The organism is Lentzea sp. NBRC 102530 (genome assembly GCF_030269365.1).
Taxonomy (GTDB): Bacteria; Actinomycetota; Actinomycetes; order Mycobacteriales; family Pseudonocardiaceae; genus Lentzea.
The window spans coordinates 283,308-338,204 of sequence record NZ_BSTF01000001.1; the positions used below are offsets into that span (position 1 = coordinate 283,308).

The following is a 54,897-nucleotide window of genomic DNA, read 5'->3' on the forward strand; positions in this document are numbered from 1 at the left end:
AAGGCCCGAGCCAGGGCGCCACGGGCCTCGCCCGCGCGTTGCCCGCCGACACCGGCCGGACCGTGGTCGTGGTCGACTTCCCGAGCGGTGACCAGAGCACTTTCTGGCCGCACGTCGTGACGGCGTTGCACGGCCGCGGGCCCATCCGGCTCGCGGTGTCGCACGCCGGCACGATGCGGCCGACCGCGCCCGCGCAGTGGCTCGCCGAGCAGCTGCAGGCCGAGGTCGTCGCCCCGGACGGCGTGCTGACCACCGTGCCCGGTGCCGCGTTCGTCGTCGGCACCCAGGGCTACGGCAGCTGGGTCCGGTTCCAGCCGAACGCGTCCCCGATGCCGTTCGGCCGCCGCTTCCCGGTGCCCCAGTGGGAGGCGATGGACCCGAACTCGCCGTGGCCGACGGGCGAGATCGGCATCTCCGAACCCATCCCGAGCGGCATGTGGCTGCGCGCGCAGGTGCCGCCGTTCGACCCGGCCGTCCAGGACTCGCGCCCGATCGTGGCGCTGCCGTGCCGCGACAACGTGCTGACGCTCGTCGTGGGCGGGCCCGGCCAGTCGTCGATCCCGATCGACGAGGTGTGCCGCCTGCTCACCGCGCTGCCCCAGGCGGCCCGGTCGCGCGTGCGGCTCGTCCCGTACGGCATCGACGCCGGCATCGGCAGTCTGATCGCGGACGAGATCGGCGAGCCGATCGCCATGTTCACCGGCCTCCCGATCGGCAACCTGCGCACCGGCGGTCCCGCCGTCATCGCGGTCGACCCGCGCGGCCAGCAGACCTGGCGGCCGTTCGTCACCGAGGTCCTGTGCCTGCCGAACGAGTCCGTGCCCGTCGTGTCCGGCTACCGGACGCCCGTGCAGGGCCTCACCGAGGTCTCGCCCGGCGTGTTCGCGCTCGGCGACGGCGTGGTGCTGGAGGTCGTCCCCTCGGGTCTGTGGGTGCGGGAGCAGGACGAGCCGTACAACGCGGCCGAGGTGCGCACGCAACCGTTGGACCCGGAGTGGGCGCGTCTGACCGTGGGCACGCCGGGACGCACGACTCCCGGTGCGGTCGCGGTGCACGGCGCTGCTCTCGTGGAACGCCTCGAGCCCGAGGTGCGCAAGCTGCTGCGTCTCGTGTTCTGCGACTCCAAGGTCACGGCACCGCCGCCCCCGCCGCCTCCCGCCCCCGAACCCGTGAGCACCGCCGCGCACGCGTTGTCGAGGCGTGACCCGGCGGACGGCGGCACGGGTTTCTTCACGCCCGTCACCCCGGCCGAGTCGGGCCCCGCCTACGCGTCGATCAGCGCCGGTCCGGCGATCGCGAAGGTCACCTCGCACGCGCTGGACGACCCGGATGAGGCCGCGTTCCCGTCGGACGACCCGGACTCCGCTCCGATCAGGTTCCGCGTCGACGGCCCGCTGCCCCTGCAGCCGCTGGCGATGTGGGAGGTGCCGCCGGAGGACGACGGCGAACGCGAGACGGTCGCCCGCGAGCACAGCAGTTCCGACTCCGAACGCGACACGGTCCGCCGCGCACTCGGTGAGCGGTACGGCGTGCACGCCGCGACGGTCGTCCGCCTGCTCTCCCAGCGTCCGGACGCCGAGGAGGACCCGGCCGCGTTCGAGGCCACGGTCACCGACCTCACGGCGTTGCTGGCGTGCGTGTCGCAGGACGAGGACATGGTCGTCGAGACGCTGCGCATGGGACGCCTGGGTCGCCTGCGCCCGTACGTCGCGTGCATCGTCTCGGGCCTGAACCGGCTGCCCGTGCACAGCGGCGTGGCGACCGTGTGGGGCGTCAGCGGCCCGACCGGCCCGCGCCGCTACCGCAGCGGCGACGTCCTGGTCGACCACGGCCTGGTCGACGCCATCGCGAACCCGGCGCACCGCGTCGAGGGCGTCACCGAGTACCTGATCTGGTCGGTCACCGGCCGCCGGGTCGAGGTGTCGGACCGCGTCACGGTGTCCACCGAGGAACGCGTGGTCTTCGCGCCCGGCACGCCGTTCCGGGTGCTGGCCGTCGCCGACGCCGAGGGCGACCACCCGCAGCAGGTGCTGCTGCAGGAGATGGCCGGAGCGGCGGCGGACCAGGAGATCGCGGGGATGCGCCCGAGCGTGCTCTCCCAGCTGGAACGGGCGGCCGCGAATCTGCGCGTGCTGCCGGTCTCGCACCAGGTGACGGCCTGAACCTCGGCATCCGCTACGCCGAACCCGCGGTCGGCTCGCTCCGCCTCCACCCACCGGTGGACTGCGACGGCGAGCCGACCGGCGCGTTCGGGGACTCCCACACGCTGAACGTCTGGTCCGTTGTGGACGGTCCGGCGCCGGTGCTGCTGTGGGTGCACGGCGGCGCGAACACCGTGGGCTCGTCGGCACAACCGGAGTACGCGGGCGACTTCCTGGCGTCGCTCGGGATCGTGTTCGTCAGCTGCAACTACCGGCTCGCGGAAGACGGGTACGGTGCGCTGGCAGGGGTTCGGCACAACCGGGGACTGCTCGACGTCGTCTCCGCGTTGCGGTGGGTCCACCGCAACATCGCCCGGTACGGGGGAGATCCCTACAACGTCACCGTCGCCGGCCAGTCGTCCGGAGCGCAGACGGTGGCGAGCCTGATGGTGATGCCGTCGGCCGCCGGCCTGTTCCACCGGGCGATCGTGCACAGCCTCGCCGGGCGGTTCTTCACCCCGTGCGAAGCCGCCGAGGTGCAGCGGGCCGCGGATCCGGACGTCGTGCTCTACCAGCCGATCGTCGACGGCGACACGCTGCCGCGCAGCCCGCTCGAAGGCCCGTACGACGTCGAGCTGATGGTGTGCCACACGGCCGACGAGGACGTGGAGCTGTTCCAGCGCCCCACGACGAGGCTCGCCGACGAGCACCGCGGTGCGTTCCGCTCGATCTACGCCAGGGAGCCCGCACACCACGGCGCGGACGTCCCGGACATGTTCCGCGGGGACATCGCGCGGGCGTGGGCCGCGTTCGCGCGCACGGGCGATCCCGGCTGGCCGCAGGACGAACTGAAGCTCTGGGTCTGATGCACTCGGTCAGAATTCCTGCTCGTGGTCGCGTCACTTCGCGAGCGCGTTTCACGTTGCCGGAGTGCACGCGGGGAGCTTTCGTTCGCGCTGAGCGCACGCGAGGGCCCCGCGTGCGGCAGGAAAACGTGAGGGTGGTTCAGGGGATTGTGGACGGGGCTTTCGGGGAGTTGCTCAGCTCTCGGTGGTGAGGCCGAGCGTCCCGTCCAGCTTGGGCACGCACGCCCCGTCCCGCTTCTCCGACGCCAGGAACTCGCTCAGGCACCGCGCGATCTGCTCGTGCCCGCGGGCGTTGGGGTGGAACGACTCCTGCAACGCGTGCGAGGCGCGCCGCTCGTCGCGCAGCCCTTCCCAGTCGACCGACAGCCGGGTGAACCACTCCGTCGACGGGTCGTCGCCGCCGACGCACGCCTCGTGGCCCTCACCCGCGCGGGCCAGGTCGAGGAACCGGGCGTTGACCTTGCCCGCCGCGGCGCGCAGCCCGTTCGACAGCTCCGGCACGGCCTCCTCCACGACCCACTGCAGGTCGGAGGTGCGCAACGGGCAGCCGGACAGGTTCTGCAGCGAGCGCGGCATCTTCGGTGACACCGGCGCCGCGTACGACTGCACGACCAGCTGGTAGGACGAGTCGAGGTAGCCGGAGTCGCGCATGGTCTGGCGGATGGCGTTCAGGGTGTTCTCGACCTTGGGGATCATCCGCTTGACGCGCTTGGTCCACTCGGGCGCGACCGACGACGTGCAGTCGCTGCGCTTGCCCCACGCCTCGAAGCACTTGTTGAGGATCTCGGAGAAGCGCGGGTCGTCGTTCGCGCCGATGGCCACGACGATGGCGACGACCTGGTTGGCGCCCGCGATCTGGCGCAGCCGGGGGAGCTGTTCGTTGCGCAGCTTGTCGGAGTTGGCGCCCGAGCACGCCAGGTTGATCTTCTGGTCGGCCTGGAACTCGGTCTTGAGGATCTCGGCGTCACGGGAGCGGTGGCACCAGTTGCCGCCTTCCTCGCCGTCGGTGCCGGGCTCGTAGGAGCCCGCGCCCTCGCCCGACATGGTGCTGTCGCCGAGCGCCACGACGGCGGTGCGGGTCTCGCGGTCCGGTTCCGAGGGCGGTGGGAACACGTGGTCGCTCACGACCAGCAGGATCGTGAGCAGGCCGATCGCACCGAGGAAGAGCACTTTGCGCATCGCGCACCAGTTTACGGGGGTGGCCGAATGCGAGGGAGATATGTCGTTGCCGCCCCAGCCGGGGATGGGGAAAGTGGAGGTGTGGGGAATCCGAGGGAAGTTGTCGTGGTGGGGTACGACCGCACGGCGTTGCTGGACCTGGCGGGACCGATCGAGGTGTTCGCCGCCGCCAACCACCGGGAGCAGAACTACCGGGTCACGGTCGCCACGCTGGGGGGAGGACCGTTCGTCGCGACGGCGGGCGTGCGCGTCGAGGCCGGTGCCGACCTGAGGACGCTCGACCGTCCGATCGACACGTTGCTCGTCGTGGGCGGCTGGGGGTACGACGAGGCCGCGGCCGACGCGGTGCTCACGACGAACCTGCGCCGCCTCGCGTTGCGGTCACGGCGGGTCGCGGGGGTCTGCACGGGCGCGGTGGTGCTGGCCGGAGCCGGGCTGCTCGACGGCAAACGGGCCACGACGCACTGGGCGTTCACCGGCGAACTGGAGAACCGGGGCGTCGAGGTGGAGCCGGACGCGATCTTCGTGTGCGACGGCCAGGTGGCGACGTCGGCGGGGGTGACGGCGGGCATCGACCTCGCGCTCGCCATGGTGGAGCAGGACCACGGGCCCGCACTGGCCCGCAAGATCGCGCAGTACCTGGTCGTCTTCCTGCAACGCTCCGGCGGCCAGTCGCAGTTCAGCGTCCACACGCGCGCGAAGCCGGTGAAGGACGGCTCGCTGCGCGCGTTGCTGGACGACATCCACGCCGATCCGACGCGGGAGTGGACGGTGCCGGTCATGGCCCGCAAGGCCATGATGAGCGTGCGGCACTTCGCCCGCGTGTTCTCCCGCAGCGTGGGCACCTCGCCCGCGCAGTACGTCGAACGTGCCCGCGTCGAGGCCGCCGCCGACCGGCTGGCGAGCACCGGCGACCCGCTCGACCTCGTCGCGCGCCAGTCCGGTTTCGGCTCGGCCGAGACCCTGCGACGGGCCTTCCTGCGCGTGCTCGGCGTGTCGCCGGGCAGCTACCGCGCCCGCTTCCGGACCACTGGGGTTGCCTGATGGACGCCACTTTCGTGCTCTACCCGAACATGACCGCGCTCGACTTCGTCGGCCCGTTCGAGGTGATCGCCGGCGTGCCGGTGGTCACCGCCCGGTTCGTCGCGGCGACGCTCGACCCGGTGAAGTCCGACAACGGGCTGGTCGTGACGCCGACCGACACGTTCGACTCGCTGAAGGCCACCGACATCGTCGTGGTGCCGGGGTCGGGACACTGGAAGCAACTGCTGAAGGACTCCGGCGGTGTCGTCGAGTGGCTGCGGGAGGTGCACCCGACGACGAAGTGGACGACGTCGGTGTGCACGGGCTCGACGCTGCTCGCCGAGGCCGGGCTGGTGTCGAAGGCGACGACGCACTGGGCCGCGCGCGAGGACCTGGAGGTGCGCGGGGTCGAGGTCTCGACGGACCGCGTCGTGTTCGACGGCAAGGTCGTCAGCGGTGCGGGTGTGTCGGCGGGCATCGACATGGCGCTGCGGCTGGTCGAGGCCGAGTTCGGGGAGGTGGTGGCGCAGGCCGTGCAGCTCGGCATCGAGTACGACCCGCAGCCGCCGCGGTCCTACGACTCGATCCCGCCCGAGATCGCCGCGGGACTCAGGCAGGCGTTCGCCTCAGGTCAGGCCTGACTGGACGGCGAACACCACGAGCTGGGCGCGGTCGCGTGCGCCCAGCTTCACCATCGCCCGTGAGACGTGCGTGCGGACCGTCGCGGGCGAGATGACCAGCACGGCGGCGATCTCGTCGTTGGACGCGCCGGACGCCACGTGCCGCATGATCTCCCGTTCGCGTTCGGTGAGCTTGTCGAGGTGCGGAACCGGCCGTGCGGAGGCGCCGGACGCGAACCGGTCGATCACCCGGCGCGTGACGGACGGCGAGAGCAGCGACCCGCCGTCGGCGACCACGTGCACGGCCCGCAGCAGGTCCGCCGGGTCGGAGTCCTTGACCAGGAACCCGGACGCGCCGGTGCGCAGCGCCTCGAACACGTACTCGTCGAGGTCGAACGTGGTGAGCACGACGATCTTGACATCGGCCAGCTCGGGGTTCGCGCTGACCCGCTTCAGCACCTCCAGGCCGTCCATCAGCGGCATGCGGATGTCGAGGAACACCACGTCCGGCTTGGTGGCCTGGATCAGCCCGAGCGCCTCGCGGCCGTCGGCGGCCTCGCCGGCGAACTGGACGCCGTCCTCGGTCTCGATCAACGTCCGCAGTCCCATCCGGACGAGCGGCTGGTCGTCGGCCACCACCACGCGAATCATGACGGCAACGGTATCCGGGCGATCACCGCGAACCCGTGCGCTCCGCTGACTTCGAGCGTGCCTTCCAGGGCTTCCGCGCGTGATCGCATGCCCGCGATGCCGTGGCCCTCGACGAACGCGGTGGGCGCGCCGGTGTCGGTGACGTGCACGACCAGTTCGCCGCGCACGGTGTAGACCCTGACCGCCGCCGTGACGCCGGGGTTCGAGTGCCTCAGCACGTTGGTCAGCGACTCCTGCACGATCCGGTAGACCGCGAGCTGGTGGGCCTCGGGCAGGTCGACGTCCTCGATCTCCGTCGACACCTCCAGCCCGGCCTCGCGCATCCTGGCGGCCAGGGCCGGGACGTCGGCCAGGGTGATCGTCGGGGTGAGGGGAGCGCTGCCGCGCAGGGTGTCCAGTTCGGACCGCAGGCCCTCCAGCGCTTCCTTCGAGGTGGCGCGGATGGCTTCGAGTGACGCTCTGGCCTTGGCCGGGTCCTTGTCGAGGACGTAGAGGGCGACTCCGGCCTGCATGGCGATCACGCTCAGGCCGTGTCCGACGACGTCGTGGACCTCCTGGGCGAGCCGCAGCCGTTCGGAGATCACCGCTCGTTCCCGGACGTCCACAACGGACTTCCTGCGCAACTTCACCAGCACGCCCGCCGCCGCGGGCAGCAGGATCCAGCCGGCGGACCAGGTGACCCAGGAGGTGAGCGAGTCGTTCCACCACGGCAGGATCGCCAGCGCGTAGACCAGCGCCGACGTGGCGGCGAGTTCGATGCGCGCGTACACCGCGACCGCGTACATGGCCGCGACGCCGCTCATCAGGATCGGGCCGAACGGGTAGCCCTGCGCGAGGTAGCAGGCGATGGCGACGGTGGTGATCCCGACCGTCCACAGCGGACGCGCCGAGCGGAACAGCAGACCGGCCGCCGCGACCGCGATGAGCAGGTAGGCGAGGACGTCGAGGGTCTCCGCGCCCTGCAGCCGCGCGGCGAACCGCGTGCCGCCCAGCCCGAAGAACACCAGCGCCACGCTCAGCGCGATGTCCTGCCACCTGATCCGCATGGACCTGACCATACGACCGGGCGCGTACGCAGATGTGCGTATCTTCATGACGCTCCGGAGCGGACGACCTCGCTGTCTCGTGCGGCCAGTGTTGTCGGCATGATCGTGACGACGGAGAAGCTGACGAAGCGCTACGGCGACCGCGCCGTGGTGGACGAGGTCAGTCTGTCCGTGCGGCGGGGCGAGGTCTACGGGTTCCTCGGCCCCAACGGCGCGGGCAAGACGACCACGATCCGCATGCTGCTGGGCCTGGTGAAGCCGACCAGCGGAGCTGCCCGCGTGCTGGGCGAGGCACCGGGTACGCCCAAGGCGTTGCTCAAGGTCGGGTCGCTGATCGAGGGCCCCGGCTTCTACCCCTACCTGTCCGGCCGCGACAACCTGCGCGTGCACGCGGCACGGCGCGGCGTGCGTGCCGGTGAGGTCGAGGCCGCGCTGGAACAGGTCGACCTGGTGGGCGCGGCGGGGGAGAGGTTCCGCCGCTACTCGCTCGGCATGAAGCAACGGCTCGGCGTCGCCGCGGCGTTGCTCGGGCAGCCGGAACTGCTGATCCTCGACGAGCCGACCAACGGCCTCGACCCGGCGGGCATGGCCGACATGCGCGACCTGGTGCGCGCGCTGGCCGCGCAGGGCCAGACGGTGCTGCTGTCGAGCCACCTGCTCGGTGAGGTCGAGGAGATCTGCGACCGGGTGGGCGTGATCTCCGGCGGGAAGCTGGTGGCCGAGTCGACCGTCGAGCAGTTGCGCGGCGACACCGTGCTGCTGATCCGCGCCGACCCGCTGGAGAAGGCCCTGGTCCTGATCGAGAACAGCACCCGGCACGGCGACGTGCTGCACGTGCGGGAGACGGACGCGGGTGCTCTGGTCCGCACTCTGGTGGCGGCCGACGTGGACGTGCAGGAGGTCCGGCCGCTGCGCCGGACGCTGGAAGAGGTCTTCTTCGAGATGACGGGAGCGGCGTGATGGGCAGCGTGAAGGCGGAGCTGCTGCGGCTGTGGAAGTGGCCCGCGACCTGGGTGCTGATCGGCGTGTGGCTGGTGATGACGCTGACGTTCGGCTACGTGTTCAACTACCTCGCCCTGAACGGCGGCACGAACACGCGGGACATGTCGCAGCAGCAGCTGATCAGCGCGATGCAGCCGGAGAACGTGGGCGCGGCCGTCGTGCGCGGCCTGCCGATGTTCGGTGGCGCGATCATCCTGGTGCTGGCCGCGCTGGCGGTCGGCAGCGGCTACGGCTGGGGCACCTGGAAGACCACGCTGACCGCCGGTCCGCGCCGGGTGTCGGCGATGGCGGGCACCCTGGGCGCGTTGGCGGTCGTCGTGGTCCTGCTGGTGGCGTTGACGTTCGCCGTGAACCTCAGCGCGTCGATCGTGATCGCGTCTCTGGAGGGCTGGGACTGGAGTCTTCCCGGGTGGGGCGTGTTCGAGGCGTTGGGCGCGTCACTGCTGATCGCCGCCATGTGGACGGGGTTCGGGGTGTTCCTCGGCGTCGTCACCAAGGGACCCGCGCTGGCCGTCGGGCTCGGCCTGATGTGGGCGATCGTGACGGAGAACCTGTTGCGGGGCGTGGGTTCCCTGCTCGGCCCCGTCGAGTCGCTGACCGAGGTGCTGCCCGGCGGTTCGGCCGGCAACCTCGCCGGTGCCGTCGGCGGTTCGGGCGCCCCCGGCGTGCTGAACTCGCTCAGCGGCACCACCGCCGCCCTGTTCCTCGTCGGGTACGTGGTGGTGTTCGTGGGCGCGGCGACGTTGCTGAAAGTGCGCCGCGACCTCGTATAGGGCCACCGACGCCCACACGACGGCGAGCGCGATCGCGACTCCGGTGGGGTAGTCGCGGTCGTGCAGGCCCGGGTTGACCGGACCGCTGTGCTCGCGCCAGAGCACCGGCACGGCGAGGAGCGTGAGGACGCCGCTGACCGCCAGGCCGATGCCGATGGACGGGCGTTTGACCACGAAGCCGGACAGGCCGACCAGCGGAGCGATCAGGAAGTCGTGCAGCACCACACCGCCGCCGAGCCAGAGCAGGAGTTCGAGGGTGACCTGGGGGAGCAGGAGCCACGCGCCCCAGGCACCCAGGGCCACGCCGGCCGCGCCCAGCAGGACTCTCGCGCCGAGGACGGCAGGGCGCAGGACTGGACCGTTCGCACTCGGGTTCGTGCCGCTCATGCCCGCACCTCCAGCGACGTGACCCACTTCGTCTGCAACACCCCTGGCCTGTTCGGCGCGATCAGCCGGCACGGGTAGCCGTGGTCCGGCGTCAGCTCCTCCCCGTCGAGCCGCAACGCCAGCAACGTCAACGGGTCCCGCGCGAACGCCTCCGGCAACGTCGTCGCCCGGTACAGCCCGTCGCGCTCCAGCGACTCGACCCGCACGTCCCCGCCGCTCACCAGGTCGCGCACCCGCACCCCGGTCCACGTCGCGTTCTGGCTCCACCCCTCGACGCACGCGATCGGCAGCTCGACCGTGGTCTGCGGCATCGCGCGGAGTTCCGCGAGCGAGTAGGTCCGGTCGCCCGCCTTCAGCCGCCAGTCCGCGGGCACGACGATGTTCGCGGCCTTGGCCGTCCGGTTGACCGGCAACGGCCCGTCCGACCGCCACGCCAGCACCGACACCTTGCGCAGCCACGGCACGGTGACCCCGGCCGTCGCAACGACCGCGACGCCGGTCGTGAGCGCGGTCGTCCGCAGGAAAGCCCTGCGCGACAACACGGTCCGCTCCTCGGACCGCGGTTCCAGCGTCCGGCAGACCACCGGGATCTTCACGGCGATGTGCACGAGCATCGCGCCGATCGCGATCCACGCCACCGCGTAGTGTGCCGTCGGGAAGTAGAACGACCACGGGTAGTTCTGCGCCGCGTTGAACAGCCCCGTCACGAGTTCGAAGAACGACGCCCCGAGCAGCACGAAGATCGACGCACGCTCCAGGGCGTGCGGCACGGACCTGACCAGCGGCCGTTCGAACAGCTTCGGGTAGACGCTCCACAACTTGGCCAGCAGCAACGGGACCGCCGCGACCCCGGAGATCACGTGCACCCCCTGCGTGACCCGGTAGAGGCCCGCCGGGCGGGTGGGCCACGGCCACTCGTGCTGGATGCCGTGGCTGATCAGCCCGGTGACGAAGCACAGCCCGAACGCGATGCCGAGCCACGTGCCGACCCGGCTGGTCACGCCGGGGTGGTGCGCGGGTGCCTTGAAGACGGGGAGTTTCACAGCCGCTCCCAGCACGCGAACCAGCGCCCGGCCCGTTCCACCTGCCACAGCAGGAAGAACCCGTCCGCCGCCACCGACTCCGCGTCGCTCCACGCCCACGGGAACCGCTGCCCGCAGGTGTCGGCGGTGCGCACCCTGGCCTGCCCGACCGTGAGACCGGACCCCGGCGGCTCGACCTCGACGACCACCGTCCCGCTCGGCCCGAGCAACTGCCGCACGCGCCGCAACAACGTCGCGGGATCGCCGCCGATGCCGATGTTGCCGTCGGCCAGCAGCACGTGCCGCCACCGCCCTTCTCCGGGCAGGGGACCGAAGACGTCACGCCGGACCGCGACGCCACCTCGTGCCGTGGTGCGCCGGACCGCCTCGGGCGAGACGTCGACGCCCAGCGCGTGCACGCCGCGCGCCAGCAGTGCGGTGACCAGGCGACCCGGTCCGCAGCCGACGTCGAGGGTGGGGCCGGCGCAGGCGTCGAGGAGGACGGCGTCACCGTCGTCGGCGTCGGCCTGCCAGCGGGCGACGCTGAGTTCGCGCGAGGTGACGCCGGGGAGGTCGAGCCAGCTGGGGCGCCCGCGCAGGGCCTGGTCGAACATCACGACGTCACCGCCGTGATCCCGAGCAACGTCGCGGCGAACCTGCTGTCCGGAACCTCCCGCGCCACCAGCCGCGCGTCCTCGATCGTGTCCACATCGGACAGCGTCGGCAACATCCGCACCCCGTTGCCCCGCAACCCCTCCGAGCCCCGCAACGCCTCCAGCGTCCGCACCCCGGTGTCCGCCCGCGACATCGGCACGTCCCGCAACACCGACGCCCGCAACGGGTCCCGCAGCCCGAGCGCCCACCAGCCGCCGTCCGCCGCGAACCCCAGCGCCGCCTCCCCGAACTCGGCGCACGACTCCAGCAGCGACGGCGACACCTGTGGCGTGTCCATCCCGATCTGCAGCACCGGCATCCGGAACCGCGCCACGTCGGCGTGCGCGTGCACCAGCCGTGCCGCGAACGTGTCGCCCCGCTGCGGGACCACCACGCACTCGGCCAGCGCGTCCCGGACGTCCTCGCGGCGCACCACCCCCGCCAGCGCCACCACCGGCACGGCACCCGGCGTGTCCAGGGCGGCCGACAGCGTGTCCAGCAGGGAGGCCGCCGCCACGTCCGCCGCCTCCTCCGGCGACAACGGCGGGCACAGGCGGGTCTTCACCTGGCCCGGTACCGGCGACTTGGCCATGACCAGCACGCAGAACCTCATCGCAGCACCCCCGCCATGTCCCGGGCGGCCCGCATCGTGCCGCGCACCGAACCCGACACCTTCGACCGCGTGCCCGCCGCGCGCGCCCGGTAGGTCACGTCCACCTCGTGCACGCGCCAACCGGCGGCGGCCGCGCGCACCAGGAGTTCCAGGGGATAGCCGAAGGCGCGGTCCTGGACGTCCAACGCCAGCAACGCTTCCCGCCGGCAGACGCGCAGAGGTGCGATGTCGTGCACGGCCAAACCCCTGCGCCGCAACAGGGACGCGATCACGGCGTTGCCCGCCCGCGCGTGCCACGGCCAGACGCCGGCGTGCACGGGCCTGCGCCGGCCGACCACCAGGTCCGCGTCGGCCAGCGACGCCGCCATCGCGGGAAGTTCGGCGAGGTCGAGGGAACCGTCCGCGTCGGCGAACGCCACCAGCTCGGAGGTGGCCGCCAGCAGGCCGGTGTGCACGGCGGCGCCGTAGCCGCGCCGGGGCTCGTGCACGACGAGGGCGCCGCACGCGGCGGCCACCTCGCGTGACCCGTCGGTGGACCCGTTGTCCACGACGATCGCGCGGTGACCGGGAGGCAGGGAGGCGAGGACCGCGGGCAGTGCGGCGGCCTCGTCCAGGCAGGGCAACACGACATCCATGAGGTCCACCTTGGACCACGGGAAAGTGTTGTGGTGCTTACGGAATTGTGACGCACGAAAGAGTTCTTACGATTGTCTTGCAAGCCCGGCGGGCACCCGGCGGACCCCCTAGGTTGGGCGCGGTGCGTCTAGTCATCGCAGGGCTGCTCGTCGCCGCCGCCATCATCATCGGGGTCGTCGTCAACGTCAACGAACCCGGAATCCTGTTCGCCGCCGCGGCACCGCTGTTCGGCGACTGGCAGCCCCACGTCGGCCCCGGCACGCCGGTCGCGGTCCTGATCGCGTTCCTCGTCGTGGCCAAGGGGCCCGAGTTGGCGCGGCACCGGTTCGCGTTGCCGATCGCGTACGCGGCCTCGGTGGCGTTCACGCTGTCGCTGGCGATGATCGACGGCTGGAGCCGGTTCGTCACCCGGCTCACCACCGAGGACGAGTACCTGCACGAGGTTCCGGGCGTCACCGACATCCCGGCCATGCTCGGCACGTTCGCACAGCGCATCCCCGACTTCCAGCCCGACTCGTGGACGACGCACGTTTCCGGTCACCCGCCGGGCGCGCTGCTCACGTTCGTCGCGCTCGACCGGATCGGGCTCGGCGGGGGAGCGGCCGCGTCGCTGTTCTGCGTCCTGGTCGGCTCGCTGGCGGTGGTCGCGATCCCGTCGGCGCTCAAGAACAACACGGTGCTGCCGTTCCTCGTGCTGTTCCCCGGCGCGGTGTGGGTGGGGGCGTCGGCGGACGGCCTGTTCATGGGCGTCGCGGCGGTCGGCGTCTACCTGCTCACGCGGTGGCCGGTGCTCGGCGGGGTGGTGCTCGGCTGGTGCCTGTTCCTGTCGTACGGGCTGGTGCTGCTCGCCCCGCTCGCACTCGTCGCGATCGGCAAGGACCTCCGCAGGATCGGCTGGGCCGTCGCGGGCGCGCTCACCGTCGTCGCGGCGTTCGCGATCAGCGGGTTCTGGTGGCTCGACGGTTACGAGCTCGTCAAACTCCGCTACTACCAGGGCATCGGCGACACCAGGCCGTACTGGTACTGGGTGTGGGCGAACCTCGCGGCGCTCGCGCTGGTCATCGGCCCGGCCGGGATCCAGGGGCTGCGCAGGGACAAGTGGGTGATCGGCGCTGGCATCGCGATCCTCGCGGCCGACCTGTCGGGTCTCAGCAAGGCCGAGACCGAACGCATCTGGCTGCCGTTCGCGGTCTGGCTCCTCGCCGGCACGGCGAAGCTCGACCACCACAGGAGGTGGCTCACCGCCCAGGCCGTCACGGCCCTGGCGGTGAACCACCTGGTGCTCACGAACTGGTGACCGGCTCGCGTTGCGCGGAGGAGGCGAACTCGCGCACCCCGTCCTCGAACCCGACCTGAGCCTCGAAACCCAGTACCTCCAACGCTTTCGCGGGCGACGCCACGACGTGCCGGACGTCGCCCGCCCGCGCCCCGCCCACGATCTCCGGCGTCGGCCCGTCACACGCGTCGGCCAGCGCGAACGCCAGGTCGCCGATCGTGTGCGGGGTGCCGGAGCAGACGTTCACGGCCTCGAAGCCAGGCCGGGGTGAGGCGAGCGCCAGCGCGTTGGCCCGCGCCACGTCCGTGACGTGCACGAAGTCCCGCCGCTGCCGCCCGTCCTCCATGACTCGCGGCGCGACCCCGTTCTGCAACGCCGAACGGAAGATCGACGCCACCCCGGCGTACGGGGTGTCGCGCGGCATTCGCGGCCCGTAGACGTTGTGGTAGCGCAACGCCCACACGCTCCCGCCGGTCTGCCGCGCCCAGGCCACCGCCAGGTGTTCCTGCGCCAGCTTCGTCGCGGCGTAGGTGCTGCGCGGCTCCAGCGGCGCGTCCTCGGGCACCAGCTCGGACACCACGAAGTCACCGCAGGGGCAGCGCGGCTCGTACATGCCCCTGGCCACGTCGGCGGCCGTGCGTTCGGCGCGCACGATCCCGTGCGTCAGGCACCGGTAGCGGCCCTCGCCGTAGACGACCATCGACGACGCCAGCACCAGCCGCGACACCCCCGCCCGGTGCATCTCGGCCAGCAGCACGGCCGTCCCGAGGTCGTTGTGCCGCGCGTAGGAGGGCGCGTCGAACGGGTCCACGCCGTGCCCGACCATCGCCGCCTGGTGGCACACGGCGTCCACAGAGGACAGAAGTGGTCGCAGCACGTCCGGATCGGTCACGTCGCCCACGACGAGTTCGTGCTCCAGTGCCGGAACGGTGCCATGTGCCTCGGGCAGCAACGCGTCGAGCACCACGCATTCGTGGCCCTGGGAGATCAGCTCGTCCGCGACGTGCGACCCGATGAACCCGGCCCCGCCGGTGATCAGTACTCGCATGAACCGACCGTAGGGCCGTCACGCCCGCCCGGCGCCGCGAGACGGCCGGCCGTCAGAACTCCGTAAGACCATCTCCACCACGAACCGCGCTCCCCGTGGCGCGCGGTCCTCCACCCACACCCGGCCGCCCAGCCGGTGCACGTGCTCGCGGACCAGCGCGAGCCCCAGCCCGCTGCCCGTGTCACCGCCCCGGCCGCCCGCCATGACGCCGCGCGCGAACCGTTCGAAGATCTCCTCCCGCAGGCCCGCGGGTACCCCGGGACCGGCGTCCTCGACCTCCAGCCGCACCGCTGCGCCCACGACCCGCACCGCCACCAGGACCACACCGCCCGCGTGGCGTTCGGCGTTGTCGAGCAGGTTCGTCAGCACTCGATCGAGGCGCCGCCGGTCACCCGGCACGACGGCGGGCTCCAGCTCCACCGGCACGGGCGCGGCGCGTGCCGCGATCACGTTGCGCACCAACGAGTCCAGCGCGACGTCCTCCTGCAGTGGGTCGTCGGTCTGGTCGGCGCGCGAGATCTCCAGCAGGTCCACCACCATCCGCGCGAACCTGTCGACCTCCGAGGTCAGCAGCTCCAGCGCCGTGCCCGCCGTGCCGGGCAGGTGTTCCCTCCGCCGCCGCAGCACCGCGCCCGCGTTGACCATCGTCGTCAACGGCGACCGCAGCTCGTGCGAGACGTCGGAGGCGAACCTGGCCTCCCGCAACGCCCTCTCCTCCAGCTCCCGCGCCATCGAGTCGAACCTGGTCCTCAGTGCTCGCCTGGCCGCCCACGAACCCAGGGCGGCGCCGAGCAGTGCCGATCCGACCGCGACGGCGACCTCCGGTATCACGAGCGGATCCGGTATCCGGTGCCGCGCACGGTGAGCAGCAGGTCGGGATCGTCGGGATTGGTCTCGATCTTGCGGCGCAGCCTTCTGATGTGCACGTCCAGCAAACGGGTGTCGCCGAAGTAGTCGTAGCCCCAGACCTTTTGCAGCAACTGCTCCCTGGTGACGATGCGGCCGCCCGCACCAGCGAGTTCCAGCAACAGCCGGAATTCCGTCCTGGTGAGGTGAACGCGTTCGCCCGCTCGGTGCACAAGTCCTTCCTGCGGACGGATTTCCAGGTTCCCGATCCACACCGCCTCGCGGCCGGGTCCGCGCCGCCTCAGCAACGCGCGGATCCGTGCGGCGAGAACGCTCGCCATCAACGGTTTCGTGACGTAGTCGTCCGCTCCCGCCTCCAGGCCGGCGATCACGTCACGGGCGTCCGTGCGCGCCGTGACCACGATGATGGGCAGGTCGCCGCGTGCCCGCACGGTTCTGACGACCTCCAGGCCGTCCACGCCGGGCAGCGTGAGGTCGACCAGCACCACGTCGAACGACTCGGTCCCCAAACGGTGCAACGCCTGTTCGCCCGAACCCGCCTCGTCCACGGAGAAACCCTCGTCGGACAAGGCGAGGCTCAACGCCCGCCGGATCCGCTCGTCGTCCTCGACCAGCAACACCCCTACGCACACAACGACTCCACTGTGTGAGAGCCGCGGCGACGGCGCCTCACACAGTGGAGTGAAAGTCGATCAAAATCAAGATTGCTTCGGTCTAGAATCCGGTCAGCGTGATCTTTGCCGAACGCGGGTTCGGTTCGTGGACAAGTGACTCGAAGCCGCCGACGTCGTCGAAGGCGAACCCGTAGGCGCGTCCGTCGACCATGTTCGCGTGCACGATCTTCGAGAAGTGGTTCGTCGTCGCACGGGTGTAGAACTCGCTCGCGTTGTACGTCGGCGCCGTGTGGATGAAGCCGAGCGTCGACCGGTTGAGCGCGGCGCAGAGCGACCGCGAGATCGCGCCGAGTTCGTTGTTGGGCGCCGCGAGCCGTCCGTCGCAGTTGAGCACGTCCCGGGTGGACGGCTGCTGGAACTCCGCGACCTGCTGGCCCGCCGTGTTCGTGAACCGCATGACGCCACCGCTGACGCGGCCGGTGAACCTGCGGTTCGGCTCCGCCTGGAACGGCACCACGGTCAGCGGCGTGCTCTGGTAGGTCGACCAGACGCTGTTGACGTAGGACTGGAAGTACGTGCTGGAGAAGACACCGCCGTCGAGGCCCTTGCTGGGGTTGAGGACCCGCAGGCGCGTGCCGTCGGCCCGGCTGTGGGCGAGCTTCGCCCAGTCACCGCCGAGCGAGCGGTGCGCGTCGAAGATCCGGTTGCGCCCGTTCGCGACGAGCTGGCCCGCCTTCTTGGTCACGTTGGATTGCGAGGTGGCCTCGACCGCGTGCGGGACCGCGAACATGTCCACCTGGGAGCTGTTCAGCCACAGACCGCCGCCGTCGTAGCTGAACTCGCTCCAGTCGAACAGGATGTCGCGGTTCGGATCGCCGCCCGCCCACGGAGCCGGCTGCACCAGCCCGTTGGGCACGAGGCTGAACTTCAGCTTGTCCCGGAAGGCCATGTAGATGCGGCCGCCCGCGAAGTTGATCGGGATGTTCACCGTCTTGCTGGCGCCGTTGCCCGGACCGGGGATGGAGAAGTCCGGCGCGGGCACCGGCGGGATCGCCCCGCCGGTCCACGGCGTGAACTGGCCGTTGCCGTTGAGGTAGCCGAGCCGGCCGTTCATGATGCCGGTGATGTAGAGGTGGACCGCGTCACCGCGCCCGGAGTTGTTCGTGACGGTGAGCGGCAGCTGGCTGGGTGGTGCCGCCTGGACCGGTGCAGACATCGTTGTCAGCCCTAGTAGGGCCGATGTCGCGAGCAGCAGGAGCTTGCGCATCGACTTATCTCCTCACTGAGACAGGGTCGTGAGAGCGCTCTCATAGTCAGCGTGAAGGTGTTGATGTGTCAAGAATGGTCTTCATGCGCGCATTGACGGTGGATCTTGCCCGGGCCGGGTCGTTGTCCCTGGAGGAAGTGCCGGATCCGGTGCCCCTGCCGGGCGAGTTGCTGGTGGCAGGGGTCGCCGTCGGCATCTGCGGCACCGACCGCGAGATCGTGCGCGGCGAGTTCGGCGTGGGCCGCCGCCTGGTGATCGGCCACGAGTCGCTCGGACGGGTGGTGAGCGGCCCGGGGTTCGAGCCCGGCACCCTGGTGGCCGGCGTGGTGCGCAGACCAGACCCCGTGCCGTGCGTGGCGTGCGCGCGCGGTGAGTTCGACATGTGCCGGAACGGTCTCTACACCGAGCGCGGGATCACCGGCCTGGACGGCTACGCCTCCGGGCTGTGGACGGTGCCAGCCGAGTACGCGGTGGCGGTGAGCTCGTTCGCCGGTGTGCTGGTGGAGCCCGCTTCGGTGGTGGTCAAGGCGTGGGAGCGGCTGGACCGCCTGGCTGCCTTCCCCTTCGACTCGGTGCTGGTGACCGGGGCCGGGCCGATCGGGCTGCTGGCGGCGTTGATCGGGGTGCAGCGGGGCCTGGACGTGCACGTGTTCGACGTCGCCTCTTCGGGCCCGAAGCCTGATCTGGTGACGTCGCTGGGGGCCACCTACCACCGGACCCTGCCCGATCTGCCGGTCGTGATCGAGGCGACCGGGGCACCTTCCGTGGTCGCAGCGGTGCTCGGACGGGAGTTGGTGTGCCTGACCGGGGTGCCGTCGCCGGAGGTGGTGCCGGTCGACGTCGGGCAGATCAACCGCGATCTGGTGCTGCGCAACGGGATCGTGTTCGGGACGGTCAACTCGAACCCGCGCCACTACCGGGAGGCCTCGGCCGTGCTGGACCGCGCCGATCCCGCGTGGCTGTCGTCGTTGATCACTCGGCGGGTGCCGCTGGAACGTTTTGGTGAGGCGTTCGAGAGCCGGCCGGGCGACGTGAAGGTGGTGCTGGAGCTGTGACGGCCGCCGCGGCGATGATGGCGGCGGCCAGCAGGAGTGCCTGGTCGTAGCCGTCGTGGAGCAGCGGGGTGGCCAGGAGCGGGCCGAGGATCTGGCCTGCCGAGTAGCCCGCGGTGAGGATGGCCGGGGCGTTCGGGACGCCCAGGTCGGCGCCTTGCCTGAGGGCGGTGGCGGCGATGCCGATGAAGGTGCCGCCGAACAGGAGGGTGGCGATCAGGGCCGAGCCGCTGATCAGGGCGGGGAGGGCGATACCGGCGGCTTGGACGGCCAGGGCGGTGGCGAGGGTGCGGCGGCCCGGTCTGATGATCGTGGGGGAGAGGACGGCGGCCAGGCCGACGAGGATCCACGCGCCGCTGCCGAGGGGGCCGCTGATGGCGGCCACGAGGAAGGTCGCGGCGATGATGTAGCCGGCGCCCTCGAGGGTGTAGGCGGCGAAGAGGAACCCGAACGCCCGGCGCGCGCCTGGCGGGTGGATCGATCCCGACTCACCGGCCCCCAGGGGGCTTCGAGGCCCCACTCCTATCGTCGCAGGCAGGTCTGACAGTTTCGGCGCAGGCGGGTCTGGTGGTTCGGTCGGGGGCAGGGTTGGCGGTGTCGATGTAGGCGGGTCTGGTGGTTCGGTCGGGGGCAGGGCTGGCTGTGTCGGCGTAGGCAGGCCTGGCGGTGTCGGGGCGTCCGGCCGCAGCCCCCACGCCACGACCCCCAGCACCGCCGCCACTCCCGCCGCCACCCACCAGGCCGCCTGCCACTGCCCGAACCCCAGCACCACCACCCCGGACAGCGCGATCCCCACGCCCACGCCCGCCATGCCCCACCCGGGCCGTGCGTTCACCGCCGCCACGAACACCACCGCGCTCGCCACCCCGGCGACCAGCCTCAGGGCGAACCACGCCGCCATCGAGTGCGTGAGCGGCATCCCGGCGAGCGTGGCCACGAGCAGCACGAGTGCCACACGGTTCGCGGTGCGTGAAGGGGCGCGCACGACCGTGGCGACTGCACCGACGAAGTAGCCGATGTAGTTGGCGGTGGCGAGAGAAGCGGCCGAAGCAGCGGATATGCCCGCCTGGGCGGTCATCAGCGGGAGGATCGGGGTGTAGACGAAGCGGCCGATGCCCATGCCCGCCGCCAGTGCCGCTGCGGCGCGGACGCTCATCGGACCTGCCTGGTGGCCACGGCGCTCATCGGTTCGGGTCGTTCGGGTCCAGTGCCGTGACGGCGATCGCGGTCGTGGACGGGAGCGAGCCCAGTACGGCCGCGCGCAGGTCGTTCTCGTCGGCCGCCTGCCAGATGCCGACGCCGCGCTTCTCGCCGGCCGGGCGCCACAGGCGGAGGAGACCGCCGGAGGCCGCGAGCTCGGCTTCCGCCGCCCGCAGGCTGTCCACTTCGGACTCGGTGAGGCCGGGCAACGCGGTCGTGACCTCGACCGGGAACTCTCTCATGAACCCATCGTGCGACCGGCTCGGACGAACGGCCACGACCGGCTCGCTCCTGAGTGGGAGGCTCAGCCTCCTAGGATGCGGAGCGTGGAACTGCGCCAGCTCAAATACTTCCTCGCGGTCGCCGACGAGCTGCACTTCGGACGGGCGGCGGCGCGGCTGCTGATCGCGGGGCCCTCGTTGTCGCAGCAGATCAAGGCCCTCGAACGGGACCTCGGGGTGGCGCTGTTCCAGCGTGATCGCCGGACGGTGGCGCTGACGGCGGCCGGGGCGGCTCTGGTGCCGGAGGTGCGGGCACTCCTCGAGCGGGCCGAGGAGTTGCAACGGCACGCGCGGCAGTTGTCCGGGTCGCGGCCGGTGCGGATCGGGTACGTCAACTGGTTGCCGCCGGACCTCACGGCGCGCACGGCCGGGGTCGCGCAGCTCTACGTCGACGCCTGGGTCGTGCCGTCGCACCAGCAGGCGGCGCGGGTGGCGGACGGGAGCCTGGACCTCGCGGTGTGCTGGATCCGGAAGGCCGACGCGGAACAGCTCGGGCTCGAGGCCCAGCTGCTCGGGGCGGATCGCCTCTACGCGGTGGCGGTCGGGTCGGACACCAGTCCGGTGCGGGCCGAGGACATCGCGGTGCTGGTGGACGACGACGTCACGTCGTGGCAGTCGTGGAACGACTACGCCGAGGAGTTCGCCCGCGACACCGGCTGCAAGGTGCGGCGCATCCACAACGGCGCGATCACCGGGCCCGCGTTCTTCGACCACGTCCGGGTGTGCACGACGCCGGTGCTCAACTCGCCGAAGGGGCAGACCACGCCGTTGCCGCCCGATCTGGTGGCACGGCCGGTGGTCGAGCCCGAGGTGCTGTGGACGTGGTCGTTGGTGCGCCGGGCGGACGAGGAGCGCGCGGACGTCGTCGCGGCCGCCGAGGCGATCGTGCGGGACGTCGGCGACCTCGGGCTGGACCGCGCGTGGCTGCCGTCGGACGACCCCCACCGAGGTCTGCGAGGCTGAGCCTCCCACGCGGGAGGAAACGGGTCGCAATTACGCGAAATGAACGCGGACCGCGGCTCGTTGTGGCTGTTCGGAAAGCCACTCCTCCGAAAGCAGGATGAAATGAGCAGCAAGGTCGCGATCGTCACGGGTGCGTCGCAGGGAATCGGTGCGGCACTCGTTCCGGCTTATCGCAAGCTCGGTTATTCGGTGGTCGCGGTGTCGCGGTCCGTCGAATCGACCGACCCCGAGGTCCTCGCCGTTCGCGCGGACCTCTCGCAGCCCGGTGAGGGCGCTCGGGTCGTGACCGAGACGCTGCGCGGGTTCGGCCGGGTCGACACGCTCGTGAACAACGCCGGCATCTTCGTCGCCAAGCCGTTCACCGAGTACACCGACGAGGACTACGCCGCCGTCACCGGCACCAACCTGACCGGGTTCTTCGACATCACCCGCGCCGCCGTCGCCGCCATGACCGGCCCCGGCCACGTCGTCAGCGTGACCACGACCCTGGTCGAACACGCGCTGTCCGCCGTGCCGTCCGCGCTCGCGTCGCTGACCAAGGGCGGTCTGAACGCCGTCACGAAGTCGCTCGCCATCGAGTACGCGGCCCGCGACATCCGCTTCAACGCGGTCGCGCTCGGCATCATCAAGACGCCCATGCACGCCCCCGAGACCCACGAGGCACTCGCCGGGCTGCACCCCGTCGGCCGGATCGGCGAGATCTCCGACGTCGTCGACGCCATCACGTTCCTCGAGCAGGCGGGCTTCGTCACCGGCGAGATCCTGCACGTCGACGGCGGCCAGAGCGCGGGGCACTGATGAACATCATCGAGGTCGTGGACCGCTGGAAGAACGGGATCGCCGCGCACGACCCTCGGGCCGTGGCCGCGAACTTCGCCGAAGACGCCATCTTCCAGGGACTCAAGCCGTACGGGGTCGGCCGCGAAGCGGTGGCGGCGTACTACGATTCCCAGCCCGTCGGAATGACGGTCGACTACGAGGTGCTGGAAACGAGAGAAATAGCCGAGGACGTGACCCTCGGCTATTTCAAGGCCGATTTCTCGTTCGTCGACCGGCCCACCCGCACCCTCTACCTGAGCGTGCTGGTCAAGGGAGACCTGATCGCGCACTACCAGGTCTCCCAGGTCGGTTAACGCCGGCGCGGCTCCCGCCCGAACGGCCCAGGAGGCCGTTCGAGGTCGGGGGCCTTCGGGATCGGCACGGTCACCGGCGCGTCCGCGGTGATCGTGATCGGCTCGCCGTGGTGCCGGGTGGTCAGCTCCGTGCCGTGCACGATCCGGTAAATGGCTTCGGTCGCGCTCACGTCGACGCCGATCCGGGTGCCCTGGAACGACATCCGGAACGAGAAGCGGGTCAGCGCGTCCGGCAGCCGCGGCGCGAACGTCAGCTCGCCGCCGTGGTCGCGCATCCCGCCGAACCCCGCCACCAGCGCCGTCCACGCCCCCGCCAGCGACGCCATGTGCAGGCCGTTGTTGACGTTGTCGTGCAGGTCGTGCAGGTCGGTGAACGCGGCCTCCACCAGGTAGTCGTACGCCAGCCCGAGATGCCCGACCTCGGCCGCCAGCACCGCCTGCGTGCCCGCGGACAACGACGAGTCACGCACCGTGCGTGCTTCGTAGTAGGCGAAGTTGCGTGCTTTCTCGTCGTCGGAGAACGCATCGCCACGGACGTGCATCGCCAGCACCAGGTCTGCCTGCTTCACGACCTGTTTGCGGTACAGGTCGAAGTACGGGAAGTGCAGCAGCAGTGGGTACTTCTCCTCCGGAGTGTTCTCGAAGTCCCACTCCGCGTGCTTGGTGAAGTTGTCCGCCTGCGGGTGCACCTGCAACATCTCGTCATAGGGCACGGACATCGCGTCCGCGGCACTGCGCCACGTCGCGATCTCCTCTTCTGTTGCGTCGCACGGGTTTCGTTCGGCGGCGTCGGCGGCGGCCCACAGGTTCTGCTGCGCGATGAGGTTGGTGTAGACGTTGTTGTCGACGATCGCCGAATACTCGTCGGGACCCGTCACGCCGTCGATGCGGAAACCGTTGTGCGGGTCGTGGTGCCCCAACGACGCCCACAACCGTGCGGTCTCCACGAGGATCTCGGTCGCTTTCTCGCGGTCGAAGTCCTTGTCGTTGGTGGCGTTCAGGTACTGCTGAGTCGCGTAGGCGATGTCACCGGAGACGTGGAACGCCGCCGTGCCCGCCGGCCAGTACGCGCTGCACTCGGCACCGTTGATCGAACGCCACGGGAACGCCGCGCCCTTGAGGCCCAGCACCTCCGCGCGTTCCCGCGCCTTGTCCAAAGTGGAGTGCCGCCAGCTCAGCGCGTCCCTGGCGGCGTCCGGCACGGTGTAGGTGAGCACCGGCAGGACGAACATCTCGGTGTCCCAGAACGCGTGCCCGTCGTAACCGGGCCCGGTGAGGCCCTTGCCGGGAATCGCCCTGGTCTCGCCGCGCGCACCGGCCTGCAGGATGTGGAAGAGCGCGAACCGGATCGCCTGCTGGAGCTCGTCGTCGCCCTCGATCTCGATGTCGGCGACCTCCCAGAAGTCGTCCAGGAACGCCTTCTGCTCGGCCAGCAGCCCGTCCCAGCCCGTCTGGCACGCCCCGGCGAGCGCCGCCTCGACCTGGGCCCGCAGCGCCGGCGTCGACCGCTGGCCGGACCAGCCGTAGGCCAGGTACTTCGTGAGCCGCAGGCGCCCGCCCGCGGGCACGTCGACGGCCGCGGTGAACCGGGCCAGGTCGTCCTCGGCGCGGATCTCCGTGCGCGGCTCGTCGTGCAGCTCGTTCTCCGAACGGGAGACCGCGACCTCGTGGTCCATCGCGGCGGCCATCCGCAGCCCGGACACCTTGGTGTGGTGGCACAGCACGGCCCGCGACTTCTCGGCCATCGTGAAGTCGTTGACCAGCGGCGAGTCCAGTGCGGCCGCGACCCGCGGGTCGTTGCTGCGGCTCTTGGTCGGCTCGTTGGCCAGCAGGTCCGACTGCACGACGAGCTGCAGGTCGTCCTCCGGCTCGACCTCGTACCGGATCGCCGCGACAGCGCGCTGTGTGAACGACACGAGCCGTTCGCTGCGCACGGTCACACGACGTCCCGTCGGGGACTCCCACACCGTGCGGCGGCGGAGCGTGCCCGTGCGGAAGTCGAGCGTGCGTTCGTGCTCGACGGCCGTGCCGTAGCGCATGTCCAGCGGTTCGTCCTCGACCAGCAACCGGATGATCTTGCCGTCGGTGACGTTGACGACGGTCTGCCCCGCCTCGGGGTAGCCGTAGCCGCCCTCGCCGTACGGCAGCTGGTGCTCCTCGTAGAAGCCGTTGAGGTACGTGCCGGGCAGACCGCGCGGCTCGCCCTCGTCGAGCGTGCCCCGGAAGCCGATGTGGCCGTTGGCCAGCGCGAACGTCGACTCGGTCTGGTGCAGGTGGTCCACGGACAGGCCCTGCCAGCGCAGCTGCCACGGTTCGACGGCGTAGCTCATGACAGCAGCTCGTCGAGCTCGTCCACGACGACCGTCGCACCGTGGGCCTGCAGGGCTTCTCTCTGGTGGCCGCGGTCGACGCCCACGACGAACCCGAAGCCGCCGTCCCGTCCTGCCTGCACGCCCGCCAGCGCGTCCTCGTAGACGGCGGCGTTCTCGGGTGCGGTCCTGAGTCTTCTCGCGCCTTCGATGAACGAGTCCGGGGCCGGTTTGCCCTTGAGGTTCGACGCGGTGATGACGTTGCCGTCCACCAGCGCGTCGACGTAGTCCAGCAGGTTGCCGGCGCGCAGCACGCGCATCGCGTTGGCCGAGGACGTGACCACGCCGATCGGGATCTGCGCCTCGCGCGCTGCCTTGAGGTAGGCGACGGACGCGGGGTACGGCGTGATGCCCTGCTCGTCGATGATGGCGTTGACCAGGTCGTTCTTCTGGTCGCCGATGCGGCGGACCTCGTCCTCGGACGGTGTGAGGCCGCGCGAGGTGAGGAAGCTGCGGACACCGTCGTAGCGCGGTTTGCCGTCCACGTAGGCGAGGTAGTCCTGCTCGCTGAACGGCTGGCCCATGGCCTCGAACGTCTGCCGCCACGCCTGGCGGTGCAGCACGGCGGTGCTGGTGAGCACGCCGTCGAGGTCGAAGAGCAACGCGGTGATCTTCTCCGGGATACCGAGGCTCATAGGTCGATCATGCACCCGTCTCGCCGACATCGCTCCGCTCTTCTTTGAGGCGTTCGTCCAACGGCCGGGGGTGCGCCTGCTCGTACTCGGTCATCCCGTACTTGGTCGACTCGGCCCAGCCTTCCTCCGGTTCGGTCTCCAGCGGGTCGTGGCCGAGGTTGTCCTCGTCGAGGGCCTCGAAGCTGTCTTCCTGGGGGTACGCACCGCGTTCTTCACTCATGCCCACGCAGTACCCAATTCGGCGCTATCCGATGCTTTGCCCGACCAGCGAACCGATCGCGTAGGTGACGCCCATGGCGATCAGCCCGCCCGCGATGTTGCGCACGACCGCCCGCTTCCTGTCCGCGCCGCTGAGCCGGGCGCTGACGAAGCCGGTCAGGGCGAGCGTGAGGATCGCGGCGGCGACCGTGACCGGCACGCGCAGGCTGGTCGGGGTGAGCATGACGGCGGCCAGGGGGAGGAGGGCGCCGATCGTGAACGCGACGAAGCTCGCGATGGCCGCGCCCCACGGGTTCGTCAGCTCGTCCGGGTCGATGTGCAGTTCGGCCTCGGCGTGCGCGGACAGCGCGTCGTGCTCCGTGAGCTGCTTGGCGACCTCCGCGGCCGTCCGCTCGTCCAGGCCCTTGCCCTCGTAGATCTCCTTGAGCTCTTCGAGTTCCTCGTCGGGAGTGTCCCTCAGCTCCCGGCGTTCCTGGGCGAGCAGGGCGCGTTCGGCGTCGCGCTGGCTGCTGACGGACACGTACTCGCCGCTCGCCATCGACATCGCGCCCGCGAACAGGCCCGCGAGGCCCGCGACCAGGATCTGCGTGCGGTCCGTCGTCGCTCCCGCCACGCCCACCACGAGGCTGGCGGTCGACACGATGCCGTCGTTGGCCCCCAGCACGCCCGCGCGGAGCCAGTTCATCCGATCGCCGGTGACCTCGTCGTGGGGTTCGTGGTGGCTCATTTCCGCAGGTTAGCGAGGTGTCCGTGGTTGTGCGCGCGACGTCCGGGTGACCTGGGGCGTTGTGCTGAACGGGTGAGTTCTGCCTGGTCAGCGGCTGGAGGTTCATTTTTTGTCAGACCCCCGTGGCAGCATGTCGAACAGGTGTTCGTGTGCGAGCTAGAGGAGGTCAGTACCCGATGCAGATCGAACCCAGCCGCTGGCCAGGCCGCGTGGTGCCGTCCACCAACTCAGACGTGGACGTGGCAGTCGAGTCCCTGTGCGACCGCGCCTCGTGGCCGGACGCCGACCGTCGCTGGATCCGCCGCGTGCTGGAGCCGTGGTTCCTCGCGCGCTGGAACGTCGACTCCCTCCTGGTGGCGATCGACACGAGGCCGGACGGCACCCGCCAGGGCCGCCCCCGCTCCCGGGACCAGGTGGCGCACGAGTTCCTGCGCGCCCGCCTGCGCGCCTGGACCGCGGACGGCGCGAGCCTCGCCGACCCACCGCTGCAGGGCATCACCCTGGGCCAGTGGTACCGGGTGAACCGCCGCAACGCCGCCCTGAACGCGCCGCGTCGTGGTGCCGGGCTGACCGCGCAGGGCCGGCAGGCGAGGGCGGAGACCCGTGCGCTCGCGCACCGGCGGGATCCGGTGGAACGCAGCCGGGAGAAGGGGCGCCGGCGGCAGGAGGTGCTCGACGGCCTGCTGGTGCCGGGGCAGGAGGTGCCGTCGTTCGCCGACTCGTGGCGGCTGGTGGCGGACCTGATCCCGGTGCAGCGGGTGTGTTCGGCCTGTGGGCACGTGCGGAACGAGGTGTCGCGGCAGGCGCACCGGGTGGCGTGAGGCGCCCGCGCGTCGCAGCGTGGGATACAGCGTGGGATGTCGCGCACCTGGTGACGTGAGGCGCCCGTGCTGCGGGCGAGGGCAAGCGAGTCGTGTGGGGCAGGTCCGCGTCTCGTCGCGCCGGCTTACGGCACTCGCCCGTCGCTTGCTGTGTTCGCTCATGCCGTGCCGCACGCAGCCCGCCGTGCCGCCCGTTGTGTCTGTGAGTGCCGTGCCGCTTGCCGTGCCGCCCGTCGCGTCCGTGAGTGCCGTGCCGCCTGCCGCCTGCCGCGCCACCCGTCGCGTCCGCGAGCGCCGTGCCGGTCGTCACTTTTGTCGCGATCTTGAACGGGCCGCAGCCGATCCTTCCGGCGCCGATGTACCGCCGCTGAGCTGCACGAACACCTTCCTGTGCCTCGCGCCGCGCGCGGCCGGGCGCCGCGCGAATTCGGTGAGCGGTGGTTGAAGCCTGCCGGGGCGGGCACCCCTGACGAGTTTCTGTTTCCTGATGAAGGGGCCGACATGCTCGAAGTGACGCCGATGGCCGCCGAGGTCATCAACGAGCTCACGTCACAGTCAGCCGCCGCCAACGACGATGTCGGCCTGCGGTTCGCACTCGCCGCCGAGCAGGACAGCCAGGCCGCCCTGGAGCTGTCGCTCAGCGAGGCCGTCGACGGTGATCAGGTGGTGACCGCCGACGCCGGGGCCAAGGTCATCATGGAGCCCGCCGCGGCGCAGTACCTGGACGACAAGGTCCTCGACGTGCGCCAGGACGACGAGGGCAACCCGGCCTTCGCGATCGCGCGCCAGGACCTGCCCACCTGACCTGGGCACACGACACGGGCCGGGCCTCCTCGACTGAGGAGGCCCGGCCCGTGTCGTTCACGAAGCCCTGCGATCAGGGGATGGTCAGCACCTGACCGGGCTGGATGAGGTCGGGGTTCGCGATGCCGTTGGCGTTCGCGATCTCCATGTAGCGGTTGCCGTCGCCGTAGAAGCGCTCGGCGATCGCCCACAGCGAGTCGCCGCCCTGGACCTCGTAGGTCTGCACGGCGGGCGCGGCCGGAGCGGCCGGGGCCTCTTCGACGACCGGGGCCGGGGCTTGCGGGGCCTCCGGGGTGGCCTGCGGCGAGTCGGTGTTGGTGTTCGTGGCCCACTTCGGGCTGCCGTCGCCGCCGACGACGACCAGGTTGCGGTCGTTCTGCAGGACGAGGTGCGAGCCGGAGTTGCCCTGGGTGCCGGTGGACCAGACGGCGTTGTTGTCGTCGGTGTAGAGGACGAAGTTGCCGTCGTCCTGGAACGACGCGCGCACGGCGCCCTTGCCGTCGGTGCCGCTGGCCCACACCGTGCCGGTGTTCTCCGACAGCACCAGGTTCCCGTCGGACTGCAGGGTCAGCTGGTAGCCGTTGGCGCTGGTCAGCTGCTGGCCGCGGGTGAGTTCCTGCCCGGCTTGCAAGGTGTCCACAAAAAGCTCCACTTCGAACGATGACGACCGCCCGAAACGGCGGCGCCCGAAGCGGAACCTAGTGAAGGCCGGAGCACACCGCTCGCCCACGGCGGAACGTGCACCCGAGGGGGTGAAAAACGAAGAACGCCCCCTGCCCGAAGGCAGGAGGCGTTCGACGGAGACGAAATCAGCCCTCGATGCGGCGGATGACCGAGATCGGGCCGATCGAGTCGATGTCGGCGATCTTCACCGGCACGCCCTCGGTGGACGCGTGCACGGCGCGGATGCCGTCGACCGCCATCGCCACGTGCGACTGGCTGGAGTAGTACACGATGATGTCGCCGGCCTGGACCTGGCTGCGGCTGACCGAACGACCGGCGGCCGCCTGGGCGTAGCTGGTGCGGCCGATGGACACGCCCGCCGAGCGGTACGCGGCCTGGATCAGCGACGAGCAGTCCCACGAGTTGGGGCCGTTCGAGCCGTACACGTAGGGCTTGCCGCGCTGCGCGAGCGCGAACGACAGCGCCTGACCCGCGGCACCCGCGGGCACCGAGATGTTCGACATGTCACCGGCGGCCGCGAGCTGGTTGCGGGTGGCCGCGCTGAAACCGTCGTAGACCTTCTTGGCGTCGGCGAGCTGCTTGTCGAGCTCCGCCTTCTTCTGGTCCATCTCGGCGACGATCTTCTTCGACGCCTCGGTGGCCTCGTTCGCGGTCTTCGTCGCCGAATCGGCGGCGTTGACGGCGTCGGTGAGCTTCTGCAGCGCCTCGGCGTTGTCGGCCGCGAGGATGTTGATGGCCGACATGCGGTTGAGGAAGTCCTGCTGCGAGTCGCTCACCAGCAGCGCGGAGATCTGGCTGAAGTTCGCGCCCGAGTTGGTGGCCTCGGTGAGGAGGTCGACCTGTCCGCGCAGCGCCTCTTCCGCCTGCTGCGCGGTGGCCAGGTCACCCTTGGCCTTGTCCAGTTCGCCCTGCTTGGCCTTCAGGTCGTCCTGGGCCTTGAGGTGGTCCTGGTTGAGCTTGGACGCCTGCTCCTGCAGCTCGTTGTACTTCTTGAGCGCGTCCGCGGCGTTGGGCTGAGCGGTGGCCGGCGCCGTCGGGAGTGCTGCCGCGACGACTGCTGCCGTCGCTACAAGAGCTCCACGCACGATGCGGCGTGAGGGTTGCGACACCACGTCGCGGGTCCTCCTTTTTCCTGGCGGCCGCCCCGCGAGAACTACTCCGCGTAAGGCGACAACCTTGGCGTGTGCCCCAAGCGGGTTAACTGCTGGGCCGAAGGTCTCGGACAGGTTACGGAATGACCTTGCCTTCGTCCAGCACCGGGGACCGGCACCTTGCTGGCCCGCACGCTCTCACAGTCGTCTACGTCGCTTTATCGCGGGGTAGGAGAGAAGCGTCACCCGACCACCCGGCGAATCACCGAAATGGGGCCGATGGAGTCGATGTTCGCCACCTTCACCGGCACGCCCTCGGTCGACGCGTGGACCGCGCGGGTGCCGTCCACGACCATCGCGACGTGCGACTGACCTGAGTAGTAGATGACGAGATCGCCCGGCGCGACCTCGCCGCGACCCACGGCGCGGCCCACCTTCGCCTGGTCGTAGGTGACGCGGGGGATCGACACGCCCGCCGAGGCGTAGGCCTTCTGCATCAGCGACGAGCAGTCCCACGAGTCCGGACCGTTCGCGCCGAACACGTACGGCTCGCCCTGCTGCGCCAGCGCGAAGTTCAGCGCCGCGCCCGCCGCGCCGGCCGGGGCGCTCACCGTCACCTTCGGACCGGTGCTCGCCAGCGTCTGCTGCTGCGGTCGCGTCAACGACTGGTACTTCGTGCGCGCGGTCGACACCTGCGCGTCCATCGCGGTCTTGCGGGTCGCCACGTCCGCGGCGAACTTCTCGGCGGCGCCGGCGGCGGTCGTCGCGTCCGTGCGCGCCTTCTGGGCCGTGGTCAGCGCCGCGTCGAGCCGGGCGACGGCCTCGTTCTGGTCGGCCGCGATGATGTTCATCGCCTGCATCCGCTCCAGGAAGTCCTGCTGGGACGTCGACGTGAGCAGCGCGGAGATGTTGTTGAACCGCGCGCCCTCGAACGACGCCTCGGTCAGCACGTCGACCTGGCCGCGGAACTGCTCGGAGTCCGCGAGCGCCTTCTTCTCGGCCTCGGTCGCGGCGGCGACGATCGCGTTCGCCTGTTGCAGGTCGCCCTGCGCTTTCAGGTGGTCCTGGCTGAGCTTCTCCGCCTCGCGGGTGAGGTCGTTGTAGACCTTCAGCGCGTCTTCGGCGGGTTGCGCGTGAGCCGAGGGCATCGACACCACCGTCGCGGCGATCACGGCGGCCAGGGCGGTGGTCCTTGCGGCACGGCCGGGCACGCGGCCTCCTCAAAAGTCGGGATCGGCTTCTGAGGAGGCGTACGGCCTGACGGGTGAGTGGGTTCAGTCGAACTGGACGAGCGGTCCCTCCAGCACGACGAGGGGAGCGTCGACCTCGACGTCCACGAGCTCGTCGGCGAGCACGGGCGACGCGGTCACGAGCGCGACTCCCGCGGCGGCGGCCAGAACGGTTGCGATGCGTGCGGAAATGGACACGCAGAGCAACCTAACCCACTCAAACGGTGCAAAACGGTCGTGCTCACCCGATCAGGCGGCACGATGTGCCTCGATCGAGGCACGGCACGCGGCGATCAGCCGGGCCGTGGCGGCGCTGCCCCCGCACCCACAGCGGGGGCAGCGCATCGCGACGTCACCCCCGAGCTCGTCGACCACGACGCCCAGCGGGGAGTCGCAGCCACGGCACCACCGGTGCCGCGTGACCGGGTTGACGTGCACGGGCGACGACACGCACTGGTGGATCCACCTCCCGTGCACGTGGCAGGTCAGCCGGTCGTCGGGCGCCAGGACGCCGTCGTCCTCCGCGTGGTCCTCCTCGACCAGTGTTGCGATGAGCGTGGCGATCATGGCGACCCTCCGATCCGGAACCTGCCTCTACTCGGACGTCGAAGGGGCGAGCTCCGAATCGACACGTGCCGCCAAGATCTTCAGCGCCCACGCACACCCGAGTCCTACGGCGACGAGGACGAGCCACGGCGCCCACGGCACACCCGCGCGCCGGGCGGCGTCGAACCCGATCCCGGTCAGCAGGTTGCCGAGCAGGATCCCAACGCCCACGACGGTGTTGTAGAGCCCGTAATGCGTCGCCACGAGCCGATCACCGGACAGCGAGACGATCTTGTCCATTTCGAACGGGAACACCACCATCGTCCCCACCGCGAGCAGGGCGGCGCACAGCACGAGCCCTGCCGGGCCGAACCCGGCGGGCAGGAAGGCCAGTCCCAGCACCGCCATCCCGGCCGCCAGCGCCCGGTCGGGCCCGAGCCGCGCCCGCGCCCATGCCGTGACCCGCAGCTGGCCGGCGACCGCCAGCACGCCCGACACCGCGAACAGCACGGCCGTGAGCACCGCCGACCCCGAGGCCAGCGGCAACGCCAGGTAGACCTGGAACGACAGCACGTAAGAGCCGGTCATCGCGAGTGCGAACAGCACGAACCGCCTGGTGGAGAACACGCTCCGCCAGTCCGCGAGCACCGAGTCACCCGACGGCGATCCCGCGCGGGCGGGCAGCGACCGCCACTGCAACACCGTCAGCGCGAGGAACACCAGGGCCGCCACCAGGCACGTCAGCCGGAAGTCCACCGCGGTCAGCGCGAGCCCGACGAGCGGCCCCACCAGGATGCCGGTCTGGTAGAAGACGTTGAACAACGCGAACGCCTCCACCCGCCGCGGCCCGGCGTCGGCCGCCACGTACGCGCGCACTGCCGGGTTGAACAACGCCCCGGCGAACCCCGTCGCGGCGGACGCGATCACCAGCGCCGGCACGCCGTCCACGAGCCCGAGCAGCGCGAACCCGCCCGTGCGCAACGCACAGCCCGCCACGATCAAGGGCTTGTACCCCAGGCGATCGGCCAGGGTCCCGCCGATCAGGAACATGCCCTGCTGCGCGAAGTTCCGCACCCCCAGGACCAGGCCGACGGCCCACCCGGCGAGCGCGAGCGTGACGGACAGGTGCGCGGCGAGGTACGGCATCAGCATGTAGAAGCCGACGTTGATGCTGAACTGGTTGAGCAGCAACAACTGCACGCTGCGGTCGAACGAGCGGAACCTGGCGATCACGCCGTCACCGCCATCGGGTCCACAATGGAGGCACAGCGCGTCCACGACAGCACCTCACGCTCACCCGGCGTCTCGACCACCAGCGGATCGGCTCCCGGAACGACGTCCAGCACCCCGTTCGCGGCGCAGTACTCGTCGTTGAACACCGTGTCGAAGTAGCGCTGCGGCCCGTCCGGGAACACCGCGGCGATCCGCGTTCCCGGCGGCGACGTGCGTGCCACCCAGGACGCCACCAGCGCCACCGCGCCGACGCTCCAGCCACCGCTCGCGTAGTGCCGCGCGGCGAGCGTCCGGCACGCCCACACGGCCTCGCCGGGGTTGACCCAGTGCACCTCGGCGAACGCCGGGTAGTCGACGTTGCGCGGGAAGATGCTCGACCCGAGCCCGCGCATCAGCCGGGTCCTGGCGGGCTGGCCGAAGATCGTCGAGCCGATCGTGTCGACGCCGACCAGGCGCAACGCCGGGAAGTGCTGCCGCAGCACCGACGACACGCCCGCGCTGTGCCCGCCGGTGCCGACCGCGCACACCAGCACGTCGACGTGCCCGAGTTGCTCGGCCAGTTCGTGGGCGAGCGGCGCGTAACCCGCCACGTTGTCGGGGTTGTTGTACTGGTCGGGGCAGTACGCGCCGGGGAGTTCGGCGAGCAACGCCGCGACCCGCTGACGGCGGGCCTCCTGCCAGCCCCCGGTCGGATGTGGACGGTCGACCACCTCGACGGTGGCGCCGTACGCGCGCAGCATCCGCTGGATGATCGGTTCCAGGCCGGGATCGGTGACCAGCGTGACCGGGATGCCGTGCACGATGCCGGCGAGCGCGAGGCCGAGCCCGAGCGTGCCGCTGGTCGATTCGACGACGTGACCACCCGGCGTGAGGTCACCGCGTTCCAGTGCGCACCTGATCATGTGCAGGGCGGCGCGGTCCTTCATCCCACCGCCGGGGTTGGCGCTCTCCAGCTTCGCCCAGAAACCGGTGGGGGTGGTGCGGGAGAGCTCGTCGATCCAGAGCACGGGCGTGCTCCGGTCCAGCACGGGGACAGACATGGGAATCCCTCGGAAATGGTGTGCGGAAAGGGCGTAGGGGGCAGGGGCCCGGCCTACGTCCGGGAGATTCCGAGGTCGAGCAGCAGCGAACGCCCTGAGCTGACGTGGTCCGTGACGGGGCACGAGCGCGGTCTCGCGGCGGGGCGTTCGACGGGGTCCGCCTCCGGCGCCGTGAACGACGGCGCGCCGACCTGGGCGGCGGCCTGGGCCGGCGCGCTGGGGGAGGCCTGGTGGGTGTCGCCGTGGTGGCACAGTTCGCCGGAGATACCGGGCACGAGCGCGCCGTGGTGCGCGGGCTCCGGCGGGCACGCCGGGTGCAGCGCGAACACCGCGAGCAACAGGAGTGCGAAGACCACGAATCGGCCACGCCGTGTCGTCGGTCGGTTTCGCACGGTGATCAATCTACCGCACTGTCCGATAGCGCGGATTCGCCTGTTAAGTTAGGCAAGCCTAAACTCAGGAGGTGGACAGATTGCGCAGGACAGTCGCCGCGGTTCTGCTGCTCGGCCTAGTGGCCGGGTGCGGTGGAAACGCTCCCACGGAGCAAGCGGGTGGCCAGTGGTCGTTCAAGGACGACCGCGGCAAGGAGGTCACCGCGGAGAAGCGCCCGGAGCGCGTCGTCGCGCAGGTGTCCGCCGCGGGCGCGCTGAAGGACTACGGCATCAACGTCGTGGGCACCTTCGGTCCCCTCAAGCGCGCGGACGGCTCGACCGACCCGGAGGCCGGCAGCATCGACCCGAGCCAGGTCACCGACGTCACCGGCCCCGGCTACGGTGAGATCGACTTCGAGAAGTTCGCCGCGCTGAACGCCGACCTGGTCGTCGCGGGCTACTACCCCGAGGTCACCGGGCTCTGGCACCTCACGGCCGAGTTCGAGGAGAAGGTCACCAAGGTCGCCCCGACCGTCGGCATCGGCCAGTCGAAGATCCAGCTCCCGGACGGGATCAAGCGCTTCAAGGACCTCGCGAAGTCGCTCGGTGCGGACGTCGACTCGGCGAAGGTGAAGGCCGACGAGGAGGCGTTCACCAAGGCCGCCGACCGCCTGAAGGCCATCGGCAGGAAGATGACGGACGCGAAGCAGAAGATCCAGGTCATCGGCGCGGATCCGAAACTCTTCTACGTCGCCGTGCCCGCCCGCAACCCCGACCTCGACTGGTACGTCAAGGAGCTGGGCCTGCCGCTGCTCACGCCGGAGAAGCCCGACACCGAGGGCGGCGGCTACTTCCAGTCGCTGTCGTGGGAGAACTCCGGCACGTACAAAGAGCACGTGATCATGTGGGACACCCGCCAGCACGTGCTGAACCCGGAGCAGATGAAGGAGGGCCACCCGGTCTTCCAGGGCCTGCCCGCCGTGCAGGCCGGCCGGTTCGTCGAGTGGAACGCGGTCGCGCCGCTGAGCTACTCCTCCTACGCCGGGATCATGAACAAATTGGCTGACCAGCTGGACCAGGTGTTGGCAAAGTAGCCGTGTGCTGACGCTTTTGAAGGAGAACGGCCCGTTGCGCGTGCTCAGCACCGCACGGGTCGTTTCCGTTGTGGGGGACGCGCTCAGCCTGGTCACGCTGATGCTGCACGTGCAGTCCGCGCTGGGGAAGGCCATCGCGGTGGCAGCGCTGCTGCTCGTGGGCGACTTCGCGCCGTCGTTGCTCAGCCCGCTGACCGGGGTGATCAGCGACCGGTTCGACCGGCGGACCGTCATGATCGTGTGCGAGGTGGCGCAGGCGGTGCTGCTGGCGGTCATCGCGTTCACGTTGCCGCCGTTGCCGGTGCTGCTGGTGCTGGTCGGGGTGCGGGCGGTGATCGGGCAGGTCTTCCTCCCCGCGTCGCGCGCGGCCGTGCCTGCTCTGGTGGCCGAGAAGGACCTCCCGCAGGCGAACACCGCGCTGGGGCTGGGTTCCACCAGTGCGGACGTCATCGGGCCGTTCCTCGCGGCGCTGCTGTTGCCGTTGCTGGGCGTTCGCGGTGTGTTGCTGGTGGACGCGGCTTCGTTCGGGTTGTCCGCGTTGTTGTTGCTGCGCCTGCCGAAGCTCGTGGTGTCCGCCGAACCGGGGGAGACCGTGTTCTCCGACGCGAAGGCCGGGCTGAGCGAGATCTGGCGCAACCGGGCGTTGCGGATCGTCTTCGTCGGGTTCTGCGGTGTGGTCGCGTGCACGGCCATCGACGACGTCGCGGTGCTGCAGCTGACGATGGGCGTGTTCTCCTCGTCGGAGAGCGTGGCCGGGGTGGTGCTCGGCGCGGTCGGCGTCGGCCTGCTGCTCGGGTACGCCTTGCTGGCGCGGGGATCGGCGCGGTTGAGCATGGTCGCGTTGCTGGTGACCGGGTTCGTGATCAGCAGTGCCGGCAACCTGTTCACCGGGCTGGCGTGGGGAGTCGCGGCGGCGTTCGCGCTGCAGGCCGTGCGGGGACTGGGGATCGCGGCGATGGACGTCGCGCACAGCACGTTGGTCCAGCGGCTCGTGCCCGCCGATCGGACGGGCAGGGTGTTCGGCAACTTCTACGGCGGGATCGGGGTGGCGGCGGCGGTTTCGTACCTCGCCGGCGGTCTGCTGATCGACGTGCTGGGGCCGCAGCTGCTGCTCGTGTGCGCGGGCGGTGCCGGGGTCCTGGTGGCGTTGTGGGCGCTTGCCGCCTCGCGCGCAAGAGGTGTCGAGTGGGAACCGGCCTCTTGAGGCGCGAAGGCGACGTGGAGGATCTTGTCGGTGCCGCTCGGTAGGCTCGGTTTCATGGAGCCCTACGACCACGGCCTGCTCGACGTCGGCGACGGCAACCACGTCTACTGGGAGACCGTCGGCAACCCCGGCGGCAAGCCCGCCGTGTTCCTGCACGGCGGCCCCGGCTCGCCGTCGAAGGGCGCCAGGAAGTCGCTGGACGCCGGGAAGTTCCGCATCGTGATCTTCCACCAGCGCGGCTGCGGGCAGAGCACCCCGCACGCGAGCGATCCGGCCGTGGACATGGGCGTCAACACGACGGACCACCTGATCGCGGACATGGAACGGCTCCGCGAGCACCTGGGCATCGAGAAGTGGTTGCTGTACGGCGGTTCCTGGGGCTCGACGCTGGCCGTCGCCTACGCGCAACGGCACCCCGAGCGCGTCTCGGAGCTGATCCTCATCGCGCTCACGTTGTCCTCCCAGCGCGAGATCGACTGGCTCTACCGGGGCGTCTCGCGGTTCTTCCCGGAGGCGTGGGCCAGGTTCAGCGCCCACGCCGGCGACGCCCCCGACGTGGTGCGGGCGTACGCGGACCTGATGGAGAACCCCGATCGTGCGGTGCGGGAGGCCGCCGCGGCCGAGTGGTGCCGGTGGGAGGACACGGTGCTGTCGCTGGAGAACTTCGGCGAGCCCGCCGTGTTCTCCGGCCGCCCGTCCGACGACGTGATCGCGCTGGTCCGGATCATCGCGCACTACTACGCGAACGCCGGCTTCGTGGCAGACCTGCTGGGCGGTGCGGGCAAGCTCGCCGGCATCCCGGCCGCGATCATCCACGGCCGGCGTGACATGAGCTGCCCCGCCGACACGGCGTACGCGTTGGCCCAGGCGTGGCCGGACGCCGACCTGACCCTCGTGGACGACAGCGGCCACAAGGGCAGCCCGGCGTTCCGGGAGGCGATCGACAGCGCGGTCAGGAGGTTCTCCCCATGACACAACGGAAACCACCCGGAATGGACTTCGAGTCGTGGATCGACAGGCAGATCCGCGAGGCGCAGGAGCGGGGCGAGTTCGACGACCTGCCGAGCGCCGGCAAACCGCTGCCGGGCGCGGGCGGGCCGCTCGAAGAGGACTGGTGGATCAAGAAGAAGGTGCGCGAGGAAGAGGGCGCCTCGGGCCTGCCTCCTTCTCTGGTGCTGCGCAAGGAGGCGGAGACGGCCAAGGCCCGTGCGCTGGCGGCCGCGACCGAGGCCGAGGCACGCGCGATCATCGGTGAGGTGAACGCCCGGATCCTCGACGCGCTGCGGAAGCCGTTGTCCGGTCCGCCGTTGACGCTGATGCCGTTCGACGTCGACGAGATCGTGCGGGAGAGGGCCTCGGGCGGGCGGTGAGCCCGCCCTCGTGGACGTCGGTGGCCACAAGGGCGGCCCGCGGTCACCGAGCGATCGGTGGCGCAAGTCGATCGGTGGCGCAAGTCGAGCGGGGTGCGCGAGTCGAGCGGGGTGCGCGAGTCGAGCGGAGTGCGCGAGTCGAGCGGAGTGCTCAAATCGACCGGAGTGCCAAGCCGAGCGGAGTGCTCAAGTCGAGCGGAGACGTGAGTCGAGCGGAGACGTGAGTCGAGCGGGGAGCGCAAGCCGACCGGAGATGAGGGCATGACAGGGCTGCCCTCTTCCGCAGTGTCGAGCACGCGGGCCAAGGTCGCCGGAGTGCGCGCATTCCGGCGACCGAGGCCCTGCGGGGGTCGCGTGAGAGGAAGGGGACCTCACGCGGGAGTGATCAGCTCGCGTTGATGTCGATGCAGGAGTAGAACGCCATCGCGGTGTCGCCGATGTTCCACACGGCCAGGACCTTGTGGCGGCCGGGCGAGCCGACGTTGACGGTGTGCTGCACGGTGGCCGGCGGCTGCTGGTTGTTGCCGCTGAACGTCGCGACCTTGCGGCCGTCGACGAAGTAGTCGTAGTCACGCGTGCGGTGGCGCGCGGTGAACGTCCAGTTGAACGTCACCGAACGGCCGGTGTTCGTGACCCGCCAGCCCTTGTTGTCGTTGCTCAGCTCGGAGAACTGCGACAGGTTGGCGTGGCAGCTCTGCAGGCCCTTCGGGCCCTCGACCGACTGCGGTTCGTACTGGATGTTGCCGCACGAGACGGTCTTCGCGGCGCACTGGGCCTGGCGGCTGGGCGGGGAGTTCACGTACCCGTGAGCGAACGCCGTGCCGCTGGGGAGTGCCACGACGATCAGCGGTGCAGCGAGAACGCCGGCCATGGCGGCCGTCACCTTGCGTCCAATCTTCATGTGACTTCCTTTGCCTTGATGTGTGCGTACTCCCGTTACATCGCGGCGGCGATTGAAGGTCTAGACCATACCGCGCGTAATCACGGCACCACAAGGTGTGTCTGATAGATCAGTCAGGTAAGCGAATACTTCTCAGGTTCGTACAACTGCGAAGATTCGGGCAGGGGTGTGCGAAGGCGTTGGATGCTGTGGGAGTTCGCGTTCGATACGGGGGCTTCGCGCGTGGACTCGTCGGCTTGTGCGGCTTCCCGGTCCGCCGGACGCAGATCGGGAAGCGGACCGGGATTCGACGCCCGATCGACGGAGTGTGAGCAGCGAGCGTCTCAGCCGGTGACCGGTTCCGGACCGCCGCCGATGGTATTGGCGCAGTTCACGGCGGTTTCGGTAGCAGTATCGCAATTGTTGAGCGACATTTCTTCTTTCTGCATTCGCTTCTAGAATCGCGCGCATGTGGTCGTCGGCGCACTCGCGGGCCCGCCTGGTGGGGCGGGAACGGGAGTTGACGACCGTGCGCCGGCTCCTGCGCAAGCACCGGCTGGTGACGATCACCGGGCCGGGCGGGGCGGGCAAGTCGCGGCTGGCGGCCGAACTGCGGCTCGGTGACGCCGTGGTCGAGCTGGAGCCCGTGCACCGGCCGGACCTGCTGTGGCACGTGATCGCGTTCGCGTTGAACGTGTGGGAGGAACCGGATTCGTCGTTGCACGCGACGGTCGTGCGCGCGTTGGCCGACCATCGCGTGTTGGTGCTGGACAACTGCGAGCACCTCATCGACGAGGCCGCCGCCGCTGTCGCGGAGTTGCTGGCCAGGTGCCCACGGCTGCGCGTGCTGGTGACGAGCCGGGAACCCCTCGACCTCGCGGGCGAGATGTGCGTCGAACTCGGACCGCTCACGCCCGCGGACGCCCGGCAGCTGTTCGTGGAGTGCGGAGGCGCGCCGGAACTCGCCGACTCCGTGCGCGACCACCTGCCGTTGGCGATCGAACTCGCGGCGGCGCGCACCGACGTGCCCGAGCGGCACCGCACGCTCGACGCGGTGATCAGGTGGAGCTACGACCTGCTCACCCCGGCCGAGCAGGCGGCGTTGCGCGCGCTGTCGGCGTTGATCGGCGACTTCGACCTGGGGCTGGCGGCGGCCGTGTGCGGGCTGCCCGCGGACGCCGTGGCGGTGGTGGGATCGTTGCGCGCCAAGTCTTTGGTGGTGCGGTCGCCGTCGTCGTCGAGCGCCCGGTTCCGGGTGCTGGAGTCGATCCGCCTGTTCGGCGCCGAGCGGCTCGAGGAGCACGGCGAGGCGGCACCGGCGTTCGACCGGCTCGTCACGCACCTGACCGAGACGATCCAGGCCGTCGGGGCCGCGCCCGTCGTCACGAGCGAGATGAACGCGTGGCTGGTGAGCCAGGAACACCAGTTGCTGCACGTGATCGGCCGCGTCCCCCGCACCGATCCGCGGTACACCTGGCTCGTCGCGGGACTCGTGCACGTCTGGTACGTCCAGGGTTCGTACAGCGAGGCGATGCGCCTGGCGTGCGACACGCTGGCGCACGGGCCGTTGACGTCGCACGCCGAGTTGCTGCTCTTCCGCGCGGCCTGGCTCGCGGGCCGCACGGGCAACGAAGTGACGGCGTTGCGGTTCGCCGAGGCGTTGGTCGCGCATCCGGCGACCAGCGAACCCTCGTGGGACGCCCGTGCGTGGAACGCGCTGGGCTACGCACGGGGTGTGAACTCCGATCTCCCCGGTGCGCGCGTGGCCAACGAACGCTCGGTGGCGGCCGCACGCGCGATGAACCATCCTGCTTTGTTGATGACGTTCCTCAACAATCACGCGTGGCTGTTGATGCGCCTGAACGACCTGCCGGGCGCGCTCGCGGCGACGCTGGAATCGCTGTCGTTCGGTGTCCTCGACACCTTTCACCTGATGGCGTCGCGGCACACCGCCGGGGTGATCGCGCTGGCGTCCGGTGACGTCGACCAGGCCGAGCACCACTTCCAGATCGCGTTGCGCGTGGGCGCGCCCGCCGCCGCGTCCGAAGCCGGTGTGCTGGAAGGACTTGGTGTCGTGGCGGCTCGTCGCGGTGACGCGGACCGCGCGGTCGTGCTGCTGACCGCCGCCGACGTCGCCCGCAGGAAACGTGGTTCACGGCAGGAAGAACCGTGGAACCAGATGGTGGCGGACGCGCGGGAACTCGCCGTGGAGTCGGCCGGTCCGCGCCGGGCGTTGCAGGCCCGGCAGCTGGGCGAACGGCTCGACCACGCCGGGCTCATGGCGTTCGTGCACGCGGGACGCCAGGACGAACCGCTGACCGTGCGGCAGCGCGAGATCGCGGACCTCGTCGCGGACGGGCTGACCAACACCGAGATCGCGACCCGGCTGGGGATCTCGGCGGGAACCGTGCGGTCGCACGTGACCCAGATGCTGTCGCGGCTGGGACTCACGTCGCGGACCCAGCTCGCGGCCAGGACGGCGAGGGCGCGATGACCTGCGACGAATGCGGAACGGCGCTGACCGCTCCCGGCAAGTACTGCTCGGGCGCCTGCCGTCAGCGCGCCTATCGACGCCGTGCGCGCGACGTCGTGCCCACGTCGTTGCGGCTCGACTCGTTCATCGGCCGTGCCGCCGAGGTCGCGGATCTCACGAAACTGTTGGCGCGCACCAGGATCGTCACCGTGACGGGACCGCCGGGCGTCGGCAAGTCCCGGCTCGTGCACGAGGTGGTCGCGCACCGGCAGAACGTGCTGTTCGTCGAACTCGCGGACGTGAGCCGGGTGCCGGACCTGCTCACCGCCGAACCGGCGTTGCTGGTGCTCGACGGCTGCGAAGGCGTGGCCGGCGACTGCGCGGCCTTGATCGCGCGGCACCCGTCGTTGCGGGTGCTGGCCACGAGTCATTCGCCGCTGGCCGTGGCGGGGGAGCAGCAGTACCGGCTGAAGCCGTTGAGCCGGCACGAGTCGAAGCGGCTGTTCAGCGACCGGGCGACGGCGCTCGACAGCGAGTTCGACGCGAAGTCCGCGCTGCTGGACTTCGTGTGCGAGCAGCTCGACCGGTTGCCGCTGGCGCTCGAACTCGCGGCCAGGCTGGTGCGGGTGCTGACGCTGGAGGAGATCGCGGGCCGGCTCGACGACAGGTTCGCCGTCCTCACGCACGCCCCGCGCGACGCCCCGGCGCACCACCGGTCGCTGCACGCGGCGTTCGACCGGGCCTACCAGCTGCTCACGGACGAGGAGAAGGTGGCGCTGCACCAGTTCGCGCTCGTGCCCGGGACCATCGACGCCGACCTCGCGGAGCGTCTCCAGGCGCGCTCGTTGCTGGAACCCGGCCCCGCGATGCTCGAGTCGGTGCGGCAGTTCGCGTTGCCGGGCGTGTCCGTGGCGCCGCCGAGCCCGCAGGCCGAACCGGAGGAGACCGCGCTGTCGTGGCGCGACGAACGGCTGCTGCGCGTCGCGGCCATGGTCGCGGAAGGCCTGACGAACAAGCAGATCGCGGACGACCTGCACGTGTCGTTGCGGACCGTGGAGGCGGACGTGCGCGACCTCAAGACGGTGCTGGGCGTGCGGTCGCGCGCCCAGATCGCCGCCTGGACTACGCGGGCGTGACCTCTTCCGCCTTTTCGGCGTTCTCGGCCTTCTCTGCGGCCTTGGCGAGGCGCTTCTTCACGATGAACACGCCGGCCACACCGAGCACCACCGCGATCGCGAGACCCGCGTAGGAAAAGCCCTTCAGCCACTTCTCGGCGACGACGCCCAGGTAGTAGACGGCCGCCGCCGTGCCGCCCGCCCAGACGATGCCGCCCGCCGCGTTGGCCGCCAGGAACTTGCCGTACGGCATGTGCATCGACCCGGCCAGCGGCCCGGCGAGAATGCGCAGCAGAGCCACAAACCGGCCGAAGAACACGGCCCACGCGCCCCGTTTCTGGAACACCCGGCGGGCGTGGTCGAGCTGCGTTTCCCCGAAGTGCTTGGGGAATTTGCGTCCCATCCAGGCGAACAGGCGCGGCCCGCCCTTGCGTCCGATGAGGTACCCGAAGTTGTCGCCGATGATGGCGCCCGCGCTCGCCCACACGCCGATCCACAGCGGGCTCAGCTCGTCGTGCTGTGACGCCAGCAACGAGGCCGTGACCAGCACGATCTCGCCGGGCAACGGGATGCCGAGCGACTCGAAGCCGATCACCAGGCCGACGATGACGTACACGAGCAGAGGTGGAATGGCTTCGAGCCACTGTTCGATCGGCACGTCCCCACCCTAACCTCTGCCGCGTGAACGAGCTCGCGCTAGCGGTTCTCGCGGGAATGGTGGCCACGGTCAACCCGTGCGGTTTCGCGATGCTGCCCGCCTATTTGGCGCTGGTGGCCCGGGACTCACCCGCACGTGCCTTTATGTCCGGTTTGACGATGGCGGCCGGATTCGTCACTTTCTTCGGCGCATTCGGAATTCTGGTCAGCCCAGTGGCCGCGACGCTGAAGCGCCACCTGCCGTTCGTGACGGTCGTGATCGGGCTCGTGATGCTCGTCGTCGGCGTGCTCCTGCTGCTGGGCAAGGACCTCTACGTCCGGCTGCCCAAGCTGTCCGCCGCGCCGCGCAGCCTGTGGTCCATGTACGGCTACGGCATCGCGTTCGCCATCGCCTCTCTCTCGTGCGCGATCGGCCCGTTCCTCGCCGTGGTGGGCGCATCGCTGCAAACGGGCGTGTTCGCGTTTCTGGCCTATGCACTGGGTATGGGGCTCGTGGTCACCGTGCTGGCCGTGACGGGTTCCGCGCTCGCACCGCACGTGCGTCACCTACTGCCACACGTCGGTCGCATCGGCGGTGTGGTTCTCGTAGTCGTCGGCGCCTACGTGACCTACTACGGCGTCTACGAGCTACGGCTGTTCCTGGCCGGTGGCAGCGCCATCGACCCGGTCGTGCGGGGCGCGGGGCGGGTCCAGTCGACGCTCGTGCAGATCGTGTCGGCGCTGGGGCCGTGGCCGTTCGTGGTGGTGTTGGTCGTCGTCGGTGCGTGGTGGCTGAACCGGAGGAGGCGCAGGGCCGTACGTCCTGACGGGAGGTGAGGAGCCGAATGCGCATCCTCGGAGTGCTGCTAGGGATCCTGCTGCTCGCCGGTTGCGCGGAGAAGACGCCGCCGCCGGAGAAGTTCCAGTTCACCGCGAAGACGGTGGACGGCGCGGAGTTCCGCGGCGACAAGCTCGTCGGACAGCCCGCCGTGCTGTGGTTCTGGACGCCGTGGTGCCCGTCCTGCAACGCCGAGGCCGAGACCGTCGAGGCGCTCGCCAAACGGCACGACGAGGTCCAGTTCGTCGGCGTCGCGGCCGAGGACCAGCTCGACGCGATGAAGAAGTTCGTGGCCGACCACCGGATGAGCAGCTTCCCGCACCTCGCCGACCTCGACGGCTCCGTGTGGAAGCGGTTCGGCGTCACGGCGCAGCCGACGTTCGCGTTCGTGAGCGTCGACGGCTCGGTCGAACTCCTGATCGGTTCACCCACCGAGGAACAGCTCGACGAGCGAGTTTCCTCTTTGGTGCCGAAGACTTGATCCCAGTGAAATCACCAGGTCCCCTGGCAGCACCATCTCCTCAGTAGAAAGACCCTGCTGTGTCGGGACCAACGCCTGGTTCGGCGTTGCGATCGAATTCGTATCGTCGAACTGGCCGCGCGGCGCTGCCGCGCGTCCTCTGAGGAGGCAGGTGTCGATGGACTACATCCAGGTCTCGCTCGCGGAGGCCATCCCCGAGCAGGCCAGGGACTACGCGTCCGCGCGGATCGGATCTCTGGAGCGGTACGCGCCGGACCGCGTCGACTTCGCGTGGGTCAACCTGACCTCGGACAAGTCCGTGATCCACGCGCACGCGCGGCTCGACCTGAAGTGGGTCGAGGTGCAGGCGTACGCCGAGGGCGACACGGTGACCGAGGTGATCGACCTGGTGCGCGAACGCATGCGGCGGCAGCTCGTCTCGATGCGCGGCGTGCCGGTGCACAACTGATCTGGGCAACAACTGATCTGGGCAACAACTGATCTGGGCAACAACTGATTCCGGGCAACAACTGATTCCGGGCAACCTCAGCTCACCTTCCGCACCGTCCCGCCGGGATCCCGAGTTCGCGCGCGACGATCGCCGCGTGCGACGGCGGTGCGCCACGTCCGTCACCACCGCGGCGGCGCGGGTGAACAACGGTCCGCCCGACCCGGCACCCAGCACCCGGCGTCGGTCAGCGCCGCAACGTCCGCGACACCTCGATCAGCCACCCGAGCTCGGCGTCCGGGTCCTCCGGCCGGTTGTCCGGCGCCGCAACCCGTCCTCGATCAACGCCGCCTCCGCCGCACCGTCCCCCGGCACCGCGGTGGGATCGAGGTGCGGCCGCAACCGCAGCCGCCCGTCCCAGATCTCGATGATCCGCCGGTACAGCGCGTGCTCGGGGTGGCGGAACCCCGCGAGCCGCGTGGGCACGTCCAGGGCCAGTCCGGGGAACTCCGCGTGCAAGGCCCTCCACAACGGCCCGAGCCGCCGGTAGGACCGGTTGACGCGGAACCAGTGCGCGAGGTGGTCGAGCCCGAGCCGGCCACCCACCAGCGGCAGCGCGATGCCGAGGAACACCAGTCCCGAGGCGGTGAGGTAGAGGTTGCCGATCAGGTTGCCGCGGATCGCCGGGACCACGACGCCCAGTTGGTAGGTGACCATCGCCGAGATCCGCACCACCGTGTACGCGACGGCGATCACGGCCGCCAGCGCGATCGCGATCAGCCCGTACCGCAGCGAGAACCGCTCGGCGATCAGCACGTACGCCCAGGAGGCCCGGATCAGCCCGACGCACAGCACGGCGAGCGCGACGAGGTAGACGTAGCCGGACGCGGAGGTCACCGGCACCTGGATCTCCTCGGAGGCGTGCGCCAGCACCTCCTCGTAGTTCGACGGCACGAGCGCGAACAGCACCACCACCAGCACGACCACGGCGGACGTCCACCGCAGCACGGAACTGCGCGCACCCGGCCTGACCACGTGCAGGAACCCGCGCTGTGCGCAGGCGGCGGCGAGCAACGTGCCGCAGTTGGACAGCGTGCCCGCCGTGTTCAGCGTCGTGACGGCGTCCACGGCCGCGCGGACCACGCTGAATTGCAGCACCAGCGATGCCGTGAGGACGCCGAGCGACGCGGTGATCCACGTCATGGCCGGGTTCGCACCGCGGTGCAGCTGGAACAGCCGCAGCACCAGCGCGGCGCACCCGGTGGCGACGACCGCGAGCACGTACTGCTGGGCGGACCAGTTCACGAGCCGAGTCCCGGTGCGAGGGCCGCCTCGACGCGGTCGAGCAGCGCGCAGAGTTCGGGGGAGAGGGGACGCACCCGGGACGGCAGTTTCCGGGCGCGTTCGAGCACGAGCATCGCGAACATCTCCGCCTGTCGTTCCTCGGGATCGCTGTAGGCGGTCCTGCCGAGCACCGACCTGACCATCGCGGGGTCGAGCGACGGCAACAACAGCCGCAACGCCAGGTCGGGATCGGGCTGCGGGGTCTCGTGGTCGCAGAGCAGGTGGCCCAGCTCGTGCAGGATGATGTGTTCCTGGTGCATCGGGCTGGTGCCCGCCGCGTACCAGATGTGGTCGGTCGTGCCGGTCGCGATCCACAGGCCGCTCGGGCCCTCCGGCGGCATCGTCGCCGCCTTCAGCACGATCGGCCGTTGCCTCGTCGCGGCGATCCGGCGGACGAGCTCCTCGACGCTGAACGGGTCGGGCACGTCCAGGAGTGCCACGATCTCAGCCAGCCGCCCGGTCACGGAACAGAACGTACACGGCTGTCGAAACGGGCCTTCCGCGTTCGTACACGGGGGGAGAGGAGAACCACGATGACGCAGAAGTACCTGCTCAGCATCTACCAGCCCGACGGCGAGGTGCCGCCGCCCGAGGTGCTCGAGCCGATCATGGCGAACCTCGCCGCGCTCAACGAGGAGATGCGGGCGAAGGGCGCGTGGGTGTTCGCCGCCGGCCTGCACCCGCCGTCGACCGCGACCGTGCTCCGGGCGAAGGACGACGACGTGCTGATGACCGACGGACCGTTCGCCGAGGGCAAGGAGCACATCGGCGGGTTCACCGTCGTCCAGGCCGAGGACCTGGACGAGGCGCTCGACTGGGGCCGCCGGCTCGCCGAGGTGCTCAGCCCGTTGCCGATCGAGGTCAGGCCGATCGCGGTCTGATGGTCGAGGAGGTCTTCCGGGCCGAGTACGGCCGCGCGGTGTCCGTCCTGACCCGCTTCCTCGGCGACCTCGACCTCGCCGAGGAGGCCGTGCAGGACGCGTTCGCCAAGGCCGTCCAGCGCTGGCCGGTCGACGGAACGCCACCGTCCCCGGCGGGCTGGATCATCACGACGGCCCGCAACCAGGCGATCGACCGCCTGCGCCGCGAGACCAAGGGCCGCGAGAAGCACGCGCAGGCCGGACTGCTGCATCCCGAGCCCGCACCGGAGGAGGTGGAGGACGTGCCCGACGAACGACTGAGGCTGATCTTCACCTGCTGCCACCCGTCGCTCGCGCGGCAGGCCCAGGTCGCCCTCACGCTGAAACTGCTCGGCGGCCTGAGCACGGCGGAGATCGCCAGGGCGTTCCTCGTGCCGGAACCCACGATGGCGCAACGGATCGTGCGCGCGAAGGGCAAGATCCGCGCGGCCCGCGTGCCGTACCGGGTGCCGCGCGACGCCGACCTGCCCGCCCGCTTGGGCGCCGTGCTGGCCGTCCTGTACCTGATCTTCAACGAGGGCTGGCTCGACAAGCACGACCTGGCCGACGAGGCGATCCGGCTCACCCGCGTGCTGGCCGGGCTCATGCCGGACGAACCCGAGGTGCGCGGCCTGCTGGCGTTGATGCTGCTCATCGCCTCACGACGGGACGCCCGCCTGCGGGACGGCCGGATCGTGCTGCTGGAGGACCAGGACCGGACGCGGTGGGACGCGGACCTGATCGCCGAGGGGCAGGACCTGGTGCGCTACTGCCTGCGCCGCAACCAGCCCGGCCCGTACCAGGTCCAGGCCGCGATCAACGCCGTGCACAGCGACCCGCCGACGGACTGGCACCAGGTCGTCGCCCTCTACGACCAGCTGATGGCGTTGACCCCGAGCCCGGTCGTCGCCCTGCACCGGGCGGTCGCGATCGCCGAGACCGAAGGCCCGCGCCGAGCACTGGCCGAGGTCGACGCACTGGACCTCGACCGCTACCACCTGTTCCACGCCGTGCGCGCGGACCTGCTGCAACGCCTCGGCGAAGATCCGAGGGCAGCCCTCGAGGCCGCGCTGGACCGGGCCGAACACCCGGCCGAACGCGACCTGCTGGCCGAACGCCTACGCGTCCTCGGGCTTGCGCCGCCGGACCAGCAGGATCGCGCCGACGACCACCACTAGCCCGATCAGGAGCCACACCCACAGCGGCACCCCACCGGACTCGGCGGGCGTCGTCGACGGGGGAGCGTTCGACGCGGGAGCGCTGGACACGGCCGTGGAGGGAGGCGGCGCGCTGGACGAGGTCTGCTCCGGCACGGTCATGGTGAAGGCGAACGTGCCGGTGATGGTGTCGCCGTCCTCGGACTTGGCCGCCCACGCCACGGTGTGCGCGCCCGACTTGGCCGCCTTGACGTCGAGGGTCGCCGTGATCGTCCTGTCGACGGCCTGCGCCTGGGTGACGGGCACCTTGGAGCCGTCGGCGCCCGTGACGGTGACCGCGGCCCCGTCCGGCAGCTGGATCGACTCGCTGAACACCAGCTCGACGGTCGCGGGCGGGGCGGCCAGGGTCGCGCCGGACGCCGGGGTGCTGCTCCTGAGCTCGGCGTGGGCCTGGGCGGGGACGACCACGGCCGTCGCGGCGAGCAGTGCCAGCACGAGGGCGCTGAAGTAACGCGTCACGTGCGCAGCGTAACGGCAGGGTCGATCAGTCCGGCAGCCTCAGTTCGTCCCGGAACCGGCGACCAGCGCTCCGGCCGGCACGAACGCCAGCCCGGTCGCGACCAGCGCGGCCGCCCCGGCCACGAGCGCCGGCGCGTTCGGTTCCACCTCGTACAGCACACCGGTCAGCAAGGGCCCCGCCACGAACGCCACCCCGCTCGTCAGCGTCACGAGCCCGGCGACCAGGCCCTGTCGGCGCGGCCCGGCCCCGAGCGAGGCGGTCGCGGTGAACCCGGTGACGCCGAGGCCGACGCCCAGCGCCGCGACCAGCAGCGCCAGCGTCAGCACCCCGGCCGACGGCGCGGTGGCGAGCAGCGCGTACCCGGCCACGGCGACCGGTGCGCCGACCTTCAGCAGCCGGTCCGGCGTCCACCTCAGCACCGGCACCAGCACACCCTGGGCCAGCAACAACCCGAGCCCGGCCGCGAGCATCACCCCGCCGATCGCCCCGGACTCGATCCGCTCCCGGTCGGCGGCGAGGTACACGACGACGACCTCCGCGATCGCGAAGGACAGGTACAGCAACACCCCGGCGCCGAACGCGGGCAGCAGCTCCACCGGCCGCACCCGCACCGGTTCGTGCGGCACGGGCACCGGGGGCTTCACCGACACGAGCACCACGGCCGCCGCCACCAGGGCCAGGACGGGCGCCAGGTAGACCGGCAACGTCATCGAACTCGCCGCGAGCACGCCGGCGATGATCGGACCGGCGAGGACACCGAGGCTCTGCGCCGCGCCCACGAAACCGACCGCGCGGGTGCGGTCCCCGACGCCGGCCGTCGTGAGACCCGCGACGGCGAGCGCCGCGACCAGCACCGCCGCGATGCCGATCCCGAACACCACCCCGCGGAACAGCAGCACCAGCAGGAACGCCACGTCCGTGCTCAGCGTCCCGGTGAGCCCGAGCGACACGACCGCGGCGAACCCGGCCGGCCCTGCGACGCCCAGCACGAGTCCGGCGATCAGCACGACGCGGGCACCGGCGGCGTCGAGCAGCAGTCCCCACAACGGGCTCGCGATCGCCGTCGCCACGGACGCGACCGAGAACAGCAGACCGATCTGGGCCGTCGGCAGCCCGAACCCCGCGGCGAGCGGGCCGGCGACGGAGGCGAGTTGCTGCTGCACCAGGTACATCAGCAGCAAGGCGATCAGCACTGGTGGCAGCGTTCTGGGCACGTGGTTCCCCCTGGCGTCGCGGCGGCGCCGTGAGAGTAGTTGACGTTGGTGAACGGAAAGGATGGTTTGGCCGTCGATGTACCCGGGTAACCCGCGCCCGAACTGATCAACTGACCGAGGAGCGGTTTGGCTCGCGACCAGGCAGCACGGACGGGAGAGGCGGCGCACCTGCCACTGGGCAGGCAACGGCCGTCGCTCGCGGCAGTCCGGCGCTGGGTGCGGCTGGAGCTCATGGCTGAGGACGCCGACGCCGTGTCGGACGTGTTGCTGGTGGTGAACGAGCTGGTCAGCAACGCGTACCGGTACACGTCGGAACCGTCTTTCCTGCGCGTCGTCGTGGAGCAGAAGAAGATCCGCGTCGAGATCGCGCACGACGCCAGGGCCCATCCGCCGTTGCGCAAGGTGTCCCGGCCCCAGCGCGGGTACGGCCTGGTTCTGGTGGCCCGGCTGTCCGACCGCTGGGGTGTGGACAGGGCTCACGGGGGCACCGTGGTCTGGGCTGATCTCCCGAGGTCGCCGTGATTCCAGCTCGGTTGGTTTCGATGTGCGCGCTCTGGGGTATGCAGCCTGCTGCCTTGAACGAACAGGGCGCGGGGAGATGCTGATGGGTATTGCAGGACGGTCCGGCGAACGACTGGACCTCGTCCTACCGGAAGGTGCTTTGCCGCTCGCGGACGTGCGGGCGGAGGTTCGGCGCCTCCTGAGAGGCATGCACGAGAACGTCGTCGTCGACGTGATGGTCGTGGCCACGGAGCTCGTGAGCAACGCCTACCACCACGCGGCACCGCACCGCCGGGCCCGGATCTTCCGCCTGCCCGAACGCGAGGTGGTGCGGGTCGAGGTCGACGACGGCACCCCCGGTCGTTTCCCCCAGCTCGGGCGAATGGGGTTCCTCGGGCGGCGGCAACGAGGGTTGTTGCTGGTCAACGGCCTGGCGCAGGTGTGGGGGCACAACCGGTTCCCCGATTCCAAGACCGTGTGGGCGGACGTGTCGTCCGTCAGGTGAGGGTCTTGACGACGTAGGCGGCGGCTTCGGCGACGAGAGCCTCGTCGTACTCCGCGTCCGCGGAGGCCTTGCTCGACATGATCGCGATCAGGACCGGCCCGCGGTTCGGCGGCCACACGACGGCGATGTCGTTGACCGTGCCGTGCGCGCCGGTGCCGGTCTTGTTCGCGACCTCGCTGCCCTGTGGCACGCCGGCGCGGACGCGGTGCGCTCCGGTGACCGACCGTTGCAGGAGGTCCTTCAGGAAGTCGCGCTTCTCGGGCTCGAGCGCGTCTCCGAGCACGATCCGCTGGTAGTCCGTGCCGAGTGAGCGCGGGGTGGCGGTGTCGCGCGGATCGCCGGGAGTGGCCGAGGTGATGTCCGGTTCGATCCGGTCCATCCTGGTCTCGGTGTCGCCGAGTTCGCGCAGGTACCTGGTGAGCTCCGCCGGTCCGCCCACCTCGCGCAGCAGCAGGTTGCCCGCCGTGCCGTCGCTGTGGCGGACGGCGGCGTCGCAGAGGTCGCGCAGTGTCATGCCCGTCCGGACGTTCTGCTTCGTGATGGCCGAGCTCCTCATCAGCTCGGCTTCGGTGTAGGTGACCACCTTGTCCAGATAGGACATCGGGTTGCGATGCAGAACCGCCGCAGCGGCAAGGCCTTTGAACGTCGAGCAGAACGCGAACCGCTCGTCCGCCCGATGTTCGATCGTGCTTCCGTTGTCGCTCATCGCGAAGACGCCCAGCCGTGCGTCGAACTTCTTCTCCAGCGCGAACAACGCCTCGTGCCGCAGGGGAACCGCGCTCGTCGTCGGCCCCGGTGTCGTCGTGGTCGTGGCCGCGGTCGTGGTCTCGGTGGCCGGGGTGGCGGCGCAACTGGCGAGCGGGAGCAGGGCGAGGGTCTTCAGGACGGTGCGTCGAGCGGTCACCCGGTCACACTATTTGATCTCCTCGAACCTGCGGCAACGTCAGGTGGGCCCGGTCGCTGCGCAGGACGACCCTCGACAGTTCTCTCGTCGCGCCCGTGGTGTCGTGGCCGAGCCAGGAGACCGCCAGCAGTGGCGTGGCGGGGCGGACGTTCAGCAGGCTCGCCACTCGTGGGGTGGCGAGCGCGGTGGTGCATCGCGGTTCGCTCTGGCGGAGGCGGTAGGCGGTGGCGAGGAACTCGCGCAGGGGCGTGCCGGGGTCGTAGCGGGTGGCGAAGCCCGGGAGTGCGTGCAGGTGCGTCTGGCGAACGCCGATCGGGTCGTCGAGGTGGACCAGCACCGACTCGACGGTGGTCACGTCGTTCCTGGTGCTGGTGGTGGTGCGTTCGCGGGGGAGCTGGTCCGCGGTCAGTGCGTGCAGGGCGATGCGGTGGGGCTGCCCGGGTGGTGCGACCGTGGTGCCCTGGCGGCCGGTGCCGCGCAACAGCCTGCCCTCCAGCACCAGTTCGTCCAGGGCCTTGCGGATGGTGCTGCGGGACACGCGCAACAGGTCCGAGAGCGCGCGCTCCGGCGGGAACGGGGTGTGGCCCGGCAGGTCGTCCAGCAGGTCCAGCAGCCGGGTCTTGGCCTGGTAGTAACGGGGAACGGGCACGTTTCCCGACGTTATCGCGGGGCGATAACCAGCGACTCATCGTCGGCGTCGGGGGTGGAGCCGATCTCCTGGTAGATCCGATTCGCGGTCTTCCGGTCGCCGCTCAGGTGGGCCAGGGCGGCGTCCTTCCAGCGTGACCAGGAGACCGCGGCGAGGGCTTCGGGGCCGTGACCGGTGGCGGCCAGGACGACCGGCAGGTCCACGCCGATCAGGCCGGTGATCTGGTGGCCTCGCAGGACGGACAGCAACTCGCCCGTGTCGGGCTGGTTCTGCTCGTGCAGGGCGATTCTCGCGGTCAGCGTCAGCGGGTGGTGCAGGTCGGTGGGAATTCCCGTGGTCCTGGCCAGGGCCAGTGCCGCGGTGGCGTCCGCCTGGGCTCCGCGGAGGTCGCCGGTCAGCAGGCGGATGCGGCCCCGTGCGGCGTGGTGGTGGGAGTGCGCCGGGTTCTCCAGGACCTTCAGGGCCTCGGCGTACCGGCCGTCCCAGAACAGCTCGACGTAGCTGGACGCGGCCAGCCAGGCGAGCGTGTCCTCGTCTCCGTGGCGGTGGGCGGCCGCACGTGCTTCAGCCCTGACTTCGCGCCGTGTTCTGGCGTCGCCGATGGCGGTGTAGGCGGTGCTCGTGTTGACCAGGCAGAGGCCGGTGGAGATGCCTGCTCTCCGGCGTTCCTCGACGGCCCGGCGCAGGTCTTCCGTTCCGGTGGGGTCGCCCTGCCTGACCCTGGCGAGGCCGAGGGCTTCCAGCGCGATGGCCCGTTCCAGGCCGGTGGCGTCGGCCAGTGCGCTTCGTGCGGCTGTCACCGCTTCCGGGAGCCTGTCCGCGAGCATCAGGGCGTGGGCCACGTACGCCTGGACGTCGTGTGCCGGTTCCCGGTCGAGGAACTCGATCGCCTGGTCCAGGTGGTGCCGCGCCTGGTCGTGGTCGCCGCGGTGCCAGGCGGCGCGCCAGGACGACCTCGCCGCTCTCGCGGCTCCCGCGAAGTCGCCGGCGGCTGTGTGGAGTTCGACCGCTTTCGCGAGTTCCGTCGTGCCGTCACCGGTCTGGGCGAGGCTGGAGCCGAGCAGCGTGAGGAGTCCGGCGGTGTCGCGGTGGCCGGGCGGGCAGACGGCCAGGGCGGCCCGGTAGCAGCGGATCGCGGTCTCCCGGGCGGCCAGGGTGGTGGCCCGGTTGCCGGCGTCGGTGAGAGCGGTCCTGGCCTTGGCGCCCATGATGTCGCACGGACGTCCGGAGGCCTCGGCGATCCACACGGCCTCCTGGAAGTGGTGCGCCAGCAGGGGAACGTGCTCCAGCGGCAGCGCCCTGACCCACTCCGCGGCGTGGTAGTGCTTCATCGCCTTGGTGCCGCGCGGCACCCGGTCGTAGGCCACGTCGCGCACCAGCACGTGGCTGAACGCGTACTCGGCCTGACCGGCCACGGTGCTCGTGCTGCCGCGGCGCAGGAAGTCCCTTTGGGCCAGGACTTCCAGGCACCGGGTCACCTCCGCCTCCGCGCGCTCGGCCACGGCGGCCACGACCCCCGGCCACACCGTGGAACCGATCACCGCGGCGTCCTGGAGCACGGACCTCTCGAGCTGTGGCAACGAATCCAAGCGTGCGCCGATGACGTTCTGCACTGTTTCCGGAAGTGCTTCCGGTGCCCCGTCCCTGAGCATGCGCACGTACTCCTGGGCGAACAGCGGGTTGCCTTGGGAACGTTGCAGGAGCTGCTCCTGATCGGCGACCACGTTGTGGCGCTTCATCAACGCTTGCAACAGCGTCGCTGTGTCCTCTTCGGACAGGGGGTTGATCGGGATCTCCGGCCGGATCCTCGGATCCGGGCGGGCGGTGAGGAGGGTCAGCAGGGGTACACGGGTGCTGCTCAGGTCGTGGAGGAAGGTGAGCAGTCGGTCGTCGGCGCTGTGGACGTCCTCGACGACCAGGATCAGCGGCTCGTCGGCCAGTTGCTCGATCAGTCGTCGCCAGGCCGTGAGGACGTCGTTGCCCTGGGGGCCCACGCCGACCAGTGCTTTGAGCTGGGTGGCCTGCCACGGGTCCGCGCTGATCGCCTCCACCTTGGCGGTCGCGGTCTCCGGGGAGTCGGTGTCGAGGATGCCGGCGTGTGCGCGGACGATCTCGGCCAGCGGGGCGTAGGTGTCGTTGCCGGCGAACGGCGGTGTGCGGCCGGTCAGCGTGCGTTTGCCCGTGGTGAACTCCTTGACCAGCCTCGTCTTGCCGGTGCCCGGCTCGCCGGTCAGGGTGATGACTCGGGGGCGGTTCGTCCGCTTCACCTGGTCGTAGGCGCGGTGGAGCCGGTCCAGTTCGCCGGTGCGGCCGATCAGCGGGGTGTCGTCGCCGGTCGGCGTGGTCGCCCTGGTGGTGACCGGGCAGATCTTGACCTCGCCCTTCGCCGTGCGGGCGAGGAGGTTCTGGGCGGCGGCGATGACCGTGCCGCTCACCTCGACGTGGTCGCCGGTCTTCACCAGCGCCGGACCGGTGGCCACCGCCGCCGCGGCCGGGTGAGCGCCGGTGATGTCGAGGGCCGCTCTGGTGGCTCTCGCGGCGTCGTCCTCGCGGTTGCGCGGAGCGCCGAACGCGGTGCAGATGGTGGCGCCCAGGGTGGTGAT

Annotated in this window: 60 protein-coding genes and 1 pseudogene (2 of these 61 running past the window's edge); 26 read left to right on the forward strand and 35 right to left on the reverse strand. The window is 70.7% G+C overall.

The window, feature by feature from the left end:
- A protein-coding gene (locus tag QSK25_RS01360) for a hypothetical protein (RefSeq protein WP_285631224.1) crosses the window boundary here: on the forward strand, positions 1–2,162 show its 3' portion. It extends 235 nt beyond the left edge of the window; only the last 2,162 of its 2,397 coding nucleotides appear in the window; the start codon falls outside the window, past its left edge; it ends in the stop codon at positions 2,160–2,162.
- A gap of 56 nt (positions 2,163–2,218) precedes the next feature.
- Positions 2,219–3,007: a carboxylesterase family protein gene (locus QSK25_RS01365; protein ID WP_285631227.1), complete on the forward strand. Its 789-nt coding sequence runs from the start codon at positions 2,219–2,221 to the stop codon at positions 3,005–3,007.
- 174 nt (positions 3,008–3,181) lie between these two features.
- Here QSK25_RS01365 and QSK25_RS01370 read toward each other — a convergent pair whose 3' ends face one another.
- On the reverse strand, positions 3,182–4,186 hold the full coding sequence (locus QSK25_RS01370; RefSeq protein ID WP_285631230.1) for a GDSL-type esterase/lipase family protein: 1,005 nt from the start codon (positions 4,184–4,186) through the stop codon (positions 3,182–3,184).
- Positions 4,187–4,267: 81 nt separating this feature from the next.
- On the opposite strand from QSK25_RS01370, the gene QSK25_RS01375 reads away from it, so the two are divergent.
- The gene (locus QSK25_RS01375) at positions 4,268–5,230 is read left to right on the forward strand and encodes a GlxA family transcriptional regulator (RefSeq protein WP_285631233.1); all 963 of its coding nucleotides are present in this window, start codon (positions 4,268–4,270) and stop codon (positions 5,228–5,230) included.
- Positions 5,230–5,850, forward strand: a complete 621-nt coding sequence (locus QSK25_RS01380; RefSeq protein WP_285631235.1) for a DJ-1/PfpI family protein — start codon at positions 5,230–5,232, stop codon at positions 5,848–5,850. The genes QSK25_RS01375 and QSK25_RS01380 overlap by 1 nt, the downstream gene beginning before the upstream one ends.
- Here QSK25_RS01380 and QSK25_RS01385 read toward each other — a convergent pair.
- Complete coding sequence (locus tag QSK25_RS01385; protein WP_285631238.1) at positions 5,836–6,480, reverse strand: response regulator; 645 nt, start codon at positions 6,478–6,480, stop codon at positions 5,836–5,838. The two genes, QSK25_RS01380 and QSK25_RS01385, sit on opposite strands and share 15 nt — an antisense overlap.
- Entirely contained in the window at positions 6,477–7,526 is a 1,050-nt protein-coding gene (locus QSK25_RS01390; protein WP_285631241.1) for a sensor histidine kinase, read from the reverse strand. Before QSK25_RS01390 ends, QSK25_RS01385 begins: the two co-directional genes overlap by 4 nt.
- 99 nt (positions 7,527–7,625) lie before the next feature.
- Between QSK25_RS01390 and QSK25_RS01395 the strand changes: the two genes are divergently transcribed.
- Positions 7,626–8,486, forward strand: coding sequence for an ABC transporter ATP-binding protein (locus tag QSK25_RS01395; RefSeq protein WP_285631244.1), 861 nt, complete (start codon positions 7,626–7,628; stop codon positions 8,484–8,486).
- Entirely contained in the window at positions 8,486–9,301 is an 816-nt protein-coding gene (locus tag QSK25_RS01400; RefSeq protein WP_285631247.1) for an ABC transporter permease subunit, read from the forward strand. The genes QSK25_RS01395 and QSK25_RS01400 overlap by 1 nt, the downstream gene beginning before the upstream one ends.
- Before the next feature lie 383 nt (positions 9,302–9,684).
- Here the strand turns inward: QSK25_RS01400 and QSK25_RS01405 are convergent, their stop codons facing one another.
- Genes QSK25_RS01405 through QSK25_RS01420 form a run of 4 tightly spaced genes read right to left on the reverse strand, consistent with a single transcriptional unit; the run spans position 9,685 to position 12,612 of the window.
- Positions 9,685–10,731 carry a molybdopterin-dependent oxidoreductase gene (locus tag QSK25_RS01405; protein ID WP_285631250.1) on the reverse strand — a complete coding sequence of 349 codons (1,047 nt, stop codon included), beginning with the start codon at positions 10,729–10,731 and terminating at the stop codon, positions 9,685–9,687.
- A complete protein-coding gene (locus QSK25_RS01410; protein WP_285632943.1) occupies positions 10,728–11,324 on the reverse strand; it encodes a methyltransferase in 597 nt (198 codons plus the stop codon). The genes QSK25_RS01405 and QSK25_RS01410 overlap by 4 nt, the downstream gene beginning before the upstream one ends.
- Entirely contained in the window at positions 11,324–11,977 is a 654-nt protein-coding gene (locus tag QSK25_RS01415; protein WP_285631253.1) for a TIGR04282 family arsenosugar biosynthesis glycosyltransferase, read from the reverse strand. The genes QSK25_RS01410 and QSK25_RS01415 overlap by 1 nt, the downstream gene beginning before the upstream one ends.
- Positions 11,974–12,612, reverse strand: coding sequence for a glycosyltransferase family 2 protein (locus QSK25_RS01420; RefSeq protein ID WP_285631257.1), 639 nt, complete (start codon positions 12,610–12,612; stop codon positions 11,974–11,976). The genes QSK25_RS01415 and QSK25_RS01420 overlap by 4 nt, the downstream gene beginning before the upstream one ends.
- A gap of 122 nt (positions 12,613–12,734) precedes the next feature.
- On the opposite strand from QSK25_RS01420, the gene QSK25_RS01425 reads away from it, so the two are divergent.
- The gene (locus QSK25_RS01425) at positions 12,735–13,910 is read left to right on the forward strand and encodes a hypothetical protein (protein WP_285631260.1); all 1,176 of its coding nucleotides are present in this window, start codon (positions 12,735–12,737) and stop codon (positions 13,908–13,910) included.
- Here the strand turns inward: QSK25_RS01425 and QSK25_RS01430 are convergent.
- The 4 genes from QSK25_RS01430 to QSK25_RS01445 all read right to left on the reverse strand — a co-directional run bounded on the left by QSK25_RS01430 (position 13,897) and on the right by QSK25_RS01445 (position 17,685).
- Entirely contained in the window at positions 13,897–14,937 is a 1,041-nt protein-coding gene (locus QSK25_RS01430; protein WP_285631263.1) for an NAD-dependent epimerase/dehydratase family protein, read from the reverse strand. The two genes, QSK25_RS01425 and QSK25_RS01430, sit on opposite strands and share 14 nt — an antisense overlap.
- Before the next feature lie 18 nt (positions 14,938–14,955).
- Positions 14,956–15,768, reverse strand: coding sequence for a sensor histidine kinase (locus QSK25_RS01435; RefSeq protein WP_285631266.1), 813 nt, complete (start codon positions 15,766–15,768; stop codon positions 14,956–14,958).
- Positions 15,765–16,436 (reverse strand): response regulator transcription factor, encoded by a 672-nt coding sequence (locus QSK25_RS01440; protein ID WP_285631269.1) that lies wholly within the window; start codon positions 16,434–16,436, stop codon positions 15,765–15,767. Before QSK25_RS01440 ends, QSK25_RS01435 begins: the two co-directional genes overlap by 4 nt.
- Before the next feature lie 82 nt (positions 16,437–16,518).
- Positions 16,519–17,685, reverse strand: a complete 1,167-nt coding sequence (locus tag QSK25_RS01445; RefSeq protein WP_285631272.1) for a beta-1,3-glucanase family protein — start codon at positions 17,683–17,685, stop codon at positions 16,519–16,521.
- A gap of 83 nt (positions 17,686–17,768) precedes the next feature.
- Here QSK25_RS01445 and QSK25_RS01450 point away from each other — a divergent pair, with 83 nt between their 5' ends.
- Complete coding sequence (locus QSK25_RS01450) at positions 17,769–18,740, forward strand: alcohol dehydrogenase catalytic domain-containing protein (protein ID WP_285631275.1); 972 nt, start codon at positions 17,769–17,771, stop codon at positions 18,738–18,740.
- On the opposite strand, the gene QSK25_RS01455 is transcribed toward QSK25_RS01450, so the two are convergent.
- Complete coding sequence (locus QSK25_RS01455; protein WP_285631278.1) at positions 18,658–19,893, reverse strand: YbfB/YjiJ family MFS transporter; 1,236 nt, start codon at positions 19,891–19,893, stop codon at positions 18,658–18,660. The two genes, QSK25_RS01450 and QSK25_RS01455, sit on opposite strands and share 83 nt — an antisense overlap.
- Positions 19,894–19,918: 25 nt before the next feature.
- A complete protein-coding gene (locus QSK25_RS01460) occupies positions 19,919–20,179 on the reverse strand; it encodes a muconolactone Delta-isomerase family protein (protein WP_285631281.1) in 261 nt (86 codons plus the stop codon).
- A gap of 84 nt (positions 20,180–20,263) precedes the next feature.
- On the opposite strand from QSK25_RS01460, the gene QSK25_RS01465 reads away from it, so the two are divergent.
- The 3 genes from QSK25_RS01465 (at position 20,264) to QSK25_RS01475 (ending at position 22,314) form a co-directional block, all read left to right on the forward strand.
- Positions 20,264–21,181, forward strand: coding sequence for a LysR family transcriptional regulator (locus tag QSK25_RS01465; RefSeq protein ID WP_285631284.1), 918 nt, complete (start codon positions 20,264–20,266; stop codon positions 21,179–21,181).
- A gap of 102 nt (positions 21,182–21,283) precedes the next feature.
- Entirely contained in the window at positions 21,284–21,979 is a 696-nt protein-coding gene (locus QSK25_RS01470; protein WP_285631287.1) for an SDR family NAD(P)-dependent oxidoreductase, read from the forward strand.
- Positions 21,979–22,314: a Cif family virulence factor gene (locus QSK25_RS01475; protein ID WP_285631290.1), complete on the forward strand. Its 336-nt coding sequence runs from the start codon at positions 21,979–21,981 to the stop codon at positions 22,312–22,314. Before QSK25_RS01470 ends, QSK25_RS01475 begins: the two co-directional genes overlap by 1 nt.
- Here the strand turns inward: QSK25_RS01475 and QSK25_RS01480 are convergent.
- The 4 genes from QSK25_RS01480 to QSK25_RS01495 are packed head-to-tail and all read right to left on the reverse strand — an operon-like array spanning position 22,311 to position 26,264.
- Positions 22,311–24,644, reverse strand: a complete 2,334-nt coding sequence (locus QSK25_RS01480) for a glycoside hydrolase family 65 protein (protein WP_285631293.1) — start codon at positions 24,642–24,644, stop codon at positions 22,311–22,313. The two genes, QSK25_RS01475 and QSK25_RS01480, sit on opposite strands and share 4 nt — an antisense overlap.
- The gene (locus tag QSK25_RS01485; protein WP_285631297.1) at positions 24,641–25,318 is read right to left on the reverse strand and encodes an HAD family hydrolase; all 678 of its coding nucleotides are present in this window, start codon (positions 25,316–25,318) and stop codon (positions 24,641–24,643) included. The genes QSK25_RS01480 and QSK25_RS01485 overlap by 4 nt, the downstream gene beginning before the upstream one ends.
- A 7-nt stretch (positions 25,319–25,325) precedes the next feature.
- Positions 25,326–25,538, reverse strand: coding sequence for a hypothetical protein (locus QSK25_RS01490; protein WP_285631300.1), 213 nt, complete (start codon positions 25,536–25,538; stop codon positions 25,326–25,328).
- A gap of 24 nt (positions 25,539–25,562) precedes the next feature.
- Positions 25,563–26,264, reverse strand: coding sequence for a VIT1/CCC1 transporter family protein (locus QSK25_RS01495; RefSeq protein WP_285631303.1), 702 nt, complete (start codon positions 26,262–26,264; stop codon positions 25,563–25,565).
- Between the two features lie 176 nt (positions 26,265–26,440).
- On the opposite strand from QSK25_RS01495, the gene QSK25_RS01500 reads away from it, so the two are divergent.
- Together QSK25_RS01500 and QSK25_RS01505 are read left to right on the forward strand one after the other, a co-directional pair.
- Entirely contained in the window at positions 26,441–27,085 is a 645-nt protein-coding gene (locus tag QSK25_RS01500; protein WP_285631306.1) for a hypothetical protein, read from the forward strand.
- A 501-nt stretch (positions 27,086–27,586) separates the two neighbouring features.
- A complete protein-coding gene (locus QSK25_RS01505; protein ID WP_285631309.1) occupies positions 27,587–27,889 on the forward strand; it encodes an iron-sulfur cluster biosynthesis protein in 303 nt (100 codons plus the stop codon).
- A gap of 73 nt (positions 27,890–27,962) precedes the next feature.
- Here the strand turns inward: QSK25_RS01505 and QSK25_RS01510 are convergent, their stop codons facing one another.
- The 8 genes from QSK25_RS01510 to QSK25_RS01545 form a co-directional block, all read right to left on the reverse strand.
- A complete protein-coding gene (locus tag QSK25_RS01510; protein WP_285631311.1) occupies positions 27,963–28,529 on the reverse strand; it encodes a LysM peptidoglycan-binding domain-containing protein in 567 nt (188 codons plus the stop codon).
- A gap of 169 nt (positions 28,530–28,698) precedes the next feature.
- Positions 28,699–29,685, reverse strand: a complete 987-nt coding sequence (locus QSK25_RS01515) for a C40 family peptidase (RefSeq protein ID WP_285631314.1) — start codon at positions 29,683–29,685, stop codon at positions 28,699–28,701.
- 221 nt (positions 29,686–29,906) lie between these two features.
- On the reverse strand, positions 29,907–30,875 hold the full coding sequence (locus QSK25_RS01520) for a C40 family peptidase (protein ID WP_285631317.1): 969 nt from the start codon (positions 30,873–30,875) through the stop codon (positions 29,907–29,909).
- Positions 30,876–30,938: 63 nt separating this feature from the next.
- Complete coding sequence (locus tag QSK25_RS01525; protein ID WP_285631320.1) at positions 30,939–31,091, reverse strand: hypothetical protein; 153 nt, start codon at positions 31,089–31,091, stop codon at positions 30,939–30,941.
- Positions 31,092–31,142: 51 nt separating this feature from the next.
- Entirely contained in the window at positions 31,143–31,460 is a 318-nt protein-coding gene (locus QSK25_RS01530; protein WP_285631323.1) for a hypothetical protein, read from the reverse strand.
- A gap of 27 nt (positions 31,461–31,487) precedes the next feature.
- Positions 31,488–32,672, reverse strand: a complete 1,185-nt coding sequence (locus QSK25_RS01535) for an MFS transporter (protein WP_285631326.1) — start codon at positions 32,670–32,672, stop codon at positions 31,488–31,490.
- Positions 32,669–33,712 (reverse strand): PLP-dependent cysteine synthase family protein, encoded by a 1,044-nt coding sequence (locus tag QSK25_RS01540; protein ID WP_285631329.1) that lies wholly within the window; start codon positions 33,710–33,712, stop codon positions 32,669–32,671. Before QSK25_RS01540 ends, QSK25_RS01535 begins: the two co-directional genes overlap by 4 nt.
- A gap of 53 nt (positions 33,713–33,765) precedes the next feature.
- A complete protein-coding gene (locus QSK25_RS01545; protein WP_285631332.1) occupies positions 33,766–34,068 on the reverse strand; it encodes a hypothetical protein in 303 nt (100 codons plus the stop codon).
- 116 nt (positions 34,069–34,184) lie between these two features.
- Here QSK25_RS01545 and QSK25_RS01550 point away from each other — a divergent pair, with 116 nt between their 5' ends.
- From QSK25_RS01550 to QSK25_RS01565, 4 genes are read left to right on the forward strand one after another with little or no spacing between them, the layout of a single operon-like run.
- A complete protein-coding gene (locus tag QSK25_RS01550) occupies positions 34,185–35,177 on the forward strand; it encodes an ABC transporter substrate-binding protein (RefSeq protein WP_285631335.1) in 993 nt (330 codons plus the stop codon).
- 4 nt (positions 35,178–35,181) lie between these two features.
- Positions 35,182–36,381, forward strand: coding sequence for an MFS transporter (locus QSK25_RS01555; protein WP_285631338.1), 1,200 nt, complete (start codon positions 35,182–35,184; stop codon positions 36,379–36,381).
- 54 nt (positions 36,382–36,435) lie between these two features.
- Complete coding sequence (gene pip, locus QSK25_RS01560; RefSeq protein ID WP_285631342.1) at positions 36,436–37,353, forward strand: prolyl aminopeptidase; 918 nt, start codon at positions 36,436–36,438, stop codon at positions 37,351–37,353.
- Entirely contained in the window at positions 37,350–37,751 is a 402-nt protein-coding gene (locus tag QSK25_RS01565; protein ID WP_285631345.1) for a DnaJ family domain-containing protein, read from the forward strand. The genes pip and QSK25_RS01565 overlap by 4 nt, the downstream gene beginning before the upstream one ends.
- Positions 37,752–38,136: 385 nt before the next feature.
- Here the strand turns inward: QSK25_RS01565 and QSK25_RS01570 are convergent, their stop codons facing one another.
- Complete coding sequence (locus QSK25_RS01570) at positions 38,137–38,652, reverse strand: lytic polysaccharide monooxygenase auxiliary activity family 9 protein (RefSeq protein ID WP_285631348.1); 516 nt, start codon at positions 38,650–38,652, stop codon at positions 38,137–38,139.
- Between the two features lie 448 nt (positions 38,653–39,100).
- Between QSK25_RS01570 and QSK25_RS01575 the strand changes: the two genes are divergently transcribed.
- Positions 39,101–41,125, forward strand: coding sequence for an ATP-binding protein (locus tag QSK25_RS01575; protein ID WP_285631351.1), 2,025 nt, complete (start codon positions 39,101–39,103; stop codon positions 41,123–41,125).
- The gene (locus QSK25_RS01580; protein WP_285631354.1) at positions 41,122–42,240 is read left to right on the forward strand and encodes a helix-turn-helix transcriptional regulator; all 1,119 of its coding nucleotides are present in this window, start codon (positions 41,122–41,124) and stop codon (positions 42,238–42,240) included. The genes QSK25_RS01575 and QSK25_RS01580 overlap by 4 nt, the downstream gene beginning before the upstream one ends.
- Here the strand turns inward: QSK25_RS01580 and QSK25_RS01585 are convergent.
- On the reverse strand, positions 42,227–42,877 hold the full coding sequence (locus QSK25_RS01585; protein ID WP_285631357.1) for a DedA family protein: 651 nt from the start codon (positions 42,875–42,877) through the stop codon (positions 42,227–42,229). The genes QSK25_RS01580 and QSK25_RS01585 overlap by 14 nt on opposite strands.
- 23 nt (positions 42,878–42,900) lie before the next feature.
- On the opposite strand from QSK25_RS01585, the gene QSK25_RS01590 reads away from it, so the two are divergent.
- The 3 genes from QSK25_RS01590 (at position 42,901) to QSK25_RS01600 (ending at position 44,622) form a co-directional block, all read left to right on the forward strand.
- Positions 42,901–43,692 (forward strand): cytochrome c biogenesis CcdA family protein, encoded by a 792-nt coding sequence (locus QSK25_RS01590; RefSeq protein WP_285631360.1) that lies wholly within the window; start codon positions 42,901–42,903, stop codon positions 43,690–43,692.
- A gap of 8 nt (positions 43,693–43,700) precedes the next feature.
- Positions 43,701–44,174, forward strand: a complete 474-nt coding sequence (locus tag QSK25_RS01595; RefSeq protein WP_285631363.1) for a redoxin domain-containing protein — start codon at positions 43,701–43,703, stop codon at positions 44,172–44,174.
- Between the two features lie 157 nt (positions 44,175–44,331).
- Complete coding sequence (locus tag QSK25_RS01600) at positions 44,332–44,622, forward strand: HPF/RaiA family ribosome-associated protein (protein ID WP_285631366.1); 291 nt, start codon at positions 44,332–44,334, stop codon at positions 44,620–44,622.
- A gap of 82 nt (positions 44,623–44,704) precedes the next feature.
- On the opposite strand, the pseudogene QSK25_RS45335 reads toward QSK25_RS01600, so the two are convergent.
- From QSK25_RS45335 to QSK25_RS01610, 3 genes and pseudogenes are all read right to left on the reverse strand, one after another.
- A pseudogene (locus tag QSK25_RS45335) lies at positions 44,705–44,779 on the reverse strand (PEP-utilizing enzyme); the annotation flags it as partial.
- 98 nt (positions 44,780–44,877) lie between these two features.
- Positions 44,878–45,906 carry an MAB_1171c family putative transporter gene (locus QSK25_RS01605; protein ID WP_285631369.1) on the reverse strand — a complete coding sequence of 343 codons (1,029 nt, stop codon included), beginning with the start codon at positions 45,904–45,906 and terminating at the stop codon, positions 44,878–44,880.
- Positions 45,903–46,409, reverse strand: coding sequence for a hypothetical protein (locus tag QSK25_RS01610; protein WP_285631372.1), 507 nt, complete (start codon positions 46,407–46,409; stop codon positions 45,903–45,905). The genes QSK25_RS01605 and QSK25_RS01610 overlap by 4 nt, the downstream gene beginning before the upstream one ends.
- A gap of 69 nt (positions 46,410–46,478) precedes the next feature.
- Here QSK25_RS01610 and QSK25_RS01615 point away from each other — a divergent pair, with 69 nt between their 5' ends.
- Both QSK25_RS01615 and QSK25_RS01620 read left to right on the forward strand, forming a co-directional pair.
- Positions 46,479–46,826 (forward strand): YciI family protein, encoded by a 348-nt coding sequence (locus QSK25_RS01615; protein ID WP_285631375.1) that lies wholly within the window; start codon positions 46,479–46,481, stop codon positions 46,824–46,826.
- The gene (locus tag QSK25_RS01620) at positions 46,826–48,022 is read left to right on the forward strand and encodes an RNA polymerase sigma factor (RefSeq protein WP_285631378.1); all 1,197 of its coding nucleotides are present in this window, start codon (positions 46,826–46,828) and stop codon (positions 48,020–48,022) included. Before QSK25_RS01615 ends, QSK25_RS01620 begins: the two co-directional genes overlap by 1 nt.
- Here the strand turns inward: QSK25_RS01620 and QSK25_RS01625 are convergent.
- Positions 47,963–48,520 (reverse strand): copper resistance CopC family protein, encoded by a 558-nt coding sequence (locus QSK25_RS01625; protein ID WP_285631381.1) that lies wholly within the window; start codon positions 48,518–48,520, stop codon positions 47,963–47,965. The genes QSK25_RS01620 and QSK25_RS01625 overlap by 60 nt on opposite strands.
- A gap of 39 nt (positions 48,521–48,559) precedes the next feature.
- Entirely contained in the window at positions 48,560–49,714 is a 1,155-nt protein-coding gene (locus tag QSK25_RS01630) for an MFS transporter (protein WP_285631384.1), read from the reverse strand.
- A gap of 147 nt (positions 49,715–49,861) precedes the next feature.
- Here QSK25_RS01630 and QSK25_RS01635 point away from each other — a divergent pair, with 147 nt between their 5' ends.
- Together QSK25_RS01635 and QSK25_RS01640 are read left to right on the forward strand one after the other, a co-directional pair.
- A complete protein-coding gene (locus QSK25_RS01635; RefSeq protein ID WP_285631386.1) occupies positions 49,862–50,257 on the forward strand; it encodes an ATP-binding protein in 396 nt (131 codons plus the stop codon).
- A gap of 82 nt (positions 50,258–50,339) precedes the next feature.
- Complete coding sequence (locus QSK25_RS01640; RefSeq protein WP_285631389.1) at positions 50,340–50,741, forward strand: ATP-binding protein; 402 nt, start codon at positions 50,340–50,342, stop codon at positions 50,739–50,741.
- On the opposite strand, the gene bla is transcribed toward QSK25_RS01640, so the two are convergent.
- The 3 genes in view from bla to QSK25_RS01655 are tightly spaced (at most 11 nt apart) and all read right to left on the reverse strand, a layout consistent with a single transcriptional unit that may run on beyond the window.
- Positions 50,734–51,645: a class A beta-lactamase gene (gene bla, locus QSK25_RS01645; RefSeq protein ID WP_285631392.1), complete on the reverse strand. Its 912-nt coding sequence runs from the start codon at positions 51,643–51,645 to the stop codon at positions 50,734–50,736. The genes QSK25_RS01640 and bla overlap by 8 nt on opposite strands.
- Before the next feature lie 4 nt (positions 51,646–51,649).
- Positions 51,650–52,294 (reverse strand): GntR family transcriptional regulator, encoded by a 645-nt coding sequence (locus QSK25_RS01650; RefSeq protein WP_285631395.1) that lies wholly within the window; start codon positions 52,292–52,294, stop codon positions 51,650–51,652.
- Positions 52,295–52,305: 11 nt separating this feature from the next.
- Positions 52,306–54,897, reverse strand: the 3' portion of a protein-coding gene (locus tag QSK25_RS01655; RefSeq protein WP_285631398.1) for an ATP-binding protein. Its footprint extends 885 nt past the window's final position; 2,592 of the gene's 3,477 nt are visible here — the last part of the coding sequence; its start codon lies off the right edge, out of view; its stop codon occupies positions 52,306–52,308.

Coding starts and splice junctions, on each gene's coding strand:
- QSK25_RS01370 (WP_285631230.1), bottom strand. CDS start 4,186: ATGCGCAAAGTGCTCTTCCTCGGTGCGATCGGCCTGCTCACGATCCTG.
- QSK25_RS01380 (WP_285631235.1), top strand. CDS start 5,230: ATGGACGCCACTTTCGTGCTCTACCCGAACATGACCGCGCTCGACTTC.
- QSK25_RS01385 (WP_285631238.1), bottom strand. CDS start 6,480: ATGATTCGCGTGGTGGTGGCCGACGACCAGCCGCTCGTCCGGATGGGA.
- QSK25_RS01390 (WP_285631241.1), bottom strand. CDS start 7,526: ATGCGGATCAGGTGGCAGGACATCGCGCTGAGCGTGGCGCTGGTGTTC.
- QSK25_RS01395 (WP_285631244.1), top strand. CDS start 7,626: ATGATCGTGACGACGGAGAAGCTGACGAAGCGCTACGGCGACCGCGCC.
- QSK25_RS01400 (WP_285631247.1), top strand. CDS start 8,486: ATGGGCAGCGTGAAGGCGGAGCTGCTGCGGCTGTGGAAGTGGCCCGCG.
- QSK25_RS01410 (WP_285632943.1), bottom strand. CDS start 11,324: ATGTTCGACCAGGCCCTGCGCGGGCGCCCCAGCTGGCTCGACCTCCCC.
- QSK25_RS01415 (WP_285631253.1), bottom strand. CDS start 11,977: ATGAGGTTCTGCGTGCTGGTCATGGCCAAGTCGCCGGTACCGGGCCAG.
- QSK25_RS01420 (WP_285631257.1), bottom strand. CDS start 12,612: ATGGATGTCGTGTTGCCCTGCCTGGACGAGGCCGCCGCACTGCCCGCG.
- QSK25_RS01430 (WP_285631263.1), bottom strand. CDS start 14,937: ATGCGAGTACTGATCACCGGCGGGGCCGGGTTCATCGGGTCGCACGTC.
- QSK25_RS01445 (WP_285631272.1), bottom strand. CDS start 17,685: ATGCGCAAGCTCCTGCTGCTCGCGACATCGGCCCTACTAGGGCTGACA.
- QSK25_RS01450 (WP_285631275.1), top strand. CDS start 17,769: ATGCGCGCATTGACGGTGGATCTTGCCCGGGCCGGGTCGTTGTCCCTG.
- QSK25_RS01455 (WP_285631278.1), bottom strand. CDS start 19,893: ATGAGCGTCCGCGCCGCAGCGGCACTGGCGGCGGGCATGGGCATCGGC.
- QSK25_RS01460 (WP_285631281.1), bottom strand. CDS start 20,179: ATGAGAGAGTTCCCGGTCGAGGTCACGACCGCGTTGCCCGGCCTCACC.
- QSK25_RS01470 (WP_285631287.1), top strand. CDS start 21,284: ATGAGCAGCAAGGTCGCGATCGTCACGGGTGCGTCGCAGGGAATCGGT.
- QSK25_RS01475 (WP_285631290.1), top strand. CDS start 21,979: ATGAACATCATCGAGGTCGTGGACCGCTGGAAGAACGGGATCGCCGCG.
- QSK25_RS01480 (WP_285631293.1), bottom strand. CDS start 24,644: ATGAGCTACGCCGTCGAACCGTGGCAGCTGCGCTGGCAGGGCCTGTCC.
- QSK25_RS01485 (WP_285631297.1), bottom strand. CDS start 25,318: ATGAGCCTCGGTATCCCGGAGAAGATCACCGCGTTGCTCTTCGACCTC.
- QSK25_RS01490 (WP_285631300.1), bottom strand. CDS start 25,538: ATGAGTGAAGAACGCGGTGCGTACCCCCAGGAAGACAGCTTCGAGGCC.
- QSK25_RS01495 (WP_285631303.1), bottom strand. CDS start 26,264: ATGAGCCACCACGAACCCCACGACGAGGTCACCGGCGATCGGATGAAC.
- QSK25_RS01500 (WP_285631306.1), top strand. CDS start 26,441: ATGCAGATCGAACCCAGCCGCTGGCCAGGCCGCGTGGTGCCGTCCACC.
- QSK25_RS01505 (WP_285631309.1), top strand. CDS start 27,587: ATGCTCGAAGTGACGCCGATGGCCGCCGAGGTCATCAACGAGCTCACG.
- QSK25_RS01530 (WP_285631323.1), bottom strand. CDS start 31,460: ATGATCGCCACGCTCATCGCAACACTGGTCGAGGAGGACCACGCGGAG.
- QSK25_RS01540 (WP_285631329.1), bottom strand. CDS start 33,712: ATGTCTGTCCCCGTGCTGGACCGGAGCACGCCCGTGCTCTGGATCGAC.
- pip (WP_285631342.1), top strand. CDS start 36,436: ATGGAGCCCTACGACCACGGCCTGCTCGACGTCGGCGACGGCAACCAC.
- QSK25_RS01565 (WP_285631345.1), top strand. CDS start 37,350: ATGACACAACGGAAACCACCCGGAATGGACTTCGAGTCGTGGATCGAC.
- QSK25_RS01570 (WP_285631348.1), bottom strand. CDS start 38,652: ATGAAGATTGGACGCAAGGTGACGGCCGCCATGGCCGGCGTTCTCGCT.
- QSK25_RS01575 (WP_285631351.1), top strand. CDS start 39,101: ATGTGGTCGTCGGCGCACTCGCGGGCCCGCCTGGTGGGGCGGGAACGG.
- QSK25_RS01580 (WP_285631354.1), top strand. CDS start 41,122: ATGACCTGCGACGAATGCGGAACGGCGCTGACCGCTCCCGGCAAGTAC.
- QSK25_RS01595 (WP_285631363.1), top strand. CDS start 43,701: ATGCGCATCCTCGGAGTGCTGCTAGGGATCCTGCTGCTCGCCGGTTGC.
- QSK25_RS01600 (WP_285631366.1), top strand. CDS start 44,332: ATGGACTACATCCAGGTCTCGCTCGCGGAGGCCATCCCCGAGCAGGCC.
- QSK25_RS01615 (WP_285631375.1), top strand. CDS start 46,479: ATGACGCAGAAGTACCTGCTCAGCATCTACCAGCCCGACGGCGAGGTG.
- QSK25_RS01620 (WP_285631378.1), top strand. CDS start 46,826: ATGGTCGAGGAGGTCTTCCGGGCCGAGTACGGCCGCGCGGTGTCCGTC.
- QSK25_RS01640 (WP_285631389.1), top strand. CDS start 50,340: ATGGGTATTGCAGGACGGTCCGGCGAACGACTGGACCTCGTCCTACCG.